This window comes from Coriobacteriia bacterium (assembly GCA_013336165.1).
Classification (GTDB): Bacteria; Actinomycetota; Coriobacteriia; order Anaerosomatales; family JAAXUF01; genus JAAXUF01.
On record JAAXUF010000007.1, the window covers coordinates 57,672 to 99,365 of the forward strand.

Genomic DNA, 41,694 nt, shown 5'->3' on the forward strand with positions numbered 1-41,694 from the left:
AAGAACTCGATCGTCTACATCCAGCCGCTCTACCTCCAGGCGGAGCAGACAGCGCTTCCAGAACTGACCCGCGTGATCGTCGTGTACGCCGAAAAGGTCGAGATGGAGAGCACGCTTCAAGCTGCGCTGCTCAAGGTGTTCGGCCAGGCGGCCGGCAGCGGTAGCACGCCGACGACCGGGACCCCGGGAGCATCCTCGGGCTCATCGGCTGACCTGGGGGCGGCGCAGAAGCTCTACAACGACGCGATCGCCGCGCAGAAGGCCGGCGACTGGGCGACATACGGCGACAAGATCAAGCAGCTCGGCGATCTGCTGAGCAAGCTTGCAGGGCAGGAGACAACGGCAGCTGCCAAGTAGCGCAAGCACGCTCGGGGGGCCTGTCAGGGCCCCCCCCGAGTTTGTCGCTTTCGTAACATTTGGTATACTTCGCTAGTTGCAGTTGCACGTGGCACCGCAGAGTTCGGCCGGATGACGATCGGAACGGCCGAGGGACCTGCGAAGCGGATGCCGACAAACGAAGTCCGATCGGATCGGTCCTGAAGGCGAGCCCTCACAAGGCTCGTTAGCACAACCGAGAACAGATACATCAGGTCCAAGCCAAAAGAGCATAGCGCTTCTCTGGCACTTGACGACGGTGGTAGCCGCTTGTCGTGCCGGATGCGAGGCAGCTTTCTTCATCACTCAACGTTTCTGCTGTCTAGGGCATTTATCCGTCCGTTTCGCCTCCGAGCCGTCGTCTAACGTCCTTGTAGTCGAGGTTTGGAGACATATTTGAACAGCTCAAAACGTGCATTGGTATTCGCGCTCATTGCCCCCCTGGCGCTTGCTGTGGTATTGAGCACCGGCGTCACGTCGGCAAGCGCGGCCGAGAATCCCGGCGCCACAGCCTTCAGGCGGATAGCGAAGGCCGATGGACTCAGCATCGCGGAGATAAACGCGGTCATACAGGCCGCATATCCGGAAATCCCACTGGTCGTCGACCCTGTTGAAGTGATCAAACAGGTGGCAGCCGAGAATGGGTACGGTGAAGCCGACACGAACGCGCTTCTCACGATCGCCTATCGCGAGAGCCGCTACAATCCCGACTCGAGGTCGGGCAAGTACTTGGGCATGTTCCAGCTGGATCAGAGTATGTGCGAAGGGGCCGTGTGGAACGATCCCCGGTGGAACACCCAGCGTGCGATTGAATACGTCATCGATCGCTACGGCACGCCCACAGAGGCGCTCCTGCACAGCAACCAGTTCAACTGGTACTAGAGACGCGAGGCGTCGGTAGCCACACACAAAAGACGCCAGAGCCCACTAGACCTCGGCGCGGTCTTCCTTTTGGGGTATCTTCAGTTGTGACGTGTCTTTAAGCGGCCCGCAAGGAGAACCGAGAAGATGACCGAAGACGAAAACGCTGCCCCCGAGGCCCAGCCCGAGGTTCCGCCAACAAAACCCGAAACCCTCGTCGACGCCATCGCCGATCTGCTTCAGATGCTGGTGAACTGGCTTCGGCAGGAGGCGGCCGCGCTCATGCGCGACAAGGTCATTCTGCCGCTGCAGAAACTCGGCCTCGTGCTTGCGTCGTCGATAGCCGCCGCGTGCTTGGCCGTGCTCGGACTGGGTTTCCTTTCGGTTGCGGCCCTCTTGCTGCTTGCCGAGTGGCTCGGCTGGATCGGCGCGCTTGCCACGATCGGCGCCGTCCTACTGGTAGGTTCGCTGGTGTTTACTTCCGTCAAGATCAGGAGCATGCAGAAATGAACGCAGACATGAAGCACAAATCGCCTGCTGTCACGGAAGCCGAGCCCATCACGGTGGAGGATCTCAAGCGCAGAGCCGAGGAAATCGGCGATCTTGCCGCCAGCGTGAGTCGGCGCGTCGCCGACAAAGTCGTACAGCAATCCGCGACTCGGAAAATGCTGGTTGTAGTGGGTGTGGTGCTGGCTGCGGCTTCCTTGGCCTACTTCGCTGGCCGCCGGGCCGTGCTGCACTCACTCGATTCGGCCGAATAGGCGGGAACGACGTTCGTGAGGATTCTCGAGATCGAGCGGATCGAGGTTGGATCCGCCGTCATCGAAGTGCTGGTTCGCGTCCCCGCTGGCGCACCTGTTCGCACCTCCGCGTCTCCAGGTTTGGGCGCGCGAGCGATCCGCATCCTGCCCGGTCTTCTGCGCCACACGTGTGATAACGGCTCCTCGCACGGTATCCTCGCCGAACTCGCGGATACCGAGACCCCGCATCTTCTTGAGCACATCGCTTTCGAGTTGATGGCGCTCTCCGGTTCGCCGCGCACACTCTCCGGCGAGACTGTCTGGGACTTCGCCGAGGACGGGCCCGGCGTGTTCCGTGTCCGTCTGGGCTTTGACGATGATCTGGTCGCGCTCGGTGCACTGCGCGAAGCGGCTCGGATGGTGGACTGGCTGATGAGTGCGGTCGCCGAGGAGCCTGACGTCGACAGCGTCGTGGCTCGGTTGCTGACGGTCAGGCAGCGGCCGACGTAGGGCGCCGTCTTTCGATGGATGTTCTTCATGCCAGTCCTCGTGCTGTACCTCTCTCGGCGTAGCCGGCTCGCCAAACACCCCCTGGAGCGTACTCAATAACGGCACCACAGGCCGATGCGGCATCCCTTGTCTCTGCGGCAGACTGATGGTGCCGGGTGCTGACCCCCCTGATACAGCACCCGGCACGAAACCTCGGCGAGGCGGAAAGAGGCTTCCGATGTCGAATCGGCTCAGGCTCACAATCGATGCGGTGACCTTCCTAAGCCTGCTGCTTGCGAACAGTCCGGCGGCGACAGGTATCGCTATTCACGAGTGGCTGAGTGTCGCGCTTGCGCTCACGCTCTTCGTGCATCTGGTGCTGAACTGGGGCTGGTGCGCGAGAACGGCGACGCGGCTGTTTCGCAAGATGATGGCATCTCGGCGAATCAACTTTGCGGTCGATCTGGTACTGCTCGTCGCATTCGTCACGGTAATGCTGACGGGTATCCTCATCTCGGAGTCTGTGCTGCCGACGCTGGGGATCACGGTTGCCGGCTTGGGCGTCGCCAGGACCCTGCACGCGCTCTCGGCCGATGCGACGATCCTTGCGTTCGCGGTGCACCTGGGCATGCATTGGCGGTGGATCTTCCGCGTCTTGGCCGACTGGTTCTCCCCGTCGACACGCACGGACGAAGTCGTCGTACCCGCCCGCCCGGCGATGGAAAGGAGTGAAGCGTGATGCGGACCCTCATGCGGATTGTCGGCGCCCTTGTGGTCGTGGTAGTGATCACGGGAGCTGTCTACTTCGTTTTACAGTCGTTGCCGACGTCGTTGGCCGCAGGCCGAGGATCGGGCGGCGCCATTAGTGCCGGCAGTGCCGATGAACGCGCGTCGTTGGGCATCGCCGAAGGCCAGACATCCGACGCAGCGGTGGCCGACGGGACTCGGACCCTGCCTTCAGGCGCGCGCAGCGGGGGGACGGAACTCCACGGAGGCAAAGGTGGAGCGTCCTTGGTGCAAGGGCTCTCTCAGATACTACTGACTCTGGTCAAGATCAGCATCATTGCCAGCGTTGTCGGAATCGCGGCCGCTTTCGCCGCAACTCGCGCTCGGCGGGCAGTTCGTACGGGTGTCGTTTGACCCCTGGCCTGCATGGATGCTATCGTGCTCGCCACACCTCCGTGGGCGACCGCGAGGGCTGCATAGAGCACCAAGGACGTGAGGGAAGAGGGCGCCATCAGCCCAGCCACCCCTCCACAAGTCCCCTGCCAGACCGGAGTCGAAGAGACGCCGAGGAAGCGGGTCGGCCCCGAGCCGGTATATCGGGAATTGAGGTCCCGCCTGTCGCTCACCGGCGCGGGGGGACGAAGATTGGTGGTACCGCGAATGCCCCCTCGCCCAATCAGGCGGAGGGGGTTTGTTGTTTTCCGGCAAAGGTGGAAAGCATGGGGTACGCACGAATCGTGTTCGACCGTTGGGGCGACCGCTACGCGGATCGCATCGCCAATGTCCGCTCAAGCGCTGTCCGCGATCTGTTCGCGGCAGCTTCTCGGCCCGACATGATCTCGTTCTCGGGAGGCATGCCGGCGGTTTCGCTGGTGCCATCCACCGCCGTGGCTGCGGCCGCGCGCGAAGCAATCATTCACGAGGGAGCCTCGGCGTTGCAGTACGGCGGCAGCGACGGGCGCCCACAGATCCGCACGCTCGTGGTCGACCTCATGGCCGAGATCGGCGTGCGCATCGCCCCGTCCGACATCCTGATCACGGCGGGTGCTCAGCAGGCCCTCGATCTGCTCGCGAAGACGTTCCTGAACCCCGGCGACGTCATCATCACCGAGGGGCCCACCTACGTTGGCGCACTGCAGGCGTTCTCGGCATACCAGCCCGAGATTCGCACCGTGTCGCTCGACGCGGATGGCATGCGTACCGACGATCTCGAGACGCTGCTGCACGAACTCGGCCCGCGCGGCGCGAAGTTCATCTACACGATCCCCAACTTCCAGAATCCGGGCGGAGTCACCATGTCGCCGGAGCGGCGTCGGCGGCTTCTGGAACTCGCGCGCGAGTATGATATACCGGTGATCGAGGATGACCCGTACGGGCGCCTGCGTTTTGACGGCGGCCACATGAAGCCGCTGCGCTCGCTTGACGATGAGGTCATCTATCTCGGCACGTTCTCGAAGATCTTCGCTCCGGGTCTTCGCCTTGGCTGGGTCATCGCGCCCAAGCCGATACTGGCGAAGGTTCTTCTGGTGAAGCAGGCGGCCGATTTGTGCGGGTCCAACTTCGCTCAGGTCACGGCCGAGCGCTACTTTCAGGGCACTCGCTGGCGCAGGGTGCTCAAGGAGCTGACGCGTACGTATGCCGAGCGTCGTGACGCGATGCTGGCTGCGCTCGAGGAGCATTTTCCGCCTGAGGCGCGCTGGTCCAAGCCCGACGGCGGCTTCTTCGTGTGGATCGAGCTGCCCGCGTTCGTGGACTGCTCCATGCTCCTCGCCGAGGCGGTCGAACGCGGCGTGACCTACGCCCCCGGTGACGGATTCTATCCCGACGGTCGTGGCAAGAACTGCATGCGGCTCGCGTTTTGTTACGCCGAGCCGGAGGCCATCGCCGAGGGAGTGCGCCGGCTGGCCGAGGTGCTTGAAGACAGACTTGAGCTGTACCGGGCGTTTATCGCCGCCGGTGCATTGACGACACGTGAGGAGGGGGCGGCATGAAAGCGAAGATCGCGGTCCTGATGGGTGGGCGTTCGCTTGAGCGCGAGGTGTCACTTGCGAGCGGCCGGCGGGTGAGCGATGCCCTCACGGCGGCCGGCTACCGCGTATTGCCGCTCGACGTCACCGCCGACCTCGTGCAGACGCTTCGCAGCGAGCGGCCCGATGCCGCCTACATCGCGCTGCATGGCAAGTACGGCGAGGACGGCACCATCCAGGAACTGCTCGAGTTTCTCGGCGTGCCGTACACGGGCCCGGGGGTTGTGGCGAGTGCGCTGGCGTGGGACAAATCCGTCGCGAAGCACCTCTTCGTCGAGCGCGGCATCCCCACGCCCGCATGGATCACGCTGACCTCCGACGCGTTCAAGGACATGGGTGCCGCCACGGCGCTCGATCTCATCCCCGAGGTGCTCGGCGGCTTTCCTGTTGCGGTGAAGCCGGGTCGGCAGGGGTCGGCATTGGGCCTGCGCCGAGTTGACTCCGCCGATGGACTCGTCGATGCGCTGCTCGAGGCGCTCAGCTACGACACTTCGGCGGTCGTCGAACGCTGGATCGAAGGCACCGAACTCGCGGTGTCGGTGCTGGGCGAAGGTCCGGACGCGAAGGTGCTGCCCGCCGTCGAGATCGTACCCCTGGGAAGCCTCTACGACTTCTCGGCGCGCGTGACCCCCGGCGAAGCCGACTTCTTCGTTCCGGCGCGTATTTCGCCCGACTCGGCCCGTCTTGCCGAGAAGATCGCGCGCGACGTGCACGTCGCGTTGGGCTGCCGCGACGTGAGCCGCGTTGACATGGTGATCGACGAGACGGGCCGCGCGTTCGTGCTCGAATGCAACACGTCGCCGGGCATGACTGAGACCTCACTGCTGCCGATGGCGGCCGAGGCGTTGGGGCTGACATTCCAGGAAGTTGTATCGGGATTGGTCGAATCTGCTCTCGCTCGCCCAGAATCGGGTACATAGGACAACGCGGGGCAAGGCGAGAAGGATACTCTTCAGTTTTGCGCTATCATAAGGGTTCGCATCGAACATGGAGGTGCTTTCGAATGCATGGACACAGGCGCGGATGCTCGGGGGTCGGATCGTTCATCGTCGGTGGAATCGTGGGCGCGGTTCTCGGCCTGCTCTTCGCGCCGCACTCAGGTGTGGAGACTCGCCAAATGATCGTGGACCGGGCAAGCGACTACTGGGGCGAAGCGGGAGATCTCTATGCCGTCGGCCTAGGCAAGGTTGAGGACGCTGTCGAAACCGGCAAGCACGCTGCGGTCGAGAAGAGCGAAGAACTGCGCACCGTTATCGATGAAGCGCGCGTGAGGCTGCAGGAGCAGGTCGCGAAGTCTGCCGAGGTCGCCAAAGACCGCATTGCCGAGAACACTCCCGTGGTCAAGGATGTTGTCGACAAGGCTGCCGGCGCTGCCAAAGAGGGCGTCGAGACCGTTTCCGAGAAAGCACAGGAGACGCTGGAGGCTGTCGCCAAAGCAGCCCATTCAGCTGGGGCCGATACACCGGAAAGCACACCGAAGGCTTAGCCCGTTTTCGTCTTGCGTGGTACGCTAGGAACCGGTCCTTCTCTATTGTCGAGGGCCGGTTCTGCCTTTCGAAAGGTAAGAGACACGTGCGATCGCTTCGAGAAGTCGATCATCATTCCGTGTACGGCGACAAACACAAGCGCACCGGCACGCGCAAGCGTATCGGGCGTGTCGTCGATGTGCTGTTTCATCCCACGGAGGCGAGGGTGGTCGGGTTCCTCGTCGCACGTCCCGACCTGCTTTTCCTGATTCGTCGCCGAGACGTGATCGTGGCGCTTGACCGGACCCGGATTCTTGAGGACCGCGTCCTTGTCGATGGCGCCGCTGCATGGGACAAGCCGGCGGCCAAGCGCTTGGGGATCGATTGGGAGAAGAGCGTCATCTGGATGGGCATGCCCGTGAAAACCGAGTCGGGCCAGGTTCTCGGCGCGGTTCGTGACGGCGTGTTTGACCCTGACGACGGGCACCTGAACGGCCTTGGCGTCACACAGGGCATGACCGCCGATGTCGCCTTGGGCGTGGTGGACATGCCGGCTGCATACGTGAATGGTTGGGACGGCTCGGCTGTCGTGGTCAAGGAAGACGCACTTTCCATCCAAGTCAGTGGCGGAGCGGCCAGCGCGGCCGGCCGCGGCGTTGCGGTGGCGGGCGCGGCAGCGGCCAAGACTGTGGATGCCACCAAGAAGGTGGTCGGCACGGCTGCGGCGTACACTAAGTCCGCGGTGAAGGTCGCCGCCAAGAGCAAGACGGCCAAGAAGACCGGCAAGTTCCTGAGGTCGATCACCAAACAGGTCATCGACGCGGCCGGGCTTCCTGACGACAAGAAGAAGTAGCCGGTTCGAACTAGGATCCTTGGCAGGCGGAGATGGCGCGCAGACTTCGACCTCTTTCAACTGAAGACCTCGGCTTGCTTCCAGCAGGCTGCGGCGGCTGCGCTTTCTGGGAAAGCGCCGGCGAACGCGAGCGCCGCTGCGGCTCGACCTGCGACGTTGACCTGCAGCACGCATGGCATCGCCGGGTTACCGACGAGTGGGGAGACTGCGGTCGGGTCGCCTACGAGGACGACGAGATTCTCGGCTTCGTGAAGTACGCGCCGAGCAGGTACTTCCCTCAGGCTTCCGTGTTTCATGCCGCGCCGAGTGACCCTTCGGTGCCGATCATCACATGCCTGCACATCTCGCCGGATGCCCGGCACCGGGGGCTCGGGACCGTACTGCTTCGGGCCGCCTTGCGTGACCTCGTTTCGAGGGGCGAGCGCCGCGTCGAGGCCTTCGCGTTCACGGACGTGGCGGCGAGACTTGACGACATGCCCATGCCGTCGATGCAGTTCCTCGCGCGAAATGGTTTCCGGGTCTCGAAGGCCGACCCGCTGTATCCTCTATTGAAGCTCGACTTGCGCTCTCTCGTGATGTGGCAGGACAACCTCGAATCGGTGCTCGAATCGTTGCTGTTTCCGCTGCGCGCACCCAAGCGGGCGCCGGCATCGTGGATTGACGAAGGGTAGCGGATGGCGAACGGATCGAGGAAGTCCGGCTCGGCTGAGCGGGTACGCGCGTTTCTCGCCGAGAGGGGACTGGACGACGGGCTCTTCGAGTTCGAACAGCCGACGAAGACCGCCCAGCAGGCGGCCGACGCGATGGGCTGCGAGCTTGGCCAGATCGTGAAGTCGCTGGTGTTCGTGGTCGACGATCGGCCGGTTGTGGCGCTCGTAGCCGGTGACCGTCGAGGAGATGCCGCCGCGATCGCCGAGCTGCTCGGCGGCTCTGACGCGCGTTTCGCCGATGCCGAGACCGTGCGGTCGGCGACAGGGTACGCCATCGGCGGAGTGTCGCCGTTCGATTTGCCCGCGGGACTTCCACTGTTGGCAGATGATTCGCTTTCACGATTCGAGATCGTGTACCCGGCCGCGGGGACGCCCAGTTCCATGGTCAGGATGCGCCTTGAGGAGTTGCTCGCGCTCTGCGGTGCACAAGTCGAACGGATCTCGGCATAAGTGGAGGGAAGCGGCAGTGCTCTCGCAGCGCGCATGAAGTTCCGCCGAGTCGGGCTGATCATACTGTCCGCACTGGTCGTGACGGCCGTGTGCGGCTTGGCTGTCTGGAATCTGCTGCGTCCCGTCTCCGTAGTCATCGACGGCACGCCCCGCACGGTCCCGGCAAGGACCACGGTCAGCAAGCTAATCGAGGCAGGATACGTTGCCGAGGCCGGCTCGCTGCGCTCGGTGAAAGGGAATGTCATCACTCCCGGAGCAGGGAAGCCGCCGGTAGTGCGAATCCACGGTGTTCCGGCGAAGAGCGACAGCTGCGTCCGCAACGGCGACGTGATCGAGAGCGAGCGTGGCGAGGACATCACGGAGCCCCTCGCCAACGTCGAAGTCCCCATCCCGGTCACTACGGTGGTCGAGGGAACCGGTCCCATAGTACGTGTCGTGCCGGGCAGTCCAGGCAAGGCGAAGCTTGCCATAGGCATCTACACGCGCGAGGTCGCCTCGACGATCACGGTTGAGCCTGTCCGAAACACGACGATCCTGCACTCGCCGCCGACCTCGGCCGACAAGCTGGTGGCGCTTACGTTTGACGACGGCCCATGGCCAGGGCAGACCGACAAGATCCTCGATATCCTCGCACAGAAGCAGGTCCATGCGACGTTCTTCATGGTTGGAACATATGTTCAGAAGTCACCGGGCCTGGCCCTACGGGTCGCCGCCGAGGGGAATCAGATCGGCAATCACACGAGCGGCCATCCGGATCTCTCGAAGCAGCCTGCGGCTGCCATCCAATCCCAGCTTGTCGGCGGCCAGCAGGCCATCGAGAACGCAACCGGTGTGCATGCCACGGCTTTTCGACCGCCCTACCGCGGGGTCAACGCCACGGTGCGGCAGCAGGCTGCGGCATTGGGGCTGAGCGTCGTGCTGTGGGACGTCGACACGCTCGACTGGAGCAGGCCCGGCGTGAACCGTATCGTGAGCAATGCCACCGCGAACACCGGGCAGCGGATGGTGATCCTGATGCATGACGGTGGAGGCGACCGTAGCCAGACGATCGCAGCCCTTCCGACGATCATCGACGCGCTTGCCGCGCGAGGGTACACGTTCGTCACGGTCGATGAGCTGCTGAGCGTCCAGTAGCGACGCGCTTGGTCGCCAGCTCCGGCAGCGCGGACAGCACGCGGGCGAGTAGATTCAGGGCTTCAGGCACCCCAGCGGCACAACCAGTACGCCGTCATCACGCCTGTATGCGGCCTGCGTTCCGGTGAGCACCATCAGGAAAGACGGCGCACCCATCTTCGCCGTGTCCACTCTGTCTTTCAGCGCGAGCAGATGTCTGGCAGCCTCATCGATTCCGGCGTTGCCGAGTTTGATCTCCACAGGGGCCCATTTCCCATCACGCAACACGATGACGGCATCGGCTTCTAAATCAGTCTTGTCGCGATAGTGGAATATGTCACCGTCGATTGACGCGGCGTACACGCGGAGATCTCGGACGCACAAGGACTCGAAGAGCAAACCGAAGAGCTCAAAGTCCTGCAGCAACCTTTCCGGTGCGATTCGCAGTGTCGCTGCGGCGATCGAGGGATCTACGAAGTGTCGTGTGGGACTCGTCCTGATAGCTGTCTTCGAGCGTAGCGCGGGATTCCACGCTTCTAGGTCCTCGATTACATAGGCTCGGGCGAGGGCGTCGATGTAGTCGATCACTGTGTTGGGAGCAAGGGCGCCTTCGTCTTCCTGCATGTCGGCTCTGATGGTGGCGATGCTCGCCTGTGATGCGACGTTGCGTGCGTAGGAGCGTATAAGCCTGCGCACGCGAGTGGCGTTTCGAGAAACGCCATCGATGCGGGAGATATCAGAGTTGACCAGACCATCGACGTAGTTGTATGCATGCCTCAAAGCGGATTGTGCATCGGTCTCAAGCACGGCCTTGGGCCAACCGCCGCGGCAGATCACGAACGCGATGTCCCGGACTGTGAGTCCCGACATAGCCCCGATACCCTGTGAGCCCTCGAACAACGTCGAAAGCGAAACGGTACTGTTTGATTCCCCTGATTCGAACAGCGCCATCGTGCGCATAACCAAGGTTGATATCCGCCCTATGCCCGAATGGGCTGGTTGGACGGTGGGTACGGACGAGCCTGTCAGGATGAAACGGCCAGGCTCACCGCTACGATCGACTGCGAAGCGAACGGCATCCCACAGCTGCGGTGCCATCTGCCATTCGTCGATGAGGCGAGGGGAATTCCCTTCGAGGAGAAGCGACGGCTGCATGTCGGCAAGTGCTAGGAGGTCGGCGCTTCGGTCGGGATCTTGCATGTATACCTGACTCGCGGAATGTCGCTCAGCGGTCGATGTCTTTCCGCACCACCTGGGACCCTTGATCTGGACGGCCCCTGATGTTCTCAACAGGGTAGCCAGTTCGCCGTCGGCGATACGCGGCAGATACGTTATCCTGTCAGCCATCAAATACTCCCTAGCAAACTGAGTATGCTGCCATAATAGCACAAGTAAGCAATATGGACACTATAAACTAACAAATTCGGACTACCAAGATTGACGAATTTGGAGTGACTCGGCGACAAGAGGTTACCCACTCGCGCAGTGCGGTACAGCGGTCATGCCGCAGTACCATCCTACCGCGTCGTCCTGATCACCCGCGTCGGCGTGACCACCAAGTCGACGCCTTGGTCGTGGGGCTCGGCGGGGATCTCGGTGAGGAGCTGCTCGTCGAAGACGGCGCCAATTCGGATGCATCCTGGGCGCAAGGTGGGCAGCAGCCGGTCGTAGTAGCCGCCGCCGTAACCAAGCCGCAAGCCGCAGGAGTCGTAGGCGATCGCGGGGACGATCACGGCGTCGAGGTCTTCCGGGGCGACGCGCGGAGCATCCGCTGCGGGTTCGACGAGTCCGAAGGGCCCCGAGACCAGCTCGCTTTCTCGCGCAACCGCATGTATGCCGAGGACTCCGTCAGGCTCCACCCGCGGGTAGGCGATGGTCACGCCGCGTGCGCGGAAGGCCGCAATCGCCGGGGTGAGGTCGAGTTCGGCAGGCAGCGCGGCGTACACGAGCACGACGCGCGCGGTCGCCAACTCCGGCAGCGCGGATAGCGCGCGGGCGACCAAGTCCGCAGCTGACGCGCGCGCCTCGGGGGAGAGCGCGTCGCGCACCGCGCGGGCTTGCGCGCGCAGGACGCGCTTCTCGGCGGCGGGGGAGCCGGGTGTGTTCTCGGCGGCCATCGTCAGCCTCCCATTCCGAGCGCCTGCATCACCAAGAGGGCGATGGTCAGGCCGATCACGACCAGCACCGTCGTCCAGCCGATGACATTGTAGATCCGCCCGTTGACGTAGCTGCCCATGATCCGGCGGTCGTTGGCGAGCACCATCATGAAGATGAGCAGGAAGGGCAGCAGAATGCCACCGATCGCTTGCGAGAACACCATGATCGCGATGAGGTTCAAGTTTGGCAGCAGCACGAACGCCGCACCGAACACGATCACGAACGTGTAGATGCCGTTGAAGACGGGCGCTTCCTTCCACGTACGGTCGACGCCGCGCTCGAATCCGAACGCCTCGGTCACCGCGTACGAAGCGGTCAGCGGCAGCACGCACGCCGCAAGAAGAGACGCGCCGAGCAGCCCGATGGCGAACAGGACCGACGCGTACTGGCCGGCCACCGGTGCGAGCGCTCGGGCGGCCTCCTCGGCGGAGGTTATGGAGATGCCGTTCTTGAAGAGCACGGTGCCGGTGGTCAGGATGATGCACCACGCTACGAAGCACGCCGCGATCGAACCAACGTAGACGTCAATCCTCTGGTGGGGAAGATCCTCTACGGTCAGGCCCTTGTCGACGACGTTGGCCTGCGCGAAGAACTGCATCCACGGTGCGATCGTCGTGCCGATCGCCGCGATCACAAGCAGCACGAACCCGGGCGTCCCAATGAAGTGGGGGATGACGGTGGCATGAGCCACGTCCCCCCATACCGGCTTGCCGAGAAACGCTGCCGCGACATAGGTGAGGAAGACTGCCGACAGCGCGAGGAAGACCTTCTCGACCCGGCGGTAGCTGCCGCGAACGACGAGCAGCCACACCGCTGCAGCAGCTACGGGGACGGCTACGAAACGCGGTACGCCGAGGATCTCGGCGGCGGCAGCGACGCCGGCGAACTCGGAGACGCTGGTGGCGGCGTTGCTGAACAGCAGCGCCATCATCGCGAACAGCGTCAGGCGCACGCCAAACCGCTCGCGGATCAGCGCCGCGAAGCCTTTGCCGGTGACCAAGCCCATGCGGGTCGCCATCTCCTGCACGATCACGAGGGCGACCGTCATGATCGGCACCAGCCACAGCGTCGCGTATCCAAAGCTCGCACCCGCGACCGAGTACGTAGAGATGCCGCCGGCGTCGTTACCTGCAGAGGCGGTTATGATGCCCGGCCCCATGGCGGCAAGCAGCGCCAGCAGGCGCCCCCGCTTCTTGACGGTGTCGGTGACGGCGAAGCTCTTCATCTGGGCCCTATGCTCCGGCGGTGGCGAGTACAATGCCGCCCGCCAGCGTCAGTGCCAAGAACACCACGGCCGCCAGAACCATCATGGCGATGCTCATCGTGGTGCCGGACACGCGCATGTCGGCTTCCATACGACGACGACTGTAGTGCGTGACGCCGACAGACGCGAGTAGCACGAGCCAGATCGAGATCCCCATGATCGCGCCAAGCACAGTAGCGCCAAGCGGTTCGCCTAACGCGAGGTCCGCAACCGCGAACACGACGCTGCCCGCAATGATGCCGAGCAGCAACCCGAAGGCGCCGTCGTTGAGCAGGTGCCGGCCGAGGCTCATGCGCTCCGAGGCTTCGGACTCCTCGATCATGGTTGCGATCGCCCGCTGCGCGGCGTCCTCGGCGATGCGGAGTACGATCGGCAGGAGGGCGAGGGCGGGCAGCATCAGCTGCACACCGCCGCCGAGTCCCGAGAGATGTGGGGAGAGCCTGATGACAGCCACTGCGGCGACCGCCCAGATTGCGATCCACCAACTGCGACGCAGGAACCAGCCGGCCATGCCCATCGAGAGGCCGCGTGCGCCGGAGGAGCCGGTCGCGATCGCGAGGTCCTCATCGGCCTCCTCTTCGAGGACGTCGAGCGCGTCGTCGACGGTGACGGCGCCGAGCAGTTTGCCGGTCTCGTCGATGACCGGCATCGCGAGGAGATTGTACTTGCTCATGTATTCGGCGACGGTTTCCTGGTCGTCATCGACGTGCGCGGTGAACAGCTCGCGCGTGACAATGTCGGAGACCAGTGTGGTCGGTTCGGCCAGCAGGAGGTCGCGCAGCGAGACGGCGCCGGTGAGGTGTCGGCCGGCGGTGACGACGTAGATGTAGTAGATGCTCTCATGCTCGCCTGCTTCGGCGCGCAGTTGGGCGAGGACCTCGGCGACGGTCATCTCCTCAGCAACGGTGGTGACCTCGGGGGTCATGATGCCGCCGGCCGTCTTCTCCTTGTAGCCGAGCAGCCCGCGGATCGCGCTCGACTCCTCCACGCCCATGAGGCGCAGCAACTTCTCGGCTTTGTCGTAGGGCAGGTCGCCGATGATGTCGGCGGCGTCGTCCGGGTCCATCTCGGCGAGCAGGGCCGAGGCGCGGCGCTCGGAGAGGTCGTCGATGACGTCGGCCTGCAGTTCGTCTTCGAGCTCGGAGATCGTATCGGCGGCCTGCTCGTTGTCGAGGTGCTCGAAGACCTTCGCGCGCTGCGTGGGGTTGAGCTTCTCGATGATGTCCGCGACGTCGGCAGGGTGCAACTCGTGCAGGCGCTTGTGCGTGATCGACAGCTTGACCTGCGAGAGGTCGCGGTCGAGCAGGTCCATGTAGTTCCACGCGATCAGGTTCTCGCGCAGCTCGCCGCCGAACGCTTTCACGACCGCCGAGACAGCGTTCTCGAGCACCGGAGAGATGCCGCGCAGCAGTCCGCGCGCGCCCACCTCGGCGCCGAGAAGACGCAGCTGGTTGCGGGATTCGGAGAGCTTGAGGTCGTTGACGCGCACGACCTTCATGCCCTGCGTGTCGACGATCTGCTTGTTGAGCAGGTCGCGGTGCAGCAGCACCTCGTCAGGCTGCAGATAGCTGAAGCGGATCTCGTTCGCGGGCACGTTCAGAGTGATCCGCTCGCCGTCGAACTCCTCGACGAACTTGCGCCACGACAGCATGAACGGCGTTCGATCAGGACCCTTGAACGCGAGCGACGTCACACGGGGAAAGACCTCGCCCGTGGCGATCGCGATATCGTTGATTGTACCGATGGCGGTGCCTGTGGCATCCACAACCGGCTTGCCCAGCATCTGGGAAAGGTAGATCACGGCGGTTCTCCCTCTATTGCGGTCCCCTCAAAGGGCCGCCGAGGGAAGACTCGGTTGGCGCCTGAGAGGGTCTACGGACTGTGTGGTTTCACGAAGACCCTTGTCTTTCGGCTACAGGACTTGGCGGCAACAAAAAGCCCCTGCGTCTTTGTAGACGAGGGGCGGCGGCTTATGCGCTTTCACGCAAAGAGAACATGGGCGAAGTACAGGCCTCAGGTCCTCACCGCTCACATCCCTCGTTGTTGGATTAGGCACTGCTCGACGTAGGGCGCGCGACGCGTGGTGTCGTCGACGCAGCGGGAAACGCCCCGCCTCTACGAACCCAGCCACCTTAGCCTTCGCCTTAAGCCGGCGAGGGCTGTTCTACCCATTGGCGTCTCTCGACATTTCCGGGCAGTGGCCTGTGTTCGAGCAGGAGCCGCACCATAACGGACGGAGCAGACTCTCTCTTGCTGTCAAAGTTTGGACCGCGTTTCCGCAGGTGCCAAGCACAGGTCAGAGTACACCGTGAGAGGGCGCAGGGCAAGAGGAGGGGGAGAGGGAGACGGATTCGAACGGCTTCTGGCGCGTCACGCTTGCAGCAGCTGCTCTCTGAACTCGCTGAGCAACTCGATCAGTTCGGCGTGGCTGCGAACCTCGTTCACGCGGCCGCGTACGTAGGCAGCGCCCGGCATGCCGTGCACGTACCACGCGACGTGCTTGCGCATGCGGATGAATGCGCGCTCGCCGCCAAACTGGAGAAGCGCCTCGGCGTGTTCGATCGCCATGTCGATGCGTTCCAGAGCGGTGGGCGGAGCGATTTCGACGCCGGCGTCGAGAAGCGCGCGGGCTTCTCGGAAGATCCAGGGGTTGCCCTGCGCGCCGCGCGCGACCCTGACGGCGTCGACGCCGGTGCGCTCCAGCATCGCCTTCGCATCGGCCGCCGAGAACACGTCGCCGCTGCCGATGACGGGGATGTCCACGGCCGCCTTGACCGCCGCGATGATGTCCCAGTCGGCTTCGCCGTGGTAGAACTGCTCGCGCGTGCGGCCGTGGACCGTGACCACCGAAGCGCCGGCCTCCTGCATGGCGAGCGCGTACTCGACGGCGTTGACCGTGTCATCGTCCCAGCCCTTGCGGAACTTCGCCGAGACCGGCACGCCGCACGCGGCTACGACCTGCCGCACGATCTCTGCAGCGAGATCAGGAGTACGCATGAGGCCGCTACCCTCGCCCTTGGAGACGACCTTGGAGACCGGGCAGCCCATGTTGATGTCGATCAGCGCAATGTTCGCGCCGTGGCGTTCGATGATTGCGTGAGCCTGCTCGGCCATCCTCCGCGGATTGGCGCCAAAGAGCTGCACCGCGCACGGCGTCTCATCCGGCGAGATCGCCAGCAGCTGGCGCGAGATCGCCGAGTCGGGGTTGTAGTGCAGGCCCGTCGCGCTGACCATCTCGGTGAACGTGAGTCCGGCGCCCATGCGCTTGCAGATGCCGCGGAACGGCGCCTCGGTGATTCCGGCCATGGGGCCGAGAACCACGTTGCCGGCGGCGAGCAGCGTGCGAATGTCGGTGGGGGAAGTCATGGGGCGATGATACCGTGAGATCGATCGCTGCGTGTTGGTCAGCTGGTGGGCTGGGCGAATCCCGGACGGAAACAAAATCTTAATAACGCCTTCCGCTATTAAGAAATACGCCCCAACTCTTAATAGCGTTCCCTTCGCGCACGACCGTCACCGACCGGCACACTACATGTCAACCCGATGAGTCTCAGTCTCAGCGGGGCCGTACAGATCCTTGACATTGTCGTTGTCGGGAGTCCGACCGACCGAGCGCTCACATCAGACAGCGAAGGGCGTAGCAGAAGCCTACATCGCCAACTGTCGCCTCAGCGCCCCCGCTACGATCACATCGCGCTTGAGGCCCTTCTCGGCGCAATAGGCGTTGAAAGCCTCAAGGGTCGCTGAGTCGAGCGCCAGCGCGGGGGTCTCGGTAAGCGGGCCGTCCATCAGCGGCAGCGCATCGCGCATCATGGCGACGCGATCGTCGGGTTCGGCGGCCAGGATCGAGGCGAGCGCGGTGTTGACGGCGGCCGAAATCCGCTCGGCATCACCAAGCGCAGAGAGACGGGTCACGACAGGCTCGGGCAACCGGAACGAAGTAAGGTCGGTGGTCATGAAGGCGTCTCGGCCGAGGATTCGCGGTTATCCGCACGCTCTTCTGCAGGGATTTTCGCACGGCCGGTGAAAAGTCCAAGCACCAGCAACACGATCAATACCGCGAGTATGACCAGTTGTGGGGCGTTTGAGCCAAGGATCTCGGGGAACTGTGCCGCGTAGTAGGCGAAGACTGCAACGTCGCCGAGAACGACGGCGAGCAAGAATCCCGCTACAAACGTCGTCAAGTTCGTTCGCGAACCTATCGACACGATCAACAACGCTACGCCGGCCAGCAGGAGCATGACCGTGAGCTGATGCCACGAGATTGCTGTGCTCGTCCGCACAAGTTGGGTCAACGTGGAACCCTGAACCTCCGCGATCACACCCTGTTCGCCCCAGGCTGCATGCGCGAAGCCGAATGCGACGGTGAGAACGCCCGCAGAAAGCAGGTACCAATTGAGGCGCTGCGAGTGCACCTTCTTTGCTGGCTTTGCGGGGGACTGCGGTTCAGTCTCGTTCAATGCTGCCATCTCCAATCCGTTATCGATGTCTCGACGCGCGCACGTCAGCCGCGCGGTCGCCGCGTATGCTTCACAGTGCTGAAATTGCCGAACAGCTTGTACAGAAGACAGAACCCGGTCACAGCGGTGAAGATCAGAATGGCCCCGATCACGTAGAGGATGATCGCCAGCGTGGTTCCCAGAAAGACCAGGTAACCTATCGCGATCGCCAGTACGCCAACGATGGCACGAATGACGCGATCGGTAGTGGACTCGTTTACCTTCACGGTGGTGTCCTTTCGAGTGATGCAGGGACCGTTGATTCTATATACCCCTCTTGCCTCGGACATCGTTGGGGCAAAAGGGGACCGCCATCAGTTGGCGAATCCTCGGCCTGCGCTTATGGTGTACAAAGCACGACCGCAACGGCCGAGAGGACATCAATCAATGCGCACCGACATCGTTCTGACCTTGACTGGGACCGACCGCGTGGGCATCGTCGAGGAAGTCACGCGCGTGCTGCTCGATCTCGGCGGCAATGTCGGCACAAGCCGCATGGCACGGCTCGGCGGCGAATTCGCCATTCTCGCGTTGGTGTCGTTGCCAAAGGCGAGTCTCGGCAAGCTCGATTCTGCTTTCGCGCACATCTCGGCGCAAGGCTACAAGGTCACAGTCTCAGAGACCGCACCTGCCGTTGCCTATGAAGGTTGGGCGGGGTACCGCGTCGTCGTGAGCGGCGCCGATCACGAAGGAATCGTCTACGGAATCGCATCCGGCCTCTCGTCGAGCGGCATCACCATCGAGTCCGCGGAGACGAGCACTGTCCAGGCCTCTGTCACGGGGACGCCGCTGTTCACGATGGTGGCGAGCATCCTCGTCCCGCCCTCGCTTGCCGAGACCGACTGGATGTCTGCGCTCGAGGACGCCGCGCAAGACGCGAACGTCGACGTCGAGGTTTCGATCGCGGATCGTGGGTAGCGCTTCATGGCATCGCTCGCATTCGACAGAGTTGACCTGACGTACGAGGGCACCGGCCGAGCCGTGCACGCCCTCGACGCATTGTCGCTCGAAGTCGCCGAGGGCGAGCCGGTTGCCATCATCGGGCCGAGCGGGTGCGGCAAGTCAACCCTGTTGCTGCTCGCTGCGGGGCTGCTTCAGCCCGACCGGGGGAGCGTGCGCGTGGGTGGCGAAGCGGCCCTGCGGCCGCGGCGCCAGACGGCGCTCATCCTGCAAGACTTCGGCCTGCTGCCGTGGAAGACGGTCGAGCGCAATGCGGCTCTCGGACTCAAGCTGCGGGGTGTTGCGCGCGAGGAGGTGCGCAGCCGGACGGCTGCAGCGCTCGAGCGCGTGGGTCTCGGCGATTTTGCGCATGCATACCCGGGGGAGCTTTCCGGCGGGATGCGTCAGCGTCTGGCGCTCGCGCGGGCGATCGCGCTTGAGGCCGACGTGCTGCTGATGGATGAGCCGCTCTCGGCGCTCGATGCGCTGACGCGGGAGGACCTGCAGGACTTCCTGCTGGAGCTGTGGCTTAGGCGCGGGCACACGCAGGTGCTCGTCACGCACTCGATTGAAGAGGCGGTGTTTCTGGGAAGGCGGGTCGTGGTGATGACGCCGCGCCCCGGGCGGGTGGCTGCGATCGTCGACAATCCGGGCATGGGCGGCGACGGGTATCGGGCGAGCGAGGAGTTTCACGCGACCGCCACGCGGCTGCGCGGGATCCTGGCCGCCGAGGGCGCCGTGCACGCGGGCGGGGGTGCGCTGTGAGCGGCTTGCTGCGCAAGGTGCTGGGCTACGCGGGCGCGACTGTCGTGCTGCTGCTCGGGTGGGCTGCGCTAGCTGCGGTCGTGGCTTCGCTGGCGCTACCGGGGCCGGTGATCGCGATCGAGGCGTTCTCGGCCGAGCTCGGCACGCTGTGGCCGCACACGCTGATCAGCCTGTGGCGCGTGATGTCGGCGATGGCGATCGGCACGGTGCTGGCGGTGCCGCTGGGGCTTGTGTTGGGCCGAGCGCCGCGCGCGGACGCGGTGGCCGCGCCGCTGATCTTTCTCACGTATCCGATTCCCAAGATCGTTTTTCTGCCGGTGCTGCTGGTGCTGTTCGGGCTGGCCGACGCGCCCAAGATCATCCTCATCGCGATCATCGTGTTCTTCCAGATTCTTGTGACGGCGCGCGACGCCGCAAAAGCGGTGCCCGAGGCGAGCGTGCTTTCCGTGCGTTCGCTGGGCGGAACCCGGCTGGACGTATACCGGCACGTGGTGGTTCCCGCCGCTCTGCCAGAGGTCTTCACGGCACTGCGCATCGGCATGGGGACCGCGATTGCGGTGCTCTTCATCGCCGAGTCGATCGCCGGCACCAACGGCTTGGGATACTTCATCGTGGACTCGTGGGGCCGCATCGACTATCCGGGCATGTTTGCCGGCATCATCGCGATGGCGCTTCTGGGTGTGGTGCTCTACGAAGCGCTCGACCTTCTGGAAGCGCGGATGACGCGCTGGAGGCGCGCGGCGAGGTAGGTTCCAAATGCCCTTTGGCACCATGAAGCTGCGTAAACCGCCTGTGAAACAGAAGGGGCTACCCTGCGTTTATGGGATTCTGGTACGTGATAGCGCGCGATCTTCGGACACATATGGCATTGCCGTGCCTTGTGTGTCAGAGGCGCCACAGAGCGGGCACGAACTACGCTGGCGCAGACATGCATGCGCGAGCGCGGGAAGGGTGTCTTTGCTCCCAGAAGCGGCGGTTCGAAGGCGAAGCCGGGTCCGGAGGCGGCCAACATGGGCATTAGGGTGGGGGAATCAGGCTCGGAGCACGTCAGCGGTTCCTGCGCCAAGTCTTCTTGGCGCCTATTGATGACGGTCGTGGGAGGGGGTGCGGCGCAGTTGCGAGAGGATCGTCTGCAACGCTGCTTGGGTGATCACCCTGCTGTAGATCCCCCGTCTTGGTATGTTTTGACGAAGGTCAGAAGGTCCTGCTTGGCATGGATGTCCAATTTGGCGTAGAGGTGTTTCGCATGAGTCTGAACTGTGCTCCGAGCCAAATGGAGTTCGCCTGCTATAAAGGGGACGCTTCTGCCCTGCGCAAGCAGTGCGAGGATCTCCGATTCTCGTGATGAGAGGCCATAGCGAGCCGACAATTCAGCGCAAACGGATGCAGATGCATCTTCGAGGTGGCCATTTGCCCTGCTCACCTTCAAGAAGGACCATGTGCTGAAAAGGTCTCCTTCCTTCAGAATGAAGATGGTCATCAGTACCAGGACATAAACGAATGGAAGCGAGATTGCGGTCAACACTTCAGGTGAGAGGTCGGTTCTCTCGGAAAGCGTGACTCCGATTGCTGTGCCAACAAGCATGGAGAACCACGAGAGAAGCCCGCCCCAGCCAAATACTCGCGCCGGTCTCAGCCGGAAGCTGAATGACAAGTCGGACATCAAGGTCCAGAACAAGATAAAGAAGTACAGCCAACCTGCCAAGACTACTGCATTCGCGAGGAGCGCGAATCGAGGCCCAAGGAAGGGGAGAGCCAAGAAAGCGGCGATTACGAATGGTAAGACCGGACGATAGCTCAGGTGGGGGACTCTGCTACCCGAGAAGACGAGTGCGCCGATCAGCATAACCAAAGCGATGATTCCGCTCGCAAGGATCGCGAGACGATTCCCTGCGTCGAAGAGAGAAATGTCTACGGGTACTGCAAGCCGCGGCATGAGACCTTGTGCGAGCCCGAAGATCCCGATGCTCATTGCGAGTTGCCAAGGCAAAGGGAACGAGGTCCGGTCGGGCGTCTGGTCGGGGGGCGCCTCCGGCCGCAGCGCACGTGAACTCGCGGACAAAGCAACGGCAGACAGCAGCGGCAATATCGAGGTCACGACAGTGGCCGCTATAGGGGACAGGTATGAAATGAGGAGGTACCCGATGCAGCCAATGGACACGGAGGCTGGGGTGAACACCCGCGCGCGTTTAGTCCCGACCGATGCGTATACCTCGCCCCACATGACGAGAAAGAAGATCTGCGCTGTGCCTGAGAGCACCGCCCCGGCAATTGCCAAGACGCCGGCTTGACGTTCTCCTAGGTACGAGACCGCAGTGAGCACGATTCCCGTGCTCGCGAACAGGGGTGCCCCCCAGATGACCGAGCGCTTTCGGTTGAAGCGGATGAGTCTCGAAGCCAAGTATATCGAGGCGAGTGCCGCGACTACTCCGGCGCCCAAACTCCACATCTGGAGAGTATTGATTTGGCTGGTGGACGGCTGCGGCGAGAGCAGAGCTGCGGAGCTGTTGTACTGGACGAACCACCACGACAACAGAAGCCCGAATCCAAGAAGATAAAGCGGAGGGGTCTCCCTTGAGGCCGACTCAGTGCGCCCGTGTCTGTGGGCGAGATACGGCGCCATTGGCCTCTCCTGTTCTTCACACTTCTTGAGAATCATTCCAGACGTTCGCGGACACCCAAGCATATTCCGCGCCGACTGCTCGCAGGGATTCTCCATATTGTCTCACAATGATCGACCAATGCCACGTCGAAGCCTTCCATTGCCGAGATACCCATCATTTGGGGGATGCTCCCGGGCTTCGATTGCTCAACGACCCATCATTTGGGGTACCTCTCCCGATTTCAGATCTGTCGAATACCCTGCAATTGTGGGTTTCGGGCGCAAGATCGAGACGCCTATGCTCTCCGCGGCGCCTTGGAGGCCGTTGTTCTCGCAAGCTTGGAGCCGGCATTTCGGGGGTGAATCACGATGATCGGCTGAGACGATGGGAGTGGTGTGTCGACGAAGACTAGAGATCGAGATTGATCAGCAAGAAGGTGTGAAGAGGGATCAACCAACGAGAAGGCATGAAGAAGGAGACAAGGATGAAGAGTAAGAGCGAGGTATCCCGCAGGGATTTCCTCAAGGAAGCCGCAATTGTCGGTGCCGGTTTGGCATCGGTCGGCGCTCTGGCGGCGTGTTCCAACGTGGGCGGAGTACCCTCAACCGATAGTATCAAGTGGGATAAAGAGGTCGACACAGTGGTGGCTGGTTCGGGCGGAGGGGGCTGGGCCGCTCTGGCAGCGAATGACAAAGGCGACAGGGTGCTCCTTGTCGAGAAGGCCATCGTCTTTGGGGGTACTTCCGCGATCTCAGGAGGAGGCCTCTTTATTCCGGAGAATTACGCTCAGAAGGCGCAGGGTATAGAGGACAATCGTGCGGACGTTCTGAAGTTCTTAAGCCAGGTGACCGAGGGTAAAGCGTCGGAAGAACTCACGACGTCCTATCTGGACAACGGGCCCAAGTTTCTAGAATGGAGTCGGGACACGTATGGTTTTGTGTGGCTGGTGGCTATGGGGGGCAAGTACTATCAGTCCTACTACGACCTCCCGGGCTACCGCCCAAGCGGTCGCCCTGTCCTTATCGATGACGTCAAGAGCTTCAAGGCGATCACAGGCGAAGACGTCGAGCCGACCTTGCCGGTCTCAATTCCAACATGGAAACTGGTGAAGTATCTGTGCGACAAGCATGGCGTTGAGACAATGCTCGAAACCGAGGCAAAGAGACTAATCCAGGATGACAGTGGCGCCGTGATCGGTCTAGTGGCACAGACTGGCGGAGCGGAGATCAAGATCAAAGCCAAGAAGGTCATCTTGGCGACCGGCGGCTTCGATCACAACTACGCCATGCGCACAGCTTTCCTGCCCGTTCGCATGTATAACAGCATGCTTGTCAAGACCGATACGGGTGACGGTCACCGAATGGGGATGGAGATAGGAGCGTCTTTGGCCAACATGTCGAGCTACTACGGCATAGCTGCCTATCTCTCGAAGGAGCTTTCGGCCACAGAAATCCAGAATGATCAGTTCCTCCTGTGCGACTTTGCCTTCTACCGCGGCAAGCCGGGTGCGGTTGTTGTCAACAAACTCGGACGTCGAGTCGGAAACGAGTCGGCGGCCTATCACGTGTTCAATCGTTCACTCGAGGCATGGAACTCGGGCACATTCGAACGGCAGATCCCTGCTTTCACCATCATGGATGCCACTTATGCGAAGTACTACCCCCTGCCAGGAGGAGTGAAGGTCGGCGATGTGCCGAGCTTCGTGACGAAGGCAGATACGCTCGATGAGCTGGCTGCCAAACTCGGAATCGATGCGGCTGGGCTGACGGCCGAACTCGCCGAGTTCAATGTGAATGCAGCCAAGGGAGTGGATCCAGTCTGGCAGCGAGGTCAGCACTTCTTTGATCTGTCGACAACCGCCACCATGGTGGACGCTGGGTTGGATACCTCCAACAGGACCGATCTCAAGAACCCCTGTCTTGCGCCGGTCGCAACGCCACCGTTCTACGGGGTTGCCATCTACCCAGGATCGCTTGGGTCGTCTGGTGGGCTCAATACTAACGGCAATGCTCAGGTCATCGACGTGAACGGTTCGGTCATCCCAGGACTCTACGCTGTTGGGTGTACCGCTGCCAGTCCGTTCGGTTCTGCCTATCCTGGCGGTGGTTCTTGTGTCGGGCCCACATGCGTGATGGGCTGGGTGGCAGGTTCGCACAAGGCATAGGTCTGCAAAGCAGTCGTGAACGCAACCCCTGCGGATCATGGAATCCGCGGGGGTTCCTCACGTAGGTCTAATCGGCGAGAGATACTAGTCTCGCCTCCGATCCACTATTGCCTCGCCTGGTCCAAAGGGAAGGTGCTGGATGAAGAAACGGAGCACATGGTTCATCATCATCGCGGTGGTGGTCGTGCTATTTGTGGCAGGCGGTATCGCCGGCTGGAAGTGGCACGAGCAGCCATCGTTTTGTTCGAAGGTATGCCATAAGGTCATGCAACCATACTACGATTCGTGGAAGGGCGGCGACCTGCTCGCGGCCACGCATGCCAAGGCGAACATCGCCTGTCTTGACTGTCATGAGCCCAAGATCTCCGAGCAGCTCTCCGAGGTCAAAGAGTACGTGACGGGCAACTACAAGACGCCACTGCCATTCGCAAAGATCGGCACCCGGGAATTCTGCCTGAGGTGTCACGGTAGCTACGCTGACCTTGCTGCCAAGACCAAGGACTACGATACCGCGTCGGGCCGCAACCCTCATGATTCCCACAACGGTGACCTTCCTTGCTCCACATGTCACCGAGTGCACCAGCAATCGCAACTGTTCTGCAGCCAGTGCCATTCCGACATGATAGTGCCTGACGGGTGGCTGAAGGCTACCGCCAATTAACTGGCGGGGAGCTTCGTTTCTCGTAGCGTCGCTCAGTTTGTGTCGCTGCTGTGAAAGGCTCTTCAGATCTTGGCACGGACGATGGAGGCGGCGATACGTGCCCAAGCTCCGAGGCAATTCGGCTGCGAGAGAAAACCTGACTCCCCTGCTGTTCGCTTCGGCAAGAGAGGAGCCAACGAATGCGAGTCTGCCCGGGGGTTGACGTTGCCGTCAGCCCCCGGGCGCGTCATCTATCGGCATCCTGGCGTTCATCGGGGATCTCAGTCGCTCATCACTGGGCTACGGCCCCCACATTCTGGAAATGCTGCAGGGAGACTGAATGTGTCATCTTGGTGGCTTGCCAGCCAAAGACTTCGTGAACTGGCCACTAGTGCAGAGATTGCGATGCAACGAAATGAGGCAGAACCTCGCCGTGCCCCGTGGAAATGCGACATTCGTTGAAACGAGCAAGGACCGCTCGGAGCGCCCAGATCAGGTCATGTAATCCCTTGGATGCAGAAGAATACGGCAGTCCAGAGGTCCAGAAGGCTCCAAACTTCGCCCAACTGCCGCCAACGTATCGACAGAGCTGCACTGCAGTTCGCCCTGAGTGGGAGTGATTGTGTTTCCTTATGTGGCTTCGCGGCAAGTCACCACTAACCCCTCACAGTCTCAAGGACGCCACGACTGACGAGCGCCAGATCCGCGATTAGTGGGCAAGTTGCCTGGTGCGAACAGAGCTTCTTCTGCGGCGATCTGTCAAGGCGATCTTGCCGCTGAGTGTACACTTGGCTCATTAACGATATCATCTAACCCATTAATGATATCGTTAATGACTCACTGAGTCGTTCTTTCCCACTTTGCGTCGCGCCCGCCCTTCATGCAACGGATATCGCCGTTGTCGCGGAGTTCGCCGAGAACCCGCACAATTGTGGGACGACTGACTCCTGCACAGGCTCGCTCGACATCGGCATAGCGAAATGTCGCCGGCAGATGTCGGATGCAGTCGATCACCATCTCGCGCTTCGCCCCGCGCCCCGTTCCCATTTGCCCGACTCGCTGCTCGAACTCTAGATATGCGGCGAGAAGAATGCCGTGGGAGTACTGCAGCCATGGCACCAGATCGTGCCGGCCCTCGTGCCAATCCTCAGATGACGCTTCGAGCGCCTCATAGTAGGTTGCCTTGGAGTCCTCGATCACCTTCTCAAGGCTGATGTATCGGCCGACGTTGTAGCCCGACTGGTAGAGCAGCATCAGATTCAGGATGCGCGACATCCGTCCGTTGCCATCGGAGAACGAATGGATGCACAGGAAGTCGAGTACGAAGGCGGGGACCGCGATCAACGAGTCCACCTGTCCTCTCGACATCACGGAGTGATAGCCCGTGATCAGATCGGTCATCGAGGTGTCGACAAGGTGCGGCGCGACAGGGCTGAACCTCAGACGGTGCGTTCCGTCAGACAGGACGTTGACGATGTCGTTGGCTGTGCTCTTCCACGCCCCGCCCGGAGTGGACGAGAACTGATAGAGATCCCGGTGCAGCTGGAGAACGAGCCCGGTCGAGACGTCCATGCCAAGGGCGTTGGCGTGGACGGTCGACAGTACGTCGCGGTAGCCGGCGATCTCCTGCTCTGAGCCGTCCCTCGGCTTCGTCTTCTCGGCGGCGAGTTCGGCCACACGGCCCGAGGCCGCAGTTACACCCTCGATCCGGTTCGATGACTCGATACTCTGGACGCGCGCGGCTTCGCGAAGCGCGTTCAAGACCTGAGGCGACTGCTTCTCGAAGAGCTGCTGCTTGCCCTTGTACTCGCCGAGTAGACCGATCGAGCGAACCGTGGACATTGGCACGGTGGTTTGCTCGAGGTGACCTAGCCCGAACGAACCACGCATGTCGTCTCCTCCAAAGAATGAATCGCATTACAGCGAAATGATATCGTTAATGCGTCATGATGTCATTAGTCACGCGCCCGGCGTGCCGTTCTGGCACATCTCTTGCTATGTATCGCGATATATCGCGTTATTCACAGTGAAGGGAATTGACATGCACGGTCACTACTTCAAGGAAGAGTCCTGTGGTGGCAGCGTTCGCGGTCACCACCCCGACGGCCACCGCGGGTTCAAGATGCCGTTTGGCGGCATGCACCACGGCTTCGGCGGCCCCCACGGAGCGCGCGCGCGTCGCGGCGACATCCGCCCCGCGATCCTGCGCCTGCTCTCCGAGCAGGCGATGCACGGCTACCAGATCATTCAGGAGCTCTCTACTCGCAGTGGCGGCGCGTGGAGCCCGAGCGCCGGGTCGGTCTATCCCACCCTGCAACTGCTCGCCGACGAGGGCCTCGTCACCGCCGAGGAGACCGCCGGCAAGAAGGTCTTCAGCCTCACCGACGCCGGCAAAGCAATGGTTGCCGAGACCGCAGACCAGCCCGCTCCGTGGGAGGAAGTCGCGCAGGGCGACTCCGGCATTGGCGACTACCGTGAAGCGGCGGGCAAGTTCATGGCCGCTGCCTTCCAGGTGGGTAAGAACGGAACGAAGGATCAGAGAGAGACGGCACTCAAGGTCCTGGACGAGGCACGCAAGAAGCTCTACGCGATCCTCGCCGAGGGTTAGGCTTTCGGCTCAATTGCTTTCCGAAATTGCCGGCGCCCGCGCGTGGCATCCGCCCGCGCGCGCGCCGGTTATCCATGGCTCCCGTCCCCGGAGGATCGATGAACGCGTCACGACTCCGCGCCCGCTACCGGCGCATCGTGTTCTTCTTCGCTCGCGTGACCGCCGGCTTCATCTTCTGGGAAGTGGCCATGCGCCGTGTCGGCCTCGGTCGCGTGGCGGACCGCACTAGGAGCGAGCGCAACCGCGCTACCGCGGCCCGGTTCCGCGCGCTCGCGATCCGCATGGGCGGCCCGATGATCAAGGTGGGCCAGTTCCTTTCGGCGCGCCTCGATGTGTTGCCGCCCGAGATCACGGAGGAACTGGCGGGGCTCCAGGACGAGGTGCCGGCGGAGAGCTTCGAGGCGATCCGCAGGTGCGCGGAGTCCGAGCTCGCACTCACGCTCGCTGAGCGCTACGCCTGGTTCGACGAGACCCCGCTGGCAGCCGCCTCGCTCGGGCAGGTCCACCGCGCGCGTCTGCGTGAGGTTGACGCCGCCGAGGTCGGGTTCTCCGACGTGGTCGTCAAGGTCCAGCGCCCGGATATCGAGCGTGTGGTCGAGGTCGACCTGGCCGCGATCCGTAGAGTTGGTGGCTGGCTGCAGCGCTACAAGCCGGTCCGCGAGCGCGCCGACGTAGGCGCGCTCATAGACGAGTTTGCCGCCACAACGCGCGAGGAGATCGACTACCTCGCCGAGGGCAGCAACGCCGAGACGTTCGCCGCCAACTTCGCCGGCAACCCGTACGTGGGCGTGCCGCGCGTCGTGTGGGAACTGACGACACGTCGCGTGCTCACGCTCGAGGATGTCTCGGCGATCAAGGTGGGCGACTACGAGGCGATCATCGCGGCCGGCATCTCGCGCTCCGATGTCGCCGCGACGCTCGCCGATACATACCTCAAGCAGATCTTCGAGGACGGCTTCTTCCACGCCGACCCGCACCCCGGCAACCTCTTCGTCACGCCGCTTCCCGGCGTGGATGCGGACGGCGACCGCAACTGGAAGCTGACGTTCGTAGACTTCGGCATGGTGGGGCGGGTGCCGGAAAACCTGCGCGAGGGGCTGAGCGAGGCCGTCATCGCGGTGGGCACGCAAGATGGAGCTCGGCTGGTGCGCGCGTTCAAGCTGCTCAATGTGCTTCTGCCCAGCGCCGACCTCGTCCTGATCGAGCGCGCGAGCATGGCGGTCTTCGACCGGTTCAGCGGTATGAGCATGGACGAGATCAAGGGGATCGACCACAGCGAAATGATGCGGTTCGGCATGCAGTTTCAGGACCTTATGCTCAACCTGCCGTTCCAGCTGCCGGAGAGTCTGCTCATGCTGGGCCGCTCGATCGGGATCCTTTCCGGGATGTGCACGGGGCTCGATCCAGAGTTCAACCTCTGGAATGCGGTCGCGCCATACGCGACTTCGCTGGTCTCCGGCGAGCAAGGCGGCTCGACCTTCGACACGATCTTGTCGGAAGGAAGCAAGATCCTACAGACGGTGATCGCGCTTCCGGCGCGGGCCGACCGCGTGCTCACGCAGATCGAGCGCGGGGAACTCAACATCCAGACGCCGATGCTCGACCTGCGGATCCGAAGGCTGGAACGCTCGGTGGGCCGGATCGTCAGCGGACTCGTGTTCTCGGCGCTGCTGATCGCGGGGGCGATCGTTCGCGCTGGCGACCCCGGTCTAAGCAACCTGCTCATGGGCGTGTCGGTGTTGCCGCTGCTCGCGATCATGTTTGGCGGGCGGGGGCGTCACCCGGGCAGGCGTTGACGGGAGGGAACGGCGCGCGTGGTATCTCATCGCCCGTGAGGGCCGATGGAGTGTATCATATGTGAGACACCCGACCAGAAGGAACAGGTTCGATGCCCGCGACCAAAGCGGCCTACGCCGCCGAGTTGACCGCAGTCATGGAACGCGATGGCGTGAGTCGCGCCGAACTCGCGAGACGCATGCACACGAGCCGCTCGACCGTCGGGCGTATCCTGGATCCCGCCGACGAGTCGGTGACACTCTCGACGCTTTCTCGCGCGGCCGCGGCACTCGGCCGCGAGTCGGCCGTGTCGCTCGCACCGGAGCGGCCCTCCGTGCTCTTGGAGCGCCATCGCAAGGAGCTCAGGAAGATCGCCGAGGAATACGGCCTTCAAAACGTCGTTGTGTTTGGCTCGGTCGCGCGTGGGACCGACACGGCGGACAGCGATCTGGACCTGGTGGCCGACATTCCCGAGGAACTCGACCTGTTTGCCGTCGCCGTCGTCGAGGAAGCGATGGGCGCGGTGCTCGGTCGGAAAGTCGACCTCGGCGAGCGCAAATGTCTCAAGCCCCATGTCCGGGAGAATGTCGACCGAGAGTCGGTGCCCCTGTGATGAGCCAGGATCGCACGATTGAGCAGTTCCTGCACGATATGCGCGACACTGCCGACGGCGTGGCCCAGCTCGTCGCCGGTACGGATCGCAGGACGTTCATGACCTCTTCCACCGGCTCATGGGCGATTGAGCGTGGGATCATCCAGCTCGGCGAGATCGCCTCTCAGTTGCGCAATCGGCACGGAAACTATGTCGAGGCGCATCCCGAACTCGACCCGCCCGGCATGCGCTCGGCACGAAACATCGTCGTCCACGGCTACGCCACGATCGATCGCGCGCGGGTCTGGCAGATCGCGGTGGAGAAGGTGTCGGCGGTTGGCGACGCTGCCGTTTGCTGCTGAGCGACCTGCAAGGGGCAGCGGCAGGGAACGATGCTGGGGCTTGAGGGTCGGAAGCTCTAGCTCTCGCCTGAAGAGGCGGCTCTGCCAGACGGGGAAATGCACTAGAATACAGCGCGATGCTCCATGGATGGGGCTTCTCTGGCAAAGCCGGGAGGTGGAGACGTTGGATCCCGTGTTCGGCCCCTCAATTGTCTGGTACCTCTTCCTCGGCGGTGCCGGAAGCGGTGCCTCCATGGTCGCGATCCTTGTGGATCTTGTGCTCGAAAGGCAGGGGCTCGGAGGAGCCAATTCTCCAGGGAGCATGCCAATTCCGGCCTTCTATTCGGCTTCCTGATTGTCTTGCTGAGGGTCGTCCTTCTTCTGTCCGATCTTGGCAGGATCGATCGAGCGTACACCCTCTTTGTAGCCAATGTTTTCGGTTGTCTCAATGGGCGCGCATACAATCCTTCTCTTCGCAGTCTGTCCGTCTTGCCTCATTGCCGTTCGCTATCTCTCGCTTTCGGAATTCTCATCAGCGTTCACAAGGAGTGCTGAGTGTGCAGGCAGGCAGCATCTTCGCATTGGCTGTCATGGCCTACACCTGTATGCTCCCCGCCGACATGCAAGCAGTCTCGTTTTGGGCGTCGCCGGTCATCCCCGCCCTACTCGTATTTCGTCAATCTCGGCAGGCATAACCGTGCCGTTGGTATGTGCTCTCTTCCTCGGCGCGCAGAGACCTGCGGCATCTGCCTTTCGAAGCGTCTCGCGTTTCGGTGTCTTCATCATCGCTCTCAAGATAGTCGCCATCGCCCTATTCCTGGTCATGACGTATGCGAATCCCTTTGCATCCCTCTCAGCGAAGTTGCTCATAGCGGGTCGACGACGGAGGCCGAGGTCGGCGCGGCAGCGCTTGTGGCAACGTGGGGGTTCGCGAATGGGCAGCTACTGTTGTGCATCGGCAAGAGCCGAGGCGTCTTTCGGGCAAGAGCACGAGGTCGGGGCGTTGCCACCGGGCGGTTCAGGGGCGCGTTCCTATGCACCGCGGAGGAATCCCCGCGCGTCAGCATGCGGCGGGCACAGCCAAGAGAGCACGCTCAGCACGTCGCCCACCCTCCGCTGGCAGTTCAGAGTCAGATGAATCATCGGTTGCCAGGGCAGACTGTCGCCGCACAGGATCTCGCATCGGCGACGTCGAAAGGCTGTGGCGGCAGCAAGAATCATCATTCGTAGTACAGAAAGGGCGGCTCATATACTGGGCGGCAAGGCACCGCCCTCCGAGGGGCCCCTCAGAGGGTCGTGCACACGGAAGCTGGGGACGACGACTGGGAGGGAACTATGAACAAGAGTGACGTTTCAAGGCGCGACTTTCTGACTGGCGCTTCGGCAATCGCGGTAGGGGCTATGGGAGTCGCCTCGCTCGCGGCCTGCTCGCCAAAAGGCGCCTCGGCCGCGTATCTGCCCACGACATGGGATGGCGAAGCGGATATCGTGGTCGTTGGAACTGGCGGGGCCGGCCTTTCCGCGGCCATTACGGTTCAGAAAGAGAGCTTGGGGAGCGTCCTCGTGCTCGAGGCCGCGCCAAAGGGCAACGAAGGTGGGAATACCCGCGTCTGTTCGCAGATCATGTTCGTGCCGACGCCGCTCGACGCCGCGATCACCTATCAGGCGAACCTCAATGGCGCCTACGTGGTGGAACCGGAGTTGCTCAAGACGTGGGCAACTAATATTGGCGAGAACCTGACTTGGATGAAGGGTCTCGGCATTGAACTGACAGAGGTCCCCATCCTGAACCCGGAATTCCCGGATGTTGTGGGAGGAAAAGAGTCGGCACACTGCTATTGCCTTGGTGGTCTGACCGGCATCGGAAACTCCGTGATCTGGAATGCTATGAAGAAGGCGTTCGATGACGCCGGCGCCACGATCACCTACGACAGTCGTGTGACCAAACTCATCTTCGACCCAACAACCAAAGAGGTCTTCGGTGTCGGGACGAAGAACGGCAAGAACTTCAAAGCCAAGAAGGGCGTCATCCTCGCCTGCGGTGGTTTCGAGAACGATAGGGAACTCAAGAACACCTACTACCCGGTTGGCTTTCCCGAGGTAGGGTTCTTTGGGTCGCCGTATAACCGTGGCGACGGTATTCGGATGGCGGAAGCGATCGGTGCGCAACTCTGGCACATGAACAACTTCGCTGGTCCCTATTTCGGCCCGCGGTTGGTGACAGACAAGCAGTTGCCCAGTGAGCTTGTGGGTTCCCCGCTCCTGTCCTACGCCCCGTTGGGTTTCAGCACGAGCCATGACTACATCTTCGTGGGACTCGACGGCAGGCGCTACATCAACGAAGACACGGTCACGCTGGCGCGCCACGGCAAGGTCTGGGCCGGCGGCACTTATGTGATGCAGCGTACGCCTACTCCGGCATGGGCCATCGTCGGCCAGAAGTCCTTTGCCTCCGGTTCGCCCATCTCGGCCTTGTGGGCCGGAAACGGCTGGGCAAACACCCTGAAGTTGAACCCCTCTGCCGACAATGCCGGCTACCTGGCAAGTGGAACCATCGTCAAATGTAACACCATCGCAGACATAGCCAAAGCGACCAAGATACCTGAGGCGCGCCTGACGGAAACCTTGGCGAACTACAACAAGTACGTTGCCGCACAAAACGATCCCGAATTCCATCGTGGCGAACCAGTGTATCTCTATGGAGTCTCCCCGCTCGACACTCCGACTCCAAAACCGGCGGTCGCGGCTTTTGCTCTCGAGCCGATCACCGCGCCATACTATGTGCACCAATACTATGGCGGGATACTCAACAGCCAGGGTGGACCGAAGCGCGACACAAGCGGCGGAGTAGTCGGTCTCGATGGCAACTCCATTAAGCGTCTGTATGGCTCGGGCGAACTCGGCACTGAGTATTCATACAACTACAATGGTGGCGGCAACATAAGTGCGGCAATATCTTCAGGCCGTCTTGCGGCCCGTTCTGTCGGCAAGCTGACAGCTTGGGATGCCAAGAAATAGGTCCAGCGCACACGTCTCTTGGAAAACGCCACCAGGATCTCCCATTCGAATGCCAGTCCTGTCTGTGGCGCGTGTCGCGCCACAGACAGGACTGCGGTTATGGGAAGAAGACCGGTGATCGGATCAGGTCACCTTCATGACCAGCGTCTGGTTACCAAGGGTAACCCGGGCGACGAACGTGGGATTCATGGAATCGATTCGGCGAAATACAGAGTGGAAATCAACGAGAAGAAAGAGAAAGAGAGTGGAGAAGTCCAGATCTACCATACGCAGACGAGCCGCGTTGCTGTTGACGTCGTTGGTGATCGTCTTCTCGGCGTGCATGCTCGCCGCATGCGGCAAGACGTCGAACAACGACGCCGCCCCTGAGACAGAGGCAACCTCCGCAGCAGGGTTTGTTTGGAGCGCCACGTCCGATTGTACGGTCTGCCATACGGCGGAGGCGAAATCGACAACGGACGCCACGATGCTGGCTGCAACACACACCAAAGCAGGCGTGAAGTGCACGAGTTGTCACACCAACGCAACAGCACTCAAGAGCGCTCATGACGGTGTAACGCTGGAGACCAAGGTGCCAGCGGATCTACAGATGAAGAAGACGACTGTGGACCAGGCGACCTGCCTGTCCTCTGCCTGTCACAACACGACTCTTGCGGAGTTGGCGAAGAAGACCGCTGGCTCCACTGTGCTCACGGACTTGAAAGGCAAGGTCGTCAACCCGCACGTGGCATCCACGCTGACCCAAGCGCACGTCGACGCGAAGATGACGTGCGCAGACTGTCACAGCATGCATAAGGCGCAAGACCCGATGGGCTTCTGCGTCACATGTCATCATGCGAAAGTCTTCGAGTGTCACACATGCCACGAGTAGGGGCACGATTCTTGTAAGAGACCGAGATTCCTGCTGGAGCCCCCCTTTTCTCTTGCGGAATGGGGGTTCAGTGGGTTTCCGGCCTCTTGACGCGTTCTAGAGGGCTTTGGGCGCATACGCTGAAGCCTCCGTCAGCGTGCCCGCAGGGCGCATTTCCTTGCAGGCCATGACGAGGATGAGCGCGACGGGCGAGTCAGCCCTCTTGCCCGGCCTTGCTTGACTTCGTCAGTCAAGTGAGATTCCTGCCGAGACACCCCAAGACCCACCCCAAGACGCTTGACGAAAGATATAGCATCATATCATTATATGACTCTGGACTGTCAGAGACGGGGCACCAAATGAATGTTGATTCCATCAGGGAGTTCATCATCTTCTCAGACTACATGAACTTCAGTCGTGCCGCGAGGAAGCTCCATATCTCGCAACCCGCAATGAGCAATCACGTCGCCAGCATGGAGAAGGAGCTGGGCGTCAAACTCGTCGACCGCGGGGACATGCGCATCACGAGCGAGGGCAGGCTCTTCCTCGCGCACGCCCAAGACGTCATTGATTCCTACGACAAAGCGGTTTCGAGTCTCCGGCTCGGCAAGGATGGCGTCGTGGGGAAGGTCGTCGTGAAGCAGCCTTTCTCGTCGGGCACGAGCGGCTCGATGTTTACCAAGATCATGTGCGCCGTCAAGCACGAGTACCCGCTCATCGACGTATCGATGACGGGCGGCACTCACGAATACATCCTGGACGAGATAGCCAAGAGCAGCATCGCTTGCGGGCTGTACTTCAACTTTCGTCCTGAGTTTGCCGCTTATGACGGGAGTCGTTTCGAGTCGATTCCAATCGCGAAAGACTCGTGCTACCTGTTCGTGCACAAGAGGCATCCTCTAGCTACGAAGGATCCGCTCCTCGTGAGGGACTTGGCCGACTACCCTCTGCTCATGCCCAAGGGAGCCAGCTTCCATGATCTCGTAGTCGCTGCAGTGCAGATAGCTTCAGACCATGGCACCTCATTCAAATTCGACTATAGGGTCGCTGAGTCGGTCTGTAACTTGTTTCTGTCTGAGGTGGACGAGCACACCGCGTGTTTGGTTGGGTCCGAGGCCAGTCGTGTGCTGGAGATCACTGTTCATGACGACATGATCATCAGGCCATTCGACGAGGACGTGTCCGTTGTTGGCTCAATCGTCTATTCCGCCAAGAATGGCAGCCCTGCATTCGGGTTGTTCATCGACTACGTCCGAGAGAACTTCGCACTCGAAGTCACGGGTTGAGGCAGCTGTAGCACCCGACTCAACAAGAGGATGACGCGTGGGGTGCGCCGCATTTCGGCTCACGGGCGTGCGTGCGCCTCCGGCATCCAAGGTCGCTGCTCGTCAGGAGGTCGTCTGGGACATCTGCCCTTGACGACTAGATGCACTACAATACGGCGCGATGACTTCGGCGAATGGGTTCCTTGATGTGGGCATGAGGTGCAGCGTTGGATCCCGTGTTTAGCCCTTCAGTAGTCTGGTATCTCTTCCTTGGCGGCACCGGAAGCGGCGCGTATGCGATCGCGACCTTCATCGACTTCGTGCGCCATGGGCGGGTAGCTCGGTTGAGCTGTCCTTCTCAGAAACTAACCCGCGCTGGCATCTTGCTCGGCTTCGGGATCGTCTTGTTGGGTGTCGTCTTTCTCCTTTCTGATCTAGGGAGGATTGATCGCGCCTACACGCTCTTCACAGCCCCAACCTTCTCGATCGCCTCAATAGGCGCCTATGCGATCCTTCTGTTCTCGGTCTGTACGTTCTACGGCATTGCCGTCCGGTATCTGTCCATGCCGGAATTCTCACCTGCGTTTACGAAGACAGTGGAGTTGGCGGGCGGCGTCTTCGCACTGGCAGTCATGGCCTACGCAGGCGTCCTTCTTGCAAGCATCAAAGCGGTCTCGTTCTGGCAGTCTCCGTTCATCCCCGCTCTGTTCGTCCTTTCGTCATTCTCCACGGGTGTAGCCGTGCTGATGGTCTGTGCTCCTTTGCGTAGCGCGCGGAAGTTCGCGCCCGATCTGCGCGTCATCTCACACTTCGACATGGTCATCATTGCGACAGAAGTAGTTGCCTTAGCCGTCTTCATGATGACCATGTACGCCGATCCTCACACGCTTCTGTCGGTGCAACAGTTGATGGTCGGCGCCTACTCCGCAGTGTTCTGGCTCGGCTACGTCATGTGCGGCCTTCTCGTCCCGTTGATCATGCTGGCCATGTCCCGGAGACTCACGACGAACCTACATGCTTTGGTTGGTGTCTTGCTGCTGGTGGGCGGCTACTGCTTGAGGTACTGCGTCGTCAACGCAGGGGCTCACGATGCAGTCATCAACGTGTTTCGTGTACTATCCCATTGATCTATGACATTGCGTGAGCAGGAGTCCATGGCGGAACTATTTGAACTTGATGAGAACAGCGGGATCCCGCTCTGGGTCCAGCTCAGGAACCGACTGACCTACCTCATCTCTGTCGGGCACTATCATGCGGATGACCAGTTGCCGACGGTGCGCGGATTGGCGGTCGATGCCAAGATCAACTACAACACAGTGAACAAGGTCTATCAGAGTCTCGAACGCGATGGATATATAGTGACGCGACGCGGACTCGGCACCTTTGTCTGCGATCTGAGCAAGTTGGGCGCTGCGGCTCCTGGCTCGGCGACAGACGCCATGATCGATGAGTTTCTCAGGAGAAGCCTCGGACTTGGTATTCCGCTCGAGGACATTCCCAATCAGGTGAAAAGGCGCATCAAGAAGATGAAGGCCGAATAGAGGAAGTGGGAGGGCCGTCCATGCGCGGAACCAGAGGGAAGGGCGAGAGGGTCGAAGTCGCGGCGACACCAAGCTTCGTCTTCGAGGAAGATACAACCGGTCCGGCAGGCACGGCTTCGCGCAACGGGGCGATCGCGTTCTCAGTTGTTGTGTTCTTCGTTGCGTTTCTCGCGGTCTTGGGAACTTTCTATCAGAGCGTGTCTACATTTTCCATTGCTGCCGCTCTTCTCGGCGGTGTCATCGCGGTCAGTTCGATTCACATTGCGCTCGAGTGGGAGAAAGCGGTCGTCTTGCGCCTAGGCAAGTATGACCACATAGCGGGCCCCGGCCTCTACTTCACCATCCCATTGATCGAGTATGTTGCGATCAGGATCGACCAGCGCATCATGACAACGCCCTTCGGTGCGCAGGAGACGTTGACCTCCGACTTGGTGCCGCTCGATGTCGATGCCGTCCTGTTTTGGATGGTGTGGGACGCGAAGAAGGCTTGTACGGAAGTTGGGGATTTCTCCAAGGCAGTCTCTTGGGTGGCCCAGACGGCTATGCGCGATGCCGTTGGCCGAGTGACTCTCGCCGAGATCGCAATGTCCAGGAGCCAGCTTGACCGAGAGTTGCAGAAGACCGTCGGGGCCGTGACCGTGCCATGGGGGATAACGATCGTCTCAGTGCAGATACGCGACATCGTGGTTCCCAAGGAACTCCAAGATGCCATGTCGCGTGGGGCGCAGGCTGAACGCGAACGCGATGCGCGCATCACTCTTGCAGAGGTTGAGAAGGACATCGCAGAGATGTTCGCGGCTGCGGCGCTGGTCTACGACGCAAGTGAGACGGCTTTGCGGCTGCGGACGATGAATCTCATCTATGAGAGCGTCCGTCAGAAGGGCGGGCTTGTCGTTGTTCCGAGCGCCTTCAGCGAAGGGTTCAATGACGTGGCTTCCGACCTGTTGTCCAAGCTCCCTTCCAAGTAGGGGCGCACTAACTGGGGCACTGCCTTTCGCCTGGCCTCAGCTTCGTCATGTCGTGCGAAGATCGGCCTGAGCATGACGAGCGCGCCGCGCTCCTAGGTCGATCGCTACGGCGCTGCCGATCCCTGTGTTTCGTCGGCGGCCATCGCGGGCGGCGAATGGCCAACCCACCCCTTGTGTGTCATATAGATGTAGGATACTATGACAGCGTAGAGGCTGCACTGTAGTTCTCAGTTCTCAGGTGGCCGGCCGGCAGCCACCTGTGTTCTGGGACTACTGAGAGCCAAACGAGCGCTCAAGATTCGGATCATCAGAGAAGAAGAGGAGGAGCGAATATGAGTGAGAATGAAGGGGTCTCGTCTCGCATGTCGGTTTCGCGTCGAAGCTTCGTGAAAACGGCTGCTGCAGCCGCAGGCGCGACAGCTCTTGCGTTCGGGCCGGGCCAGCCCGTCTTGCGGGCACTTGCTGTCGATTTCAAGGTCGGGCAACCCAACAACACCGGGGAGAAGATATTCAGCTGTGTTTGTCGCCCGAACTGTTTCGGCCATTGCCATCTGAACGTTCATGTGCGAGATGGCAAGATCGTGAAGACGTCAAGGGCTCCGTACAAGGACGAGAACTACAGTCGTATCTGCCTGCGAGGTCTCTCTCACGTTCAGAGAGTATATGCTGCCGACCGGCTCAAGTACCCGCTTCGAAGGGTGGGCGCACGCGGCGAAGACAAGTGGGAGCGCATCTCGTGGGACGAGGCCATCCAGGAGATCGCCACGAAGTTCACGGATACCCAGAAGACGCACGGTGAACAAGCGCTGTCCGTCTGCACCTCTTCTGGGAATGTCAGCCTGTTGCATGGCCTCCTCGGTCTTCCTCTTGCAATGACCAATGTCCTTCATGCGACCTCTTTGTCAAACACTGTGGATGTCGCGATATCTTATGGGACCGATCGCGTGTTTGGAGCTGGAGGTACTGTTTCCAGGGAAGAGAAAGACTATGTGAACTCAAAGTCAGTGATTGCTTGGGGTGCAAATGTTACGGAAGCACAGATTCATTCGTGGCATTTGATCGCAGACGCTATGGAAGGCGGCACCAAGCTGATTGTCATTGACCCCGTGATGACCACCCTTGCCTCCAAGGCTGACAGGTACGTCCCCATTCGGCCGGCAACCGACGCGGCATTGATCCTTTCGATGATGCAGGTCATTTTCGCAGAGGGTCTTCAGAACGATGCGTACCTGAAGAAGCACACGGTGGCTCCTTTTCTGATCAAGAAGGATGGCACGTTTCTGCGCATGAGCGATCTCGGCGTAGCACCCAGCGATGGACCGATCAACATGTACACGGGCAAACCGACCAAGGTTGACCCTGCTGCCGTCTGGGACACCTCCACAAACGCGGTCATTCCCGCTGCGGAAAAGGAGACTTTGCAAATCAAAGGGCCAGTCACCATCAATGGAGTCGCGTATAGGACCGCACTTGATCTGCTCAAGGAAGAGGCCGACAAGTACCCGCCTTCTGTGGCAACCAAGATCACTACTGTTCCAGAGGAAACCATCATAGAATTGGCGCACATTGCTGCAGACCAACCGGTGTCGCATATTCTAGGATACGGTCCTCAGGCGTTTAACAACGGGGCTCATGCCACGCATGCCGCGGCGACACTCTGTTCTATTCTCGGCAACGTAGGCTATCCTGGGGCGAGTGTTGGCGCGAACTGGACCATCTACCCCGGGGTCAACTGGGCGGCGCTGTGGCCGTCAGGCGGGAATCCTTCCTCAACGCTTTCTCAGTTTGCACTGCGAGATACATTGCAGACCGGCAAGTTCAAAGGTAAGGACTATCCGATCAAGGCAATGTATGTATATAGCGCTAACCCAGTATGCTGTTTTGTGAACAACAACGAATACATCAAGAATGTGGTCAACAAGCTCGACTTTATAGTTACCGCGGATACGTTTATGACGGACACGGCTAGATACTCTGATATCGTGCTTCCAGTAGCGCAGTGGTTTGAGGTGCAGGATATCGCCTGTGCAGGTCAAACTCAGTATATGCTCTACAGTGAGAAGGCAATAGATCCGCTGTATGAGTCAAAATCCGATGGCGATATCGTTCGATTGATCACAGACAAAATGGGGCTAGGCAAGTACTTCCAGTACTCGGATGATGAGTTCCTGACCAACATGCTCAAGTCAGACTGGTCGAAGGCGTTCGGCATTACCTTCGATACGCTCAAGACAGAGCAGATGATGCGCTATATGCCAGATCCATACATTCCGTGGGAGGGGAGCAAGTTCCTTTCGCCCTCAGGACGCGCTGAGTTCTATGTCGAGAAGCCTGTCCCGCGCGTGGATGAGGGACAGAAGATCGACATTGAGCGCGAACGTCTCCCTCACTTCTTCCCACCTGGTGAAGCGTGGCCGGAAGATGAGCTCTACAAGAAGTATCCGCTCGTGCTCTTGTCCGAGCGTCCAAGATTCCGAGTTCACTCAACGTTCTACAGTGTGCCATGGCTTCGCGAGCTCGAGCCCGAACCTATTGTCAAGATCAATCCCGGTGACGCGGAAGCTCGGGGTATCCACGACGGTGATCACGTCGAGGTACACAACGATCGCGGTCATGCAGTCGCGAAGGCCGTCTTCTCCGAAGCATTGATGCCTGGAGTGATGGTCTATCCCAAGGGCTGGCAGATGAATCAGCATAGGGCGGGCAGCTGGTCTGAGTTGTCGTCGTCTTCCTACGACCCTGCTGCCGTCAACCAGAGCTTCATGGACGTACTCGCCGAAGTTCGTGTGTGGAATGGGAAGGCATAACCATGGCAAACAAGAGACTCGGCATGGTGATCGACACCAAGCGATGCACCGGGTGCCATACGTGCGCCGTGGCATGCAAGGTGGAGAACAACCTGCCCGACAAGAACTGGTGGAACAGAGCGCTCACCGTCGGCGGTGCGAACATGGACACGCCGGCCGGCGTGTATCCGAACTGCTCCAAGGCCTACGTCACCTTGGCCTGCCAGCACTGTGAGAATCCGGCGTGCGTCAAGGTCTGCCCGGTGGGCGCGACCTACAAGCGCGAAGAGGACGGCGTCGTCGTTCAGGACTACGACAAGTGCATCGGCTGCCGTATGTGTATGGCCGCCTGCCCTTACACGGGCGTACGTGTCTTCAACTGGGAGAAGCCCAAGTACCAGATCGACTTCGCCGTGGGCGACAAGGATGTGCCGAAGCATCAGAAGCACACGGTAGAGAAGTGCACGCTGTGCGTCCACAGGCTCGCCAAAGGCCTTGAGCCTGCATGTATCGAGGTCTGCCCGGCACGCGCGAGGCATTTCGGCGACTTCAACGATCCCGAAAGTGACGTCTCCCAGCTCCTCCTGAAGCGGCCGCACTTCCAGCTGCTCCCCGAAAAGGAGACCGACCCGTCCATCTACTTCCTCTCCTAAGCGTCCCCCGAGAACCAAGAAAGGAGCGATACCTAACGTGAGCACACCAGAATCATCAAACGACGGCTACGCAGCACCCATTGGCGTCGGCACCAGGCCACTTGGCACAAAGGATGCGGATGTGGCCGCGACGAAGTCCAAGACCTCCGGCCTGACCTTCCTCGGCATCACCGGAGCCCTCACCATCGGCGGCCTGGCTCTCTGGGCCTACCAGCTGACCCGTGGCCTCTTCGTCACCGACATGCGCAACCTCTCCTCGTGGGGACTCTACATCACGATGTTCATGTTCTTCGTAGGACTTTCCGCCGGCGGTCTCATCATCGCCACAGTCCCGAGGGTCTTTAACCTCAAAGGCTTCAAGTCCGTCTCCAAGATCGCGGTCTACCTCTCGATCTGCTGCACGGTGCTCGCCGCCGCCTTCGTCGTCATCGACATAGGGCGTCCCGAGCGTCTCT

Annotated in this window: 43 protein-coding genes (1 of these 43 cut by a window edge); 33 read left to right on the plus strand and 10 right to left on the minus strand. The window is 61.4% G+C overall.

Annotated features, from left to right (window positions below; all coding sequences use genetic code 11):
• The 14 genes from HGA39_06555 to HGA39_06620 all read left to right on the plus strand — a co-directional run.
• Window positions 1–357: the 3' portion of a UPF0182 family protein gene (locus HGA39_06555; GenBank protein ID NTW29004.1), read on the plus strand. The gene continues 2,403 nt to the left of window position 1, outside the view; only the last 357 of its 2,760 coding nucleotides appear in the window; its start codon lies off the left edge, out of view; the stop codon is at window positions 355–357.
• A gap of 414 nt (window positions 358–771) precedes the next feature.
• Window positions 772–1,257, plus strand: coding sequence for a hypothetical protein (locus HGA39_06560; GenBank protein NTW29005.1), 486 nt, complete (start codon window positions 772–774; stop codon window positions 1,255–1,257).
• A 126-nt stretch (window positions 1,258–1,383) separates the two neighbouring features.
• The gene (locus HGA39_06565; GenBank protein NTW29006.1) at window positions 1,384–1,746 is read left to right on the plus strand and encodes a hypothetical protein; all 363 of its coding nucleotides are present in this window, start codon (window positions 1,384–1,386) and stop codon (window positions 1,744–1,746) included.
• On the plus strand, window positions 1,743–1,997 hold the full coding sequence (locus HGA39_06570) for a hypothetical protein (protein ID NTW29007.1): 255 nt from the start codon (window positions 1,743–1,745) through the stop codon (window positions 1,995–1,997). Before HGA39_06565 ends, HGA39_06570 begins: the two co-directional genes overlap by 4 nt.
• A 15-nt stretch (window positions 1,998–2,012) precedes the next feature.
• Complete coding sequence (locus HGA39_06575) at window positions 2,013–2,486, plus strand: hypothetical protein (GenBank protein NTW29008.1); 474 nt, start codon at window positions 2,013–2,015, stop codon at window positions 2,484–2,486.
• 217 nt (window positions 2,487–2,703) lie between these two features.
• Complete coding sequence (locus tag HGA39_06580; GenBank protein NTW29009.1) at window positions 2,704–3,204, plus strand: DUF4405 domain-containing protein; 501 nt, start codon at window positions 2,704–2,706, stop codon at window positions 3,202–3,204.
• A complete protein-coding gene (locus HGA39_06585; GenBank protein NTW29010.1) occupies window positions 3,204–3,605 on the plus strand; it encodes a hypothetical protein in 402 nt (133 codons plus the stop codon). The genes HGA39_06580 and HGA39_06585 overlap by 1 nt, the downstream gene beginning before the upstream one ends.
• Window positions 3,606–3,910: 305 nt before the next feature.
• Window positions 3,911–5,182, plus strand: a complete 1,272-nt coding sequence (locus HGA39_06590) for a PLP-dependent aminotransferase family protein (protein NTW29011.1) — start codon at window positions 3,911–3,913, stop codon at window positions 5,180–5,182.
• A complete protein-coding gene (locus HGA39_06595; protein ID NTW29012.1) occupies window positions 5,179–6,138 on the plus strand; it encodes a D-alanine--D-alanine ligase in 960 nt (319 codons plus the stop codon). Before HGA39_06590 ends, HGA39_06595 begins: the two co-directional genes overlap by 4 nt.
• 83 nt (window positions 6,139–6,221) lie before the next feature.
• On the plus strand, window positions 6,222–6,704 hold the full coding sequence (locus HGA39_06600) for a YtxH domain-containing protein (GenBank protein NTW29013.1): 483 nt from the start codon (window positions 6,222–6,224) through the stop codon (window positions 6,702–6,704).
• Window positions 6,705–6,790: 86 nt separating this feature from the next.
• Window positions 6,791–7,537, plus strand: a complete 747-nt coding sequence (locus HGA39_06605; protein NTW29014.1) for a hypothetical protein — start codon at window positions 6,791–6,793, stop codon at window positions 7,535–7,537.
• Window positions 7,538–7,611: 74 nt separating this feature from the next.
• The gene (locus HGA39_06610; GenBank protein ID NTW29015.1) at window positions 7,612–8,208 is read left to right on the plus strand and encodes a GNAT family N-acetyltransferase; all 597 of its coding nucleotides are present in this window, start codon (window positions 7,612–7,614) and stop codon (window positions 8,206–8,208) included.
• Between the two features lie 3 nt (window positions 8,209–8,211).
• The gene (locus HGA39_06615; protein NTW29016.1) at window positions 8,212–8,697 is read left to right on the plus strand and encodes a YbaK/EbsC family protein; all 486 of its coding nucleotides are present in this window, start codon (window positions 8,212–8,214) and stop codon (window positions 8,695–8,697) included.
• Window positions 8,698–9,831 carry a polysaccharide deacetylase family protein gene (locus HGA39_06620; GenBank protein NTW29017.1) on the plus strand — a complete coding sequence of 378 codons (1,134 nt, stop codon included), beginning with the start codon at window positions 8,698–8,700 and terminating at the stop codon, window positions 9,829–9,831.
• Window positions 9,832–9,885: 54 nt separating this feature from the next.
• Here the strand turns inward: HGA39_06620 and HGA39_06625 are convergent, their stop codons facing one another.
• The 8 genes from HGA39_06625 to HGA39_06660 form a co-directional block, all read right to left on the minus strand.
• Complete coding sequence (locus HGA39_06625; GenBank protein NTW29018.1) at window positions 9,886–11,157, minus strand: ATP-binding protein; 1,272 nt, start codon at window positions 11,155–11,157, stop codon at window positions 9,886–9,888.
• Window positions 11,158–11,327: 170 nt separating this feature from the next.
• The gene (locus HGA39_06630; protein ID NTW29019.1) at window positions 11,328–11,927 is read right to left on the minus strand and encodes a 5-formyltetrahydrofolate cyclo-ligase; all 600 of its coding nucleotides are present in this window, start codon (window positions 11,925–11,927) and stop codon (window positions 11,328–11,330) included.
• A 2-nt stretch (window positions 11,928–11,929) separates the two neighbouring features.
• Window positions 11,930–13,192, minus strand: coding sequence for an Nramp family divalent metal transporter (locus HGA39_06635; GenBank protein NTW29020.1), 1,263 nt, complete (start codon window positions 13,190–13,192; stop codon window positions 11,930–11,932).
• 7 nt (window positions 13,193–13,199) lie between these two features.
• Window positions 13,200–15,032 carry a CBS domain-containing protein gene (locus tag HGA39_06640; protein NTW29021.1) on the minus strand — a complete coding sequence of 611 codons (1,833 nt, stop codon included), beginning with the start codon at window positions 15,030–15,032 and terminating at the stop codon, window positions 13,200–13,202.
• A 569-nt stretch (window positions 15,033–15,601) separates the two neighbouring features.
• Window positions 15,602–16,597, minus strand: a complete 996-nt coding sequence (dusB, locus tag HGA39_06645) for a tRNA dihydrouridine synthase DusB (GenBank protein ID NTW29022.1) — start codon at window positions 16,595–16,597, stop codon at window positions 15,602–15,604.
• 282 nt (window positions 16,598–16,879) lie between these two features.
• Entirely contained in the window at window positions 16,880–17,188 is a 309-nt protein-coding gene (locus tag HGA39_06650; protein ID NTW29023.1) for a hypothetical protein, read from the minus strand.
• A complete protein-coding gene (locus tag HGA39_06655) occupies window positions 17,185–17,691 on the minus strand; it encodes a hypothetical protein (GenBank protein NTW29024.1) in 507 nt (168 codons plus the stop codon). Before HGA39_06655 ends, HGA39_06650 begins: the two co-directional genes overlap by 4 nt.
• A 44-nt stretch (window positions 17,692–17,735) precedes the next feature.
• Window positions 17,736–17,957 (minus strand): DUF2892 domain-containing protein, encoded by a 222-nt coding sequence (locus tag HGA39_06660; GenBank protein ID NTW29025.1) that lies wholly within the window; start codon window positions 17,955–17,957, stop codon window positions 17,736–17,738.
• Window positions 17,958–18,117: 160 nt separating this feature from the next.
• Between HGA39_06660 and HGA39_06665 the strand changes: the two genes are divergently transcribed.
• From HGA39_06665 to HGA39_06675, 3 genes are read left to right on the plus strand one after another with little or no spacing between them, the layout of a single operon-like run.
• Complete coding sequence (locus HGA39_06665) at window positions 18,118–18,648, plus strand: transcriptional regulator (GenBank protein ID NTW29026.1); 531 nt, start codon at window positions 18,118–18,120, stop codon at window positions 18,646–18,648.
• 6 nt (window positions 18,649–18,654) lie between these two features.
• A complete protein-coding gene (locus tag HGA39_06670; GenBank protein ID NTW29027.1) occupies window positions 18,655–19,434 on the plus strand; it encodes an ABC transporter ATP-binding protein in 780 nt (259 codons plus the stop codon).
• An 8-nt stretch (window positions 19,435–19,442) separates the two neighbouring features.
• Complete coding sequence (locus HGA39_06675) at window positions 19,443–20,183, plus strand: ABC transporter permease (protein NTW29028.1); 741 nt, start codon at window positions 19,443–19,445, stop codon at window positions 20,181–20,183.
• A 401-nt stretch (window positions 20,184–20,584) separates the two neighbouring features.
• Here HGA39_06675 and HGA39_06680 read toward each other — a convergent pair whose 3' ends face one another.
• A complete protein-coding gene (locus tag HGA39_06680; GenBank protein NTW29029.1) occupies window positions 20,585–22,057 on the minus strand; it encodes a hypothetical protein in 1,473 nt (490 codons plus the stop codon).
• 464 nt (window positions 22,058–22,521) lie between these two features.
• Between HGA39_06680 and HGA39_06685 the strand changes: the two genes are divergently transcribed.
• Complete coding sequence (locus tag HGA39_06685) at window positions 22,522–24,201, plus strand: FAD-binding protein (GenBank protein ID NTW29030.1); 1,680 nt, start codon at window positions 22,522–22,524, stop codon at window positions 24,199–24,201.
• A gap of 139 nt (window positions 24,202–24,340) precedes the next feature.
• Window positions 24,341–24,862: an ammonia-forming cytochrome c nitrite reductase subunit c552 gene (locus tag HGA39_06690; protein NTW29031.1), complete on the plus strand. Its 522-nt coding sequence runs from the start codon at window positions 24,341–24,343 to the stop codon at window positions 24,860–24,862.
• Between the two features lie 816 nt (window positions 24,863–25,678).
• Here the strand turns inward: HGA39_06690 and HGA39_06695 are convergent.
• The gene (locus HGA39_06695; protein NTW29032.1) at window positions 25,679–26,731 is read right to left on the minus strand and encodes a Fic family protein; all 1,053 of its coding nucleotides are present in this window, start codon (window positions 26,729–26,731) and stop codon (window positions 25,679–25,681) included.
• 151 nt (window positions 26,732–26,882) lie between these two features.
• On the opposite strand from HGA39_06695, the gene HGA39_06700 reads away from it, so the two are divergent.
• From HGA39_06700 to nrfD (HGA39_06765), 14 genes are all read left to right on the plus strand, one after another.
• Window positions 26,883–27,449, plus strand: a complete 567-nt coding sequence (locus HGA39_06700; GenBank protein ID NTW29033.1) for a PadR family transcriptional regulator — start codon at window positions 26,883–26,885, stop codon at window positions 27,447–27,449.
• A 98-nt stretch (window positions 27,450–27,547) separates the two neighbouring features.
• The gene (locus HGA39_06705) at window positions 27,548–29,245 is read left to right on the plus strand and encodes an AarF/ABC1/UbiB kinase family protein (protein ID NTW29034.1); all 1,698 of its coding nucleotides are present in this window, start codon (window positions 27,548–27,550) and stop codon (window positions 29,243–29,245) included.
• Between the two features lie 92 nt (window positions 29,246–29,337).
• Window positions 29,338–29,838, plus strand: a complete 501-nt coding sequence (locus HGA39_06710) for an XRE family transcriptional regulator (protein ID NTW29035.1) — start codon at window positions 29,338–29,340, stop codon at window positions 29,836–29,838.
• Window positions 29,838–30,179 carry a DUF86 domain-containing protein gene (locus HGA39_06715; protein NTW29036.1) on the plus strand — a complete coding sequence of 114 codons (342 nt, stop codon included), beginning with the start codon at window positions 29,838–29,840 and terminating at the stop codon, window positions 30,177–30,179. The genes HGA39_06710 and HGA39_06715 overlap by 1 nt, the downstream gene beginning before the upstream one ends.
• Before the next feature lie 163 nt (window positions 30,180–30,342).
• A complete protein-coding gene (locus tag HGA39_06720; GenBank protein ID NTW29037.1) occupies window positions 30,343–30,513 on the plus strand; it encodes a hypothetical protein in 171 nt (56 codons plus the stop codon).
• 980 nt (window positions 30,514–31,493) lie between these two features.
• Window positions 31,494–33,176, plus strand: coding sequence for an FAD-binding protein (locus tag HGA39_06725; protein ID NTW29038.1), 1,683 nt, complete (start codon window positions 31,494–31,496; stop codon window positions 33,174–33,176).
• A gap of 244 nt (window positions 33,177–33,420) precedes the next feature.
• Complete coding sequence (locus HGA39_06730) at window positions 33,421–34,047, plus strand: cytochrome c3 family protein (protein NTW29039.1); 627 nt, start codon at window positions 33,421–33,423, stop codon at window positions 34,045–34,047.
• Window positions 34,048–34,385: 338 nt separating this feature from the next.
• Window positions 34,386–35,312, plus strand: a complete 927-nt coding sequence (locus HGA39_06735; protein NTW29040.1) for a LysR family transcriptional regulator — start codon at window positions 34,386–34,388, stop codon at window positions 35,310–35,312.
• Between the two features lie 206 nt (window positions 35,313–35,518).
• Window positions 35,519–36,418: a polysulfide reductase NrfD gene (nrfD, locus tag HGA39_06740; protein NTW29041.1), complete on the plus strand. Its 900-nt coding sequence runs from the start codon at window positions 35,519–35,521 to the stop codon at window positions 36,416–36,418.
• Between the two features lie 27 nt (window positions 36,419–36,445).
• Window positions 36,446–36,832: a GntR family transcriptional regulator gene (locus HGA39_06745; protein NTW29042.1), complete on the plus strand. Its 387-nt coding sequence runs from the start codon at window positions 36,446–36,448 to the stop codon at window positions 36,830–36,832.
• A gap of 20 nt (window positions 36,833–36,852) precedes the next feature.
• Complete coding sequence (locus tag HGA39_06750) at window positions 36,853–37,800, plus strand: slipin family protein (protein ID NTW29043.1); 948 nt, start codon at window positions 36,853–36,855, stop codon at window positions 37,798–37,800.
• A gap of 332 nt (window positions 37,801–38,132) precedes the next feature.
• Complete coding sequence (locus tag HGA39_06755) at window positions 38,133–40,607, plus strand: molybdopterin-dependent oxidoreductase (GenBank protein NTW29044.1); 2,475 nt, start codon at window positions 38,133–38,135, stop codon at window positions 40,605–40,607.
• Window positions 40,608–40,609: 2 nt separating this feature from the next.
• Window positions 40,610–41,239, plus strand: coding sequence for a 4Fe-4S dicluster domain-containing protein (locus HGA39_06760; protein NTW29045.1), 630 nt, complete (start codon window positions 40,610–40,612; stop codon window positions 41,237–41,239).
• A 241-nt stretch (window positions 41,240–41,480) separates the two neighbouring features.
• The coding region (gene nrfD, locus HGA39_06765) for a polysulfide reductase NrfD (GenBank protein ID NTW29046.1) at window positions 41,481–41,694 on the plus strand (214 nt) is incomplete at its 3' end.

Bases quoted from the DNA above. Each gene is read 5' to 3' on its own strand.
- HGA39_06580 (NTW29009.1), top strand. From the start codon at position 2,704: ATGTCGAATCGGCTCAGGCTCACAATCGATGCGGTGACCTTCCTAAGC.
- HGA39_06635 (NTW29020.1), bottom strand. From the start codon at position 13,192: ATGAAGAGCTTCGCCGTCACCGACACCGTCAAGAAGCGGGGGCGCCTG.
- HGA39_06680 (NTW29029.1), bottom strand. From the start codon at position 22,057: ATGGCGCCGTATCTCGCCCACAGACACGGGCGCACTGAGTCGGCCTCA.
- HGA39_06590 (NTW29011.1), top strand. From the start codon at position 3,911: ATGGGGTACGCACGAATCGTGTTCGACCGTTGGGGCGACCGCTACGCG.
- HGA39_06745 (NTW29042.1), top strand. From the start codon at position 36,446: ATGGCGGAACTATTTGAACTTGATGAGAACAGCGGGATCCCGCTCTGG.
- HGA39_06715 (NTW29036.1), top strand. From the start codon at position 29,838: ATGAGCCAGGATCGCACGATTGAGCAGTTCCTGCACGATATGCGCGAC.
- HGA39_06570 (NTW29007.1), top strand. From the start codon at position 1,743: ATGAACGCAGACATGAAGCACAAATCGCCTGCTGTCACGGAAGCCGAG.
- HGA39_06585 (NTW29010.1), top strand. From the start codon at position 3,204: ATGCGGACCCTCATGCGGATTGTCGGCGCCCTTGTGGTCGTGGTAGTG.
- HGA39_06725 (NTW29038.1), top strand. From the start codon at position 31,494: ATGAACAAGAGTGACGTTTCAAGGCGCGACTTTCTGACTGGCGCTTCG.
- HGA39_06600 (NTW29013.1), top strand. From the start codon at position 6,222: ATGCATGGACACAGGCGCGGATGCTCGGGGGTCGGATCGTTCATCGTC.
- HGA39_06705 (NTW29034.1), top strand. From the start codon at position 27,548: ATGAACGCGTCACGACTCCGCGCCCGCTACCGGCGCATCGTGTTCTTC.
- HGA39_06615 (NTW29016.1), top strand. From the start codon at position 8,212: ATGGCGAACGGATCGAGGAAGTCCGGCTCGGCTGAGCGGGTACGCGCG.
- HGA39_06650 (NTW29023.1), bottom strand. From the start codon at position 17,188: ATGACCACCGACCTTACTTCGTTCCGGTTGCCCGAGCCTGTCGTGACC.
- HGA39_06625 (NTW29018.1), bottom strand. From the start codon at position 11,157: ATGGCTGACAGGATAACGTATCTGCCGCGTATCGCCGACGGCGAACTG.
- dusB (NTW29022.1), bottom strand. From the start codon at position 16,597: ATGACTTCCCCCACCGACATTCGCACGCTGCTCGCCGCCGGCAACGTG.
- HGA39_06755 (NTW29044.1), top strand. From the start codon at position 38,133: ATGAGTGAGAATGAAGGGGTCTCGTCTCGCATGTCGGTTTCGCGTCGA.
- HGA39_06700 (NTW29033.1), top strand. From the start codon at position 26,883: ATGCACGGTCACTACTTCAAGGAAGAGTCCTGTGGTGGCAGCGTTCGC.
- HGA39_06690 (NTW29031.1), top strand. From the start codon at position 24,341: ATGAAGAAACGGAGCACATGGTTCATCATCATCGCGGTGGTGGTCGTG.
- HGA39_06735 (NTW29040.1), top strand. From the start codon at position 34,386: ATGAATGTTGATTCCATCAGGGAGTTCATCATCTTCTCAGACTACATG.
- HGA39_06670 (NTW29027.1), top strand. From the start codon at position 18,655: ATGGCATCGCTCGCATTCGACAGAGTTGACCTGACGTACGAGGGCACC.
- HGA39_06595 (NTW29012.1), top strand. From the start codon at position 5,179: ATGAAAGCGAAGATCGCGGTCCTGATGGGTGGGCGTTCGCTTGAGCGC.
- HGA39_06630 (NTW29019.1), bottom strand. From the start codon at position 11,927: ATGGCCGCCGAGAACACACCCGGCTCCCCCGCCGCCGAGAAGCGCGTC.
- HGA39_06695 (NTW29032.1), bottom strand. From the start codon at position 26,731: ATGCGTGGTTCGTTCGGGCTAGGTCACCTCGAGCAAACCACCGTGCCA.
- HGA39_06750 (NTW29043.1), top strand. From the start codon at position 36,853: ATGCGCGGAACCAGAGGGAAGGGCGAGAGGGTCGAAGTCGCGGCGACA.
- HGA39_06565 (NTW29006.1), top strand. From the start codon at position 1,384: ATGACCGAAGACGAAAACGCTGCCCCCGAGGCCCAGCCCGAGGTTCCG.
- HGA39_06665 (NTW29026.1), top strand. From the start codon at position 18,118: ATGCGCACCGACATCGTTCTGACCTTGACTGGGACCGACCGCGTGGGC.
- HGA39_06710 (NTW29035.1), top strand. From the start codon at position 29,338: ATGCCCGCGACCAAAGCGGCCTACGCCGCCGAGTTGACCGCAGTCATG.
- HGA39_06760 (NTW29045.1), top strand. From the start codon at position 40,610: ATGGCAAACAAGAGACTCGGCATGGTGATCGACACCAAGCGATGCACC.
- HGA39_06685 (NTW29030.1), top strand. From the start codon at position 22,522: ATGAAGAGTAAGAGCGAGGTATCCCGCAGGGATTTCCTCAAGGAAGCC.